At 35.5% G+C, this 57,671-nt stretch carries 48 protein-coding genes, 1 tRNA gene and 1 riboswitch (1 of these 50 running past the window's edge); of the genes, 39 read left to right on the plus strand and 10 right to left on the minus strand.

Translation table 11 applies throughout. The annotated features are described in order from the left end of the window. Positions 1-163 precede the first annotated feature (163 nt). Positions 164-520, minus strand: a complete 357-nt coding sequence (locus tag J2Z80_RS02425; RefSeq protein ID WP_209452967.1) for a hypothetical protein — start codon at positions 518-520, stop codon at positions 164-166. Between the two features lie 149 nt (positions 521-669). Then, positions 670-742 (minus strand) — tRNA-Arg (locus J2Z80_RS02430). Positions 743-889: 147 nt separating this feature from the next. Here J2Z80_RS02430 and J2Z80_RS02435 point away from each other — a divergent pair. Continuing rightward, the gene (locus tag J2Z80_RS02435) at positions 890-1,492 is read left to right on the plus strand and encodes a 50S ribosomal protein L25/general stress protein Ctc (RefSeq protein ID WP_209452968.1); all 603 of its coding nucleotides are present in this window, start codon (positions 890-892) and stop codon (positions 1,490-1,492) included. Between the two features lie 62 nt (positions 1,493-1,554). On the opposite strand, the gene lysA is transcribed toward J2Z80_RS02435, so the two are convergent. Beyond that, a complete protein-coding gene (gene lysA, locus J2Z80_RS02440) occupies positions 1,555-2,892 on the minus strand; it encodes a diaminopimelate decarboxylase (RefSeq protein WP_209452969.1) in 1,338 nt (445 codons plus the stop codon). Positions 2,893-3,008: 116 nt separating this feature from the next. Beyond that, positions 3,009-3,202, minus strand: a riboswitch (Lysine riboswitch). Positions 3,203-3,325: 123 nt separating this feature from the next. Between lysA and J2Z80_RS02445 the strand changes: the two genes are divergently transcribed. Both J2Z80_RS02445 and J2Z80_RS02450 read left to right on the plus strand, forming a co-directional pair. Further along, positions 3,326-3,778 (plus strand): CBO0543 family protein, encoded by a 453-nt coding sequence (locus tag J2Z80_RS02445; protein ID WP_209452970.1) that lies wholly within the window; start codon positions 3,326-3,328, stop codon positions 3,776-3,778. Between the two features lie 234 nt (positions 3,779-4,012). Further along, complete coding sequence (locus J2Z80_RS02450) at positions 4,013-5,128, plus strand: ABC transporter ATP-binding protein (RefSeq protein WP_209452971.1); 1,116 nt, start codon at positions 4,013-4,015, stop codon at positions 5,126-5,128. A gap of 49 nt (positions 5,129-5,177) precedes the next feature. On the opposite strand, the gene J2Z80_RS02455 is transcribed toward J2Z80_RS02450, so the two are convergent. From J2Z80_RS02455 to J2Z80_RS02475, 5 genes are all read right to left on the minus strand, one after another. After that, entirely contained in the window at positions 5,178-5,906 is a 729-nt protein-coding gene (locus tag J2Z80_RS02455) for a GltB/FmdC/FwdC-like GXGXG domain-containing protein (protein WP_209452972.1), read from the minus strand. Next, positions 5,907-7,172 carry an NAD(P)/FAD-dependent oxidoreductase gene (locus tag J2Z80_RS02460; protein ID WP_209452973.1) on the minus strand — a complete coding sequence of 422 codons (1,266 nt, stop codon included), beginning with the start codon at positions 7,170-7,172 and terminating at the stop codon, positions 5,907-5,909. Next, positions 7,173-7,616: a 4Fe-4S dicluster domain-containing protein gene (locus J2Z80_RS02465; RefSeq protein WP_209452974.1), complete on the minus strand. Its 444-nt coding sequence runs from the start codon at positions 7,614-7,616 to the stop codon at positions 7,173-7,175. A gap of 77 nt (positions 7,617-7,693) precedes the next feature. Continuing rightward, a complete protein-coding gene (locus J2Z80_RS02470; protein WP_209452975.1) occupies positions 7,694-9,199 on the minus strand; it encodes a glutamate synthase-related protein in 1,506 nt (501 codons plus the stop codon). Beyond that, complete coding sequence (locus J2Z80_RS02475) at positions 9,196-10,320, minus strand: class II glutamine amidotransferase (RefSeq protein WP_209452976.1); 1,125 nt, start codon at positions 10,318-10,320, stop codon at positions 9,196-9,198. Before J2Z80_RS02475 ends, J2Z80_RS02470 begins: the two co-directional genes overlap by 4 nt. Before the next feature lie 328 nt (positions 10,321-10,648). Between J2Z80_RS02475 and J2Z80_RS02480 the strand changes: the two genes are divergently transcribed. From J2Z80_RS02480 to uvrC, 13 genes are all read left to right on the plus strand, one after another. Beyond that, positions 10,649-11,698 carry a PucR family transcriptional regulator gene (locus J2Z80_RS02480; RefSeq protein ID WP_209452977.1) on the plus strand — a complete coding sequence of 350 codons (1,050 nt, stop codon included), beginning with the start codon at positions 10,649-10,651 and terminating at the stop codon, positions 11,696-11,698. A gap of 39 nt (positions 11,699-11,737) precedes the next feature. Continuing rightward, on the plus strand, positions 11,738-12,424 hold the full coding sequence (gene ftsE, locus J2Z80_RS02485) for a cell division ATP-binding protein FtsE (protein WP_209452978.1): 687 nt from the start codon (positions 11,738-11,740) through the stop codon (positions 12,422-12,424). Beyond that, on the plus strand, positions 12,414-13,301 hold the full coding sequence (gene ftsX / locus J2Z80_RS02490; RefSeq protein ID WP_209452979.1) for a permease-like cell division protein FtsX: 888 nt from the start codon (positions 12,414-12,416) through the stop codon (positions 13,299-13,301). The genes ftsE and ftsX overlap by 11 nt, the downstream gene beginning before the upstream one ends. Positions 13,302-13,313: 12 nt before the next feature. After that, positions 13,314-14,453, plus strand: a complete 1,140-nt coding sequence (locus J2Z80_RS02495) for a murein hydrolase activator EnvC family protein (RefSeq protein WP_209452980.1) — start codon at positions 13,314-13,316, stop codon at positions 14,451-14,453. Positions 14,454-14,583: 130 nt separating this feature from the next. Next, entirely contained in the window at positions 14,584-15,783 is a 1,200-nt protein-coding gene (locus J2Z80_RS02500; protein ID WP_209452981.1) for a S41 family peptidase, read from the plus strand. A gap of 9 nt (positions 15,784-15,792) precedes the next feature. Beyond that, positions 15,793-17,025, plus strand: coding sequence for a PDZ domain-containing protein (locus J2Z80_RS02505; RefSeq protein WP_209452982.1), 1,233 nt, complete (start codon positions 15,793-15,795; stop codon positions 17,023-17,025). Positions 17,026-17,037: 12 nt separating this feature from the next. Continuing rightward, the gene (locus tag J2Z80_RS02510; RefSeq protein ID WP_209452983.1) at positions 17,038-17,754 is read left to right on the plus strand and encodes a 2-phosphosulfolactate phosphatase family protein; all 717 of its coding nucleotides are present in this window, start codon (positions 17,038-17,040) and stop codon (positions 17,752-17,754) included. Positions 17,755-17,854: 100 nt separating this feature from the next. Next, entirely contained in the window at positions 17,855-19,840 is a 1,986-nt protein-coding gene (gene uvrB, locus J2Z80_RS02515; protein WP_209452984.1) for an excinuclease ABC subunit UvrB, read from the plus strand. A gap of 54 nt (positions 19,841-19,894) precedes the next feature. Then, a complete protein-coding gene (gene uvrA / locus J2Z80_RS02520) occupies positions 19,895-22,678 on the plus strand; it encodes an excinuclease ABC subunit UvrA (RefSeq protein WP_209452985.1) in 2,784 nt (927 codons plus the stop codon). Positions 22,679-22,687: 9 nt separating this feature from the next. Continuing rightward, a complete protein-coding gene (locus tag J2Z80_RS02525; protein WP_209452986.1) occupies positions 22,688-23,089 on the plus strand; it encodes an FHA domain-containing protein in 402 nt (133 codons plus the stop codon). A gap of 12 nt (positions 23,090-23,101) precedes the next feature. Next, positions 23,102-24,346: an FtsW/RodA/SpoVE family cell cycle protein gene (locus J2Z80_RS02530; protein ID WP_209452987.1), complete on the plus strand. Its 1,245-nt coding sequence runs from the start codon at positions 23,102-23,104 to the stop codon at positions 24,344-24,346. After that, positions 24,318-25,745, plus strand: coding sequence for a peptidoglycan D,D-transpeptidase FtsI family protein (locus J2Z80_RS02535; RefSeq protein ID WP_209452988.1), 1,428 nt, complete (start codon positions 24,318-24,320; stop codon positions 25,743-25,745). Before J2Z80_RS02530 ends, J2Z80_RS02535 begins: the two co-directional genes overlap by 29 nt. A gap of 47 nt (positions 25,746-25,792) precedes the next feature. Next, the gene (gene uvrC, locus J2Z80_RS02540) at positions 25,793-27,643 is read left to right on the plus strand and encodes an excinuclease ABC subunit UvrC (RefSeq protein WP_209452989.1); all 1,851 of its coding nucleotides are present in this window, start codon (positions 25,793-25,795) and stop codon (positions 27,641-27,643) included. Between the two features lie 27 nt (positions 27,644-27,670). Here the strand turns inward: uvrC and J2Z80_RS02545 are convergent, their stop codons facing one another. After that, on the minus strand, positions 27,671-28,651 hold the full coding sequence (locus J2Z80_RS02545; RefSeq protein WP_209452990.1) for a biotin--[acetyl-CoA-carboxylase] ligase: 981 nt from the start codon (positions 28,649-28,651) through the stop codon (positions 27,671-27,673). A gap of 161 nt (positions 28,652-28,812) precedes the next feature. Here J2Z80_RS02545 and hprK point away from each other — a divergent pair, with 161 nt between their 5' ends. The 10 genes from hprK (at position 28,813) to J2Z80_RS02595 (ending at position 39,911) form a co-directional block, all read left to right on the plus strand. Next, on the plus strand, positions 28,813-29,727 hold the full coding sequence (hprK, locus tag J2Z80_RS02550; RefSeq protein ID WP_209452991.1) for an HPr(Ser) kinase/phosphatase: 915 nt from the start codon (positions 28,813-28,815) through the stop codon (positions 29,725-29,727). A 60-nt stretch (positions 29,728-29,787) separates the two neighbouring features. Further along, positions 29,788-30,504: a phosphatase gene (locus tag J2Z80_RS02555; protein ID WP_192402904.1), complete on the plus strand. Its 717-nt coding sequence runs from the start codon at positions 29,788-29,790 to the stop codon at positions 30,502-30,504. A 28-nt stretch (positions 30,505-30,532) separates the two neighbouring features. Continuing rightward, positions 30,533-31,468: an ROK family protein gene (locus J2Z80_RS02560; RefSeq protein WP_209452992.1), complete on the plus strand. Its 936-nt coding sequence runs from the start codon at positions 30,533-30,535 to the stop codon at positions 31,466-31,468. A gap of 16 nt (positions 31,469-31,484) precedes the next feature. Further along, the gene (locus J2Z80_RS02565) at positions 31,485-32,957 is read left to right on the plus strand and encodes a long-chain-fatty-acid--CoA ligase (protein ID WP_209452993.1); all 1,473 of its coding nucleotides are present in this window, start codon (positions 31,485-31,487) and stop codon (positions 32,955-32,957) included. Positions 32,958-33,245: 288 nt separating this feature from the next. Beyond that, positions 33,246-34,238: a LacI family DNA-binding transcriptional regulator gene (locus J2Z80_RS02570; protein WP_209452994.1), complete on the plus strand. Its 993-nt coding sequence runs from the start codon at positions 33,246-33,248 to the stop codon at positions 34,236-34,238. A gap of 14 nt (positions 34,239-34,252) precedes the next feature. Continuing rightward, positions 34,253-35,338: a Gfo/Idh/MocA family protein gene (locus J2Z80_RS02575; protein WP_209452995.1), complete on the plus strand. Its 1,086-nt coding sequence runs from the start codon at positions 34,253-34,255 to the stop codon at positions 35,336-35,338. 10 nt (positions 35,339-35,348) lie between these two features. After that, positions 35,349-36,083: a sugar phosphate isomerase/epimerase family protein gene (locus J2Z80_RS02580; RefSeq protein ID WP_209452996.1), complete on the plus strand. Its 735-nt coding sequence runs from the start codon at positions 35,349-35,351 to the stop codon at positions 36,081-36,083. Positions 36,084-36,097: 14 nt separating this feature from the next. Continuing rightward, entirely contained in the window at positions 36,098-37,018 is a 921-nt protein-coding gene (locus J2Z80_RS02585; RefSeq protein WP_209452997.1) for a sugar phosphate isomerase/epimerase family protein, read from the plus strand. Positions 37,019-37,089: 71 nt separating this feature from the next. Then, positions 37,090-39,558 carry a beta-mannosidase gene (locus J2Z80_RS02590; RefSeq protein ID WP_209452998.1) on the plus strand — a complete coding sequence of 823 codons (2,469 nt, stop codon included), beginning with the start codon at positions 37,090-37,092 and terminating at the stop codon, positions 39,556-39,558. A 98-nt stretch (positions 39,559-39,656) separates the two neighbouring features. After that, complete coding sequence (locus J2Z80_RS02595) at positions 39,657-39,911, plus strand: DUF2281 domain-containing protein (protein ID WP_209452999.1); 255 nt, start codon at positions 39,657-39,659, stop codon at positions 39,909-39,911. A 37-nt stretch (positions 39,912-39,948) separates the two neighbouring features. Here the strand turns inward: J2Z80_RS02595 and J2Z80_RS02600 are convergent, their stop codons facing one another. After that, on the minus strand, positions 39,949-42,648 hold the full coding sequence (locus tag J2Z80_RS02600) for a sigma-54-dependent transcriptional regulator (RefSeq protein WP_245301107.1): 2,700 nt from the start codon (positions 42,646-42,648) through the stop codon (positions 39,949-39,951). A gap of 300 nt (positions 42,649-42,948) precedes the next feature. On the opposite strand from J2Z80_RS02600, the gene J2Z80_RS02605 reads away from it, so the two are divergent. From J2Z80_RS02605 to J2Z80_RS02665, 13 genes are all read left to right on the plus strand, one after another. Continuing rightward, positions 42,949-43,281: a PTS lactose/cellobiose transporter subunit IIA gene (locus tag J2Z80_RS02605; protein ID WP_209453001.1), complete on the plus strand. Its 333-nt coding sequence runs from the start codon at positions 42,949-42,951 to the stop codon at positions 43,279-43,281. 37 nt (positions 43,282-43,318) lie between these two features. Next, on the plus strand, positions 43,319-43,849 hold the full coding sequence (locus tag J2Z80_RS02610) for a glycine/betaine/sarcosine/D-proline family reductase selenoprotein B (RefSeq protein WP_209453002.1): 531 nt from the start codon (positions 43,319-43,321) through the stop codon (positions 43,847-43,849). A gap of 165 nt (positions 43,850-44,014) precedes the next feature. Then, positions 44,015-44,323 (plus strand): PTS sugar transporter subunit IIB, encoded by a 309-nt coding sequence (locus J2Z80_RS02615; protein ID WP_209453003.1) that lies wholly within the window; start codon positions 44,015-44,017, stop codon positions 44,321-44,323. A gap of 49 nt (positions 44,324-44,372) precedes the next feature. Then, positions 44,373-45,698 carry a PTS cellobiose transporter subunit IIC gene (gene celB, locus J2Z80_RS02620; protein WP_209453004.1) on the plus strand — a complete coding sequence of 442 codons (1,326 nt, stop codon included), beginning with the start codon at positions 44,373-44,375 and terminating at the stop codon, positions 45,696-45,698. Between the two features lie 85 nt (positions 45,699-45,783). After that, positions 45,784-46,293, plus strand: a complete 510-nt coding sequence (locus J2Z80_RS02625) for a hypothetical protein (protein ID WP_209453005.1) — start codon at positions 45,784-45,786, stop codon at positions 46,291-46,293. Continuing rightward, entirely contained in the window at positions 46,277-47,671 is a 1,395-nt protein-coding gene (locus J2Z80_RS02630; protein WP_209453006.1) for a glycoside hydrolase family 1 protein, read from the plus strand. Before J2Z80_RS02625 ends, J2Z80_RS02630 begins: the two co-directional genes overlap by 17 nt. 227 nt (positions 47,672-47,898) lie before the next feature. After that, positions 47,899-48,909, plus strand: a complete 1,011-nt coding sequence (locus tag J2Z80_RS02635) for a LacI family DNA-binding transcriptional regulator (protein WP_209453007.1) — start codon at positions 47,899-47,901, stop codon at positions 48,907-48,909. Between the two features lie 24 nt (positions 48,910-48,933). Next, positions 48,934-50,412 carry an ABC transporter permease gene (locus J2Z80_RS02640; protein WP_209453008.1) on the plus strand — a complete coding sequence of 493 codons (1,479 nt, stop codon included), beginning with the start codon at positions 48,934-48,936 and terminating at the stop codon, positions 50,410-50,412. Between the two features lie 11 nt (positions 50,413-50,423). Then, a complete protein-coding gene (locus J2Z80_RS02645; protein ID WP_209453009.1) occupies positions 50,424-51,383 on the plus strand; it encodes a carbohydrate ABC transporter permease in 960 nt (319 codons plus the stop codon). A gap of 94 nt (positions 51,384-51,477) precedes the next feature. Next, positions 51,478-53,226 (plus strand): type 2 periplasmic-binding domain-containing protein, encoded by a 1,749-nt coding sequence (locus J2Z80_RS02650; protein WP_209453010.1) that lies wholly within the window; start codon positions 51,478-51,480, stop codon positions 53,224-53,226. A gap of 78 nt (positions 53,227-53,304) precedes the next feature. After that, positions 53,305-55,068, plus strand: a complete 1,764-nt coding sequence (locus J2Z80_RS02655; protein WP_209453011.1) for a permease — start codon at positions 53,305-53,307, stop codon at positions 55,066-55,068. Between the two features lie 23 nt (positions 55,069-55,091). Then, positions 55,092-56,363 (plus strand): alpha-L-fucosidase, encoded by a 1,272-nt coding sequence (locus J2Z80_RS02660; RefSeq protein WP_209453012.1) that lies wholly within the window; start codon positions 55,092-55,094, stop codon positions 56,361-56,363. Positions 56,364-56,404: 41 nt separating this feature from the next. After that, a protein-coding gene (locus J2Z80_RS02665) for a beta-galactosidase (protein ID WP_209453013.1) crosses the window boundary here: on the plus strand, positions 56,405-57,671 show its 5' portion. Its footprint extends 797 nt past the window's final position; only the first 1,267 of its 2,064 coding nucleotides appear in the window; the start codon lies at positions 56,405-56,407; its stop codon lies off the right edge, out of view.

Here is a 57,671-nt window from a genome sequence, read left to right on the forward strand (position 1 = left end):
CTCAGACCGAGATTTTGCCTACCGCTTCCTTCAGATTCCACCTCGCGATGGACACCCTTGCGGTTCAGCTAGTGGTTCCCACTACCAAGCCCACAACGGACTTTCACCGCCTAGTTATCGCCCATGCCGGGCGCACAATAAAAAACATAGAGCTTTAAAAGCTCTATGTTAAGCCGCCAAAAGATTTGATAACTTTTACTACATCGTTTGTTTTGTCATCAGTGACTTCCACATTTAATTGGATATTTGCATCGGTAATTTCGTCATAATAACCCATTCCGCTTATCATTGGATCTGACATAAGCAAAGGGCTTTTTCTTATGTCAAAAGGATAGCCTGACTTTAAAACTAATGATGCTAAAGTTGGTCCTGTATCGGTTCCAGCTATGTTTTGCTTATCGTTGTAAGTATCCGCATATTTATCGATAATATCCACATATGCCTTGAAGCCCATGTTTTTTAAATAATTAGCAGCTTTGTTAGCGCTTTCTAAGTTGTAAAAATATGCATTTAATTTCATAAAATCACCCAAATATATTTTGGGCGCAATTTAAACATATATACATGGGAAAAATTACGCTGTTATAAATATAAGCAAACTTTTTCTGATGCTTTTTAAGGGTAAAAAATAAATGACATAATATGTTAGCGAATAGTATTATATTTTAATGCGCCTGACAGGAATCGAACCTGCGACCTCCCGGTTCGGAGCCGAACGCTCTATCCACTGAGCTACAGGCGCATAAAACTTCATAATACATTATATCCACATTAGAAGATATAAGTCAACTGTAAATTTTATTTTAGAGGCATTAGTTTGATATTTCCATGCTGTAGTGTTATAATTAAGAAAAAATCAAATAATAATAAGCATGAAGGAGGAGAGACAATGCAAAATGTCGAACTTGAAGCAGTATTGAGAGTACCGGGTAAGAATGCGGCCCGCAAATTAAAGGAAAAAGGCTACATTCCTGCCATATTATACGGAAAAGGCATGGAGAGCATTCCACTGGCTGTTGAGACCGGTAAGCTTCGCACAATAGTACAAAAATACGGCAGGAATGTCCTCCTCAATCTAGTAGTAAATGGTGCTACACATCAAGCAATATTGAAAGATGAACAGAGAGATGACTTGACGGGAAAGCTGATACATATTGACTTTCAGCGTGTTTCTATGAATGAAAAAATTGAGGCAGCAGTACCATTAAAAATAGAAGGTATTGGTATCATTGAGAGCAAAGGCCTACTTGTTCAGCACCAAAAATGGGAGCTTAATGTAGAGACACTACCTGCATCTCTTCCAGATGAAATTGTGGTAGATGTATCGAATCTGAAAATTGGCGATACATTGTTTGTAAAAGATGTAAATGTTCCTGAAGGAGTTGAAAAGGTAGACGATCCTGATGAGGTTATTTTGACAATAGTTGCTCCGAAGAATGCGGACGTGCCTGAGACAGATGAGGGTGTTGAAACTTCATCAGAAAATGGCTAAGGTTTGAAAACAAGATAAGTTTAGTATTTAGAAACAGACAAAAGGAGCAATATCTGCTCCTTTTAATAATTTATAATCTTTTTATTTTCATTTAATAATCTTTGTGGTATCACGTCATTTCTTATCAAGTCTTCGTAAGATTCCCTTGCTACTATCAAATCTGCTTCACCATTGTTTACAAGTACTGCAGCAGGTCGGGGGAGACGGTTGTAATTGCTTGCCATCGAGTAATTGTAGGCACCTGTGCAAGTGACAGCTATAATATCTCCACTTTCAAGTTGCGGAAGTTCTATATCCCATATTAGCATGTCACCAGATTCACAGCACTTACCAGCAATAGACACCTTTTCAAGGTTGATTTTTCTAGCTTTGTTTGCAACAATTGCATTGTATTTTGCACCGTATAGTGCTGTGCGTATATTATCTGCCATTCCGCCATCAACTGAAACGTATTTTCTCACACCCGGTATATTTTTGATTGCGCCAACTGTATACAATGTAGTACCAGCATTTCCTATTATTGAACGGCCGGGTTCTACGATGATATGTGGCATTTTTATATTTAAGTTTTTTGAATATTCTTCAACAGATTTCATTATTTCGCTTGCTATTAATTCTATTGGTTGTGGATCATCTTCCTCCACATATGCAATGCCGAATCCACCTCCTAAATCAAGTTCACCAACTTCCCAACCAGTGTGATCTTTAACTTTTTTTAGGAAATTCATCATAATGTCAATTTCTGCCTTATATGAATCGTAGCTAAATATTTGCGAACCAATGTGGCAATGAAGACCAGTTAAATTGACATTATCCAATGTTAGTGCATACTTTATAGCATCAAGCGCATCTCCATTAAAAAGCGGAAATCCAAACTTTGAATCAATTTGACCAGTTTTGATGTATTCATGTGTATGTGCTTCAACACCTGGAGATACCCTTAAGTAGATATTAGGCTTTTTACCCATTTTAAATGCTAACTCATTTAACATATTTAATTCAAACCAGTTATCGACTATGATGCAGCCAATGTTGTATTCTAATGCCATAGTAAGCTCATCTGCTGATTTATTGTTACCATGGAAATAAATATTTTTGACAGGGAAATCAGCTTTTAAAGCTGTGTATAGTTCACCACCTGAAACTACATCAAGGCCTAAATTTTCTTCTTCAATGATTTTACAAATGGCGGTAGTCATAAACGCCTTACTGGCATAAATCACTTCATTTCCGGGGTAGTTTCTTTTAAATCCATTGTAGAATGAACGACAATTTTCTCTAAGCTGTTCTTCATCTATAACATATAACGGAGTCCCGTATTGTTTTGCTATTTTAACTGTATCGCACCCAGCTATTTCTAAATGTCCTTTTGAATTTATGCGCATGTTTCCTTGAAACACAAAATCATCTCCATTGCTTTAATAATTTAAATTATAAAAACCACCATATAAATAAAAACAGCTAAGGTATTTTCTTTAGCTGCGCTTTAATATACATAAAAATACCTCCTTTCCCCAAGCGAGATAGCTCATCACAAATAGCCTGGGTAAAGCTATCTGTGACAGTCCTATACATATTATGTATAGGCCCAGCTGTGCAGATATTAAGGTATCTACACGCTTCGGCGGATTTATCCCTTTCACATACAATCATCGGTTCCTTAAAACCTAATGTATGCTACTCTTGATTCTCCGCTCCTCTACCTCACCTTCAAGGAAGATGAGGTACGTATTTATTTTTTTACTATGATACCATTAAAAACTTCCTGTGTCAACATATTAATAAAATGTTGGGGGAATAATTAATAATAGCACTTTCAAAGGGAGTGATATTATGCAATGGCTGATAGTTTCAATAGTTTCATGGTTAATTTTTATATTGCTTATAGACTTAAAGCAGATAAAGTATACAATATGGGCAGGAATTCTAGCTGTCATATGCCAGTTAATAATTGACAACATGGCATTTCACTTGAAACTATATGACTTTAAAAACGATATTATAGAGATTTTTAATTCTTCACTTTTCTTTACTTTTGGAGCGCCATTTACAATAGGAACTATATTTGCTCAAACTTATCCTAAGAATAGAATGCTTAGATTTATCAATATTTTTGTTTCAACGGCACTGTTTTTTGGGATTGAATATGCATTAAAGCTTTCAGGCGTTCTTTATTACATACACTGGCATTATTTTTACAGTATAGTGATAGATATTTTAGCTTTAATGTCATTAGGAAATTTCATTACGATATTCAAGTTAGCACCGTGGATGAGAAGTAAGTAAGAAGATAAGGAAGGTGAATTATGATTCAGTTCATTATAATTGTTGCCATAGATTCAATACTTGTATATTTGTGGTTTAGATATTTGGACAATATTAGGAAAAAAGGCCAAGGATAATGAATAATATACAAAAAATGAGTGTAAATATCATAAGTATTGTATATTTGAAATGTTTGAAAATAATATTATAATATAAGTATCAAACGTTTACCAATATTAAGGGGGATATCTAAAGATGGCTGATGTTGTTCTTAAACATGTATACAAAACATATCAAGGTGGAGTAACGGCTGTTAAAGATTTTAACTTAGAAATAAAGGACAAAGAATTTATAGTTTTAGTAGGCCCATCTGGATGTGGAAAATCTACGACATTGAGGATGGTTGCAGGTCTTGAGGAGATAAGTCAAGGAGAATTATATATCGATGGAAAGCTAGTAAATGATGTACCACCAAAGGACAGAGATATAGCTATGGTGTTCCAGAATTATGCATTGTATCCACACATGACAGTTTATGACAACATGGCTTTCGGCTTGAAGCTGAGAAAAGTACCGAGAGCAGAGATAGACCAAAAAGTAAAAGAAGCAGCTAGAATACTTGGAATAGAAGAGTATTTAAAGAGAAAGCCAAAAGCGCTGTCAGGTGGACAGAGGCAGAGGGTTGCATTGGGTCGTGCTATTGTACGTAATCCGAAGGTATTCCTTATGGATGAACCTCTTTCAAACCTTGATGCTAAATTAAGAGTACAAATGAGGACAGAGATTGCTAAGCTCCACGATAGACTTCAGACTACATTTATATATGTAACACACGACCAGACAGAAGCTATGACGATGGGTTCAAGGATAGTTGTTATGAAGGATGGTGTCATACAGCAAGTTGACAAGCCACAGGTTATATACGAACATCCAGACAATTTGTTTGTGGCAGGTTTTATTGGAAGTCCACAGATGAACTTCATTGATGCAAGACTTGAAAGTTCAGACGGAAAAGTATATGCATCATTCAAAGGTTTTAAAATTGTAGTTCCTGATGGAATTGTGAAAAGATTAAAAGATGAAAGCTATATAGGTAAAGAAGTTGTATTAGGCATAAGACCTGAAGACCTCCATGATGAGGAAGTATTCCTTGAAGCATATCCAGAAAGTGTAATAGAGACAAAAGTTGATGTTACAGAGCTGATGGGTTCAGAAACTTACCTTTATCTCGATCTGCAGGGACAACCGTTAACAGCAAGAGTTGATCCAAGGTCAACAGCAAAAGCAGGCGATGTTATTAAGATAGGCATAGATACAAATAAACTCCACTTATTTGATAAGCAAACGGAAGTTACAATATTAAACAGATAAAAAACAAACCCCATAGGATAAAAGTTATTTTCCTATGGGGATATTTATTTTATGCATATAATTTTTCATATGGTCTGCTTCCAGCGGGGTGCAGCTTGATAAATTTATGGTTCATAATCTTATCAAAGTCATAGTCAAAGTAGGATGAGAAGTTTTTGACATATTTGCTTATTACTTTCAAGTCATCATCTGTTGCATCTTCTTTTATGACTTCCTTTCCGAGTTTGTAGTCTTCCACATCTCCTCTTAGATATATTACACCTCCGTGCATCCCTGTTCCACAATATTCGCCAACTATATCTTTTTTGTTTTTAAGATTCAATACTATCATGCATCCACCTGCCATGTACTCGCCAAAGAAATCGCCAGGAGTTCCTCCAATTATAATGGCAGGGATTTTATCTTTGTATTGTTTCATGTGAATGCCCACTCTGTAACCTGCATCATTTTCTATATACATTGTTCCGCCTCTCATGCCGTATCCTACTACGTCACCAACATGCCCATGTATTATAATACTACCATCATTCATAGTATTTCCAATAGCATCTTGACCATTGCCAAATACTTCAATTGTCAAGCCATCCATAAATGCTGCCAAGTCATTGCCTGGAGTTCCTTCAATGTTGATTTTTGTTTTGCCATTTAAATTATCTCCTATATATCTTTGACCATTTACGTTTTTCAGATTGATTACATCTTCGCCGGATTTAACTAATTCTTTGATGATTTCATTTAGATCTTTGTAATGCATGTCTTGTGCATCTATCGTCTTCATTTATCGCACCTCCTGGCCTAACATTTTAGATTTTCTTAAGTCCTTTGGGAAATTGATGTATCCAAAATCATCTTTTAAAAGCTGATTTCTAAATGGTGTAACGTCAATTTTTTCTCTTATTAAGCCTGTATATATTCCTGCTCTATCGACATCATTTATCAATATGAATCCAACGATGTTATTTTCTTTAAGAACGATCTTTTTGTAAGTATTTTTATCGAGATCTGCTTTTACCATTACATCATATGATTCATCAGGAGGATTTATAATTCCCGCTGTTATGATGTAAGTATCCTTATATCCTATTGAATTCATGGGGAATATACCGTTTGTTGTATTTTCAATGCCGATCATATTTAAACCAGCAGTTTCTCCTTGTATATACGCATTAGGCCATATAGGTACAACTCTATTTGAATTTAAAAGCATATCAAATCCTTCTGCAACATCTCCTGCAGCGTATACATCGTCAACGTTTGTCTTCATATTTCTATCTACCAATATGCCACGATTGATTTTTATAGATGTTCCCTTCACAACGTCTGTATTTGGAGTTACACCTATGGCAAATATCAGTATATCTGTTGGCAAAACTTCACCATTTTTCAAATGCACTTCTTTTACATAATCTTCACCGACAATTTTATCAATTGTAGTGCCAACTTTTATTTTGATGCCGTCTTTTAGTAATCTTTTTGTAACAATTGATGCGGATTCATTGTCCAGTATTGTACTTAATATTCTATCTGCCAGTTCTACTATTGTCACATCTGCACCAAGTGCATGAAGTCCTTCTGCAGCTTTGAATCCTATCAATCCACCTCCGACTATTACTGCTTTTGAATTAGGTTTAATGGATGATTTTAATTTTTTTGCTTCATCAAGTTTGATAAAGGTCTGGATATTTTTCTTATCAAGTCCGTCAATAGGTGGGATAAATGGCTTTCCGCCTGTGGCTATTAATAATTTATCATATTTTACTAAATCGCCATTTTCTAGTATGACTGTCTTTTTGTTCTCATCTACAGATACTGCTTTTGTGCCAAGTATCGTTTTAACATTATTTTTTTGATAAAAGTCTTTACTTCTATATGCCATTTTTTCTTCTGTAACAGTATCTGCAAGGTAGTATGATATTAACGGTCTAGAATAAACATGATATTTTTCATCGGAAATAACTGTTATGTTTGATGTCTTGTCGTGCTTTCTAATTGCTTCCACTGCCCCAACCATTGCAGCGGAGTTTCCGATTATTACTATATCCATCTAAATACCTCCTTCTGTGAATACAAGAGCTTCGTTAGGACAGTTTTTTACGCAGGCGGGTTCGCCAGTTTCCGCACAAAGATCGCATTTTGAAGCAATTTTGTTATTTAAATCCCTTACTATTGCACCAAAGCTGCAAACAAGAACGCATGTCCAACATCCCACACATTTATCTGTATCGCAAGTCACAACTCCTGTTTCAGGATCTTTTTGCATAGCTCCTGTTATGCAGGCTTTGACACAAGGAGCATCGTCACAGTGTCTGCACTGTAATGAAAAAGATATAGGACGTTCTTCTTCAATTATGATTCTTGGTGCTGGACGTGTGCTGTCCAATTTGTACGCTTTTAGCACATCTTTGTATTTTGAATGAGACGTTATGCAGTATACTTCGCAAAGTTTGCATCCGACGCAAACTTCTTCCTTTGCATATACCTTCTTCATATATATTTCAATCCTTTCATTCAGTATAATATGGATATATATGATTAAATGATAGATAAAAAAATAATTATTAAAGCTTATTCACCGGCGGCTAGTATGCCTAATATATCTAACTCTTTCTGGGTCATGCCTATTCCTCTCAGCATCAGCCTGTTGCCTTTTAAGCTTTCAATATCATTTATTCCCATACCGCCAAGCATTTCTTGTATCTCATGTCCCCATGCTGTAATAAGGTTTATAAGCCTCTTGTATCCAATTTCAGGATTTAATCTTTTTACTAAGTTTGGATCTTGAGTTGCGATGCCCCAGTTGCACTTTCCAGTATTACATTGTTGACACATATGGCATCCAATGGCGATTAAAGCTGCAGAACCTATATACACTGCATCGGCTCCAAGGGCAATTGCTTTTATTATGTCTGCACTGTTTCTAATGCTTCCTGCAGCGACGAGGGAAATGGTGTGCCTTATGCCTTCAGAGCGAAGTCTTGAGTCGACAGATGCTATTGCAAATTCAATAGGAATGCCTACGTTATCTCTTATGCGCTTTGGAGCTGCACCTGTGCCGCCTCTAAACCCATCTATAGCAATGTAATCTGCACCGGCCCTTGCAATGCCTGATGCTATTGCTGCAACATTGTTTACAGCGGCTATCTTCACACCGACAGGTTTTTTATAGTCTGTGGCTTCTTTTAATGAGTAAATCAATTGGCTCAAGTCTTCGATAGAATATATGTCGTGATGGGGTGCAGGTGAGATAGCATCGCTACCGACAGGTATCATTCTTGTTTCAGATATGTCTTCGCTGACTTTTTCACCAGGCAAATGTCCGCCGATTCCTGGCTTTGCACCTTGACCTATCTTTATTTCTACTGCTGCTGCCGTTTTTAAATATTCTCTATCAACTCCAAATCTGCCAGATGCAACTTGAACGATGGTGTTTTCGCCGTATTTTCTAAAATCCTTGTGAAGACCACCTTCACCAGTATTGTAATATATTCCTAATTCTTTTGCTGCCCTTGCCAGTGAAGCATGAGCATTGTAACTTATGGAACCATAAGACATAGCAGAAAACATGATAGGAAAATTTAATTTAAGTTGCGGAGGCATCTTTGTTTTTACATTTAAATTTTCATCCAGTTCTATCTTGTCAGGTTTTCTTCCTATAAATATTTTAAGTTCCATTGGCTCTCTCAATGGGTCAATTGAGGGATTTGTAACCTGGCTTGCGTTGATTACCATTTTATCCCAATAGATTGGATATGGTCTGTCATTTCCCATTGCAGACAGAAGTACACCTCCAGTTTCTGCCTGCCTGTATATATCTCTTATTGCGTCGTATGTCCAGTTTGCATTTTCGCGAAACACCTGAGGGTGTTTTATGATTGTTAAAGCATGTGTGGGACACATTACAACGCATCTTTGACAGTTTACACATTTGTAATCATCTGCTATCATTTTGTCTAAATCTTCATCATAGCTGTGGACTTCATTGGCGCATTGTCTCATACAGACTTTGCAATTTATACATCTATCATAATCTCTTAATACCTTGAATTCTGGAGTGAGGTAATTAAGGCTCATGCAGTAACCTCCTTTTTATCATAAATTTCTGAGATGTTTTGTTGCTCAATTTCGGCTATGACAGGTTCTCCACCTTTAGGTATCCAAACCTTGTCAGGATTTTTGCAAACTCTTCTTATTGCGGATTCTTCACTTGCAACATATATCATGTCCCCTTGACTTGCAGCAGTTAAGGGTCTCAGTTTTATTCTGTCATTGATGGCAATAAACCCATTATCGTAAGTTACTATTATAGAAAATGGGCCATTTAGCAAAGCTTTGCTGTAGATTATTTTAAGGTTGTAGTACAATTCTCTTTCCTTTGGAGATAAGCGCTCGACTTGATTCCAAAGAGGAGATGCTATTACTTTTGCAGCCAATGTGACTGGAAGTTTATGTTTTCTTAGAAGCAGATCAAAAATATATGCAGCTACTTCTGTGTCGGTCATAAGTGTACATGAATATCCAAACTCTTCTAAATATTTGCGGTTTGTATCATATGATGAAAGTTCTCCATTGTGTACAACTGAAATATTTAAAAGATTGAATGGATGTGCACCACCCCACCAGCCAGGAGTATTTGTAGGAAATCTACCGTGGGCAGTCCACATGTATCCATTGTATGTTTCTAATTTATAGAATTCGGCTACATCTTCTGGATATCCGACAGCTTTAAAAACACCCATATTTTTCCCACTGGAGAAGATATAAGCGCCATCTATATTTTTATTTACATTGAAGATAAATTTTACTATAAAATCTTCGTCATTCATTTCACTGGCATTCAATACTTCCAGTTTTGGCAATACAAAATATCTGTGGATTAAAGGAGCATTTTTAATGCTTTGCGTTTTTCGTGTTGGTATTTTTTCTTCATAAGCAATAACAAAATTTGCTTTTAGTAAGTCCTCTGTATCCTGTTTTGCTTTTGCGTCGTCATAGAACATATGAAACGCATAATGTTCTTTAAAATCTGGATAAATGCCGTAGGCAGCAAAGCCACCACCAAGACCATTTGATCTATCATGCATCGTTGCAATGGAATCAGCAATTATTTGACCAGAAAAAACTGCTCCCGATTTGTCTATTATTCCGCTAATAGCGCAACCAGAAGGTATCCTGATATTTCCTTCTTTCAACATTTTATAACCCCCTTAAAAAATTTTATGTGAAAGATTTTTTTTGCAAACTGCAATTTTTAAAAATGCAATGCTGTATAAAATTTCACAGCAAACTGTATGGAGCTAACCTTTTAACGAGTTAAGAGTGTTATCAATATTATATTACATTTTTTGAAAATTGCAATATAAAAAAATTGAAATTCATTGTAATAATATTTTTTTTATTGTTTTTTGTAAAAATAGGCATTTGACATTTTACAGCAAAATAATGATAAATTCTACAATACCTATTTTTTCTACTACAAAATATTGTATAATTATAATATACTTTATATTAAGGTGGTATTGTATGAATATTTACGATAGTATAAGAAAAGTTGTTAAGGATTATCAGAAATACGTGACAGAACCTATTTTTCTCATTGATAAAGAAGGTAAATTGATTTATTCAGGTGATGAAAGTTTATCAAAAAAAGAAGGAATTTTTGCTGTAAATAGAGAATTTATGGAGAGAAAAGATGTATACGAATGGCAAGGTATGACATTTAACAACATATTTGTAAATGGGTGGCGTTTTTTGACTGTTGGTGTAAAAGGCACTGGCGACAATGCAAAAAACACGGTTATGCTTTTGTCAACGAGCTTTGAACATTTAAGAAATCAGGTATCAAAAGAGGATTTCCTACTAAAATTGCTTATTGGTGTTTTGAGTAGAGATGAGATTGAGTATTACATGGAAAAGTATAAACTTGAAGAAAAAAATTTATACAGGGTTATTATAATAGAATCCTACGATCCGATTGACGATGCTTTTAAAGTTGTGGGCCATATATTTGAAAAGAATAGTTATCAAACGGTAATTTTAAGTAGCAACAAGTTTGCGGTATTGCTTTTAGAGTCTGTGTCTGTCGACATAGATAAAGCCACAAGGACTTTAAAAGATACAATAGAATCAGAAGTATATATAAAGATAAACATTGGTGTTTCTAATAAAGCGTACAATTTTATAGATATCAGCAAAGGATATAGAGAAGCAAGTATTGCTTTAAAATTTGGCAAAAAGATTGACAACAATGAAAGAGGTATCTATTTTTACAGAAGTTATGCATTAGAAGAATTGCTTTTAGAGATTCCGCAAGACGTGATAAAGAGATTTTTGGAAACTTTGACAAATGGTGAATTAGATTATTTTAATGATGATGAGCTCGTTTCTACATTAAACGCATTTTTTAGGAATAGCCTTAATCTAAGCGAGACATCCAGAGATTTGTACATTCATAGAAATACACTTGTTTACAGATTAGATAAAATACATAAACTGACAGGCTTTGATCCAAAGCAGTTTAACGATGCAGTGATGTTGAAAGTAATAATGACATTTGTGAAGCTATTGACGTAGGTTGTAGCAAGAACAATTTTGAAAGGGATGTAAAAGGGTATGATAAAATTTGTTGGGGTTTCAAAGAAGTATAAAAATGAAATTATTGCCGTTTCAAATATTAATTTTACAATTGACAATGGTGAATTTGTTTTTTTAGTTGGACCCAGCGGTGCTGGCAAATCAACGATATTGAAACTATTGCTAAGAGAAGAAATTCCTACGACAGGAAGCATATTTGTAGACAAGAAAGATATAACAAAATTAAAAAGAAGAGACGTGCCTTATTTAAGAAGAAATATAGGAGTAGTATTTCAAGATTTTAAACTTTTGCCGAATAAAACAGTGTATGAAAATATAGCTTTTGCACTACAGATAGTGGAAGCTGAGCCAAAGTATATAAGGAGAAGGGTTCCAATGGTTTTGTCGCTTGTTGGGTTAAGTGATAGAGCCAATTCATACCCACAGCAATTGTCTGGTGGTGAACAGCAAAGGGTGTCAATTGCAAGGGCTATTGTAAATGAGCCTTCAATTCTTGTAGCTGATGAACCTACAGGCAACCTCGATCCTGATACGTCGTGGGAGATAGTAAAGTTATTATCTGAAATCAACAAAAGAGGAACTACTGTAATTATGTCTACACATGCTAAGGACATTGTAGATTCAATGAAAAAAAGGGTTATTGCTCTTGAAAGAGGAAATATTGTAAGAGATGAGATGAGAGGTGCTTACGGATATGAAGCTTAATACGGCTTTTTACTATATAAGAGAAGGCTTTACAAATGTTAAAAGAAACAGGGCTATGACTGTTGCATCTATTACGTCTGTGACAGCGGCACTGTTAATACTTGGACTGTTTTTGATAATTATACTTAACGTTGATTCAATGGCAAATCAAGTTGAATCACAATTGGAGCTTAAGGCATTTATAAATGATAGCTATGATATGTCAAAAGTAACAAAGGTTGGCGATGAGATAAAGGCAATTGATGGTGTCAAATCCATAACTTTTGAGTCTAAAAAGGATGCATTAAATAATTTCAAAAAGCAGTTAGGAGACAAAAGCTATTTAGTAAATGGACTGGAAAATGACAATCCAATGCCACAATCGTTTATTGTAAAAGTTACTGATGCAAATATGATGAAGCAAGTGGCAGAAGAGATAAAAAAGATTGATGGAGTAACACAGGTAAGCTATGGTCAAGACGTTGTAGATAAACTGCTTGGAATTATAAAGATAATAAGGATAGTTGGCCTTTGCGTGATACTTATTCTCTTTATAATTTCAGTTGTCATAATATCAAATACGATAAAGCTTGGTGTTTTTGCAAGAAGGAGAGAGATTAACATCATGAAGTACATCGGCGCAACAGATTGGTTCATAAGATGGCCGTTTCTTGTAGAAGGAATTGTACTAGGGCTAGTTGGATCAATATTGGCTATTGTGATTTTAGGTTTAATATACGGCTATGCTGCAGACTTAGTAAATAACAAATTGGTAATTTTTACACTTTTACCTGTAAGAAATGTGTTGAGGCAAACGCTTATGTACTTTTTGGCCATAGGGTCTTTAATAGGTGCTCTTGGTAGTGGAATATCAATAAAAAGATTTTTAAATGTCTGAGGAGGTATATTATTGAAGGAAGGAAGATGTAAAAAGATAATTTTTGTGTTTTTGGTATCAGTATCGCTTTTGACAACTTCATTTCCTAAAGCAGATCAACTGCAAGATGCAAAAAACAAACTTAATAATATTCAAAATGCCATAAGTCAAAATAAGAATAAGCAAAACCAGATTGCAAATCAAAAGGAAGATATACAAAAAGAAATTCAAGATTTAGACATGAAATTGAATGACACTACAAAGCAGTTAAATGACGCACAGGCAAAATTAAATGATGCAATTGCAAAATTAAATAAGGCACAGCAGGAACTTGATGCAGCAAAAAAAGAAGAGGCTAAGCAAAAAGACGTCTTAAAGGAAAGAGTTAGGGCCATGTACATAAGCGGAGGAGAGACGGGCTATCTTGATGTGCTTTTAAGCTCGAAAAGTTTCGCAGATTTTGTTACGAGGCTTGATATGATAAAAAAACTTGTTGGCTTTGATGTTAATCTTCTCAATTCTTATCAAGAGCAAAGAAAAATCGTTGAGGATAAAACGAAACAGTTGGCCTTAGCAAAGCAAGATGCAGAAAATTATAAAAATCAGGTAGAAGCAAGAAAAAGAGATATACAGGTTGCTTTGTCCTCAAGAGAAGGATTTATGAGGGACTTAGAGAGGCAGCAAGCACTTTACGAGGAACAAGAAAAAGCTTTATTAGAGCAGTCAAAGCAGCTTGAGAGTACCATAGCTAAACTGCAGTCTTCCAATACGGTTTATTCAGGAGGAAAATTGGGCTGGCCTGTTCCAAGCAGTTCAACAATAACATCGCCATTTGGGACAAGATATCATCCTATTTTGCATGAATACATAACACACACAGGCATTGATATAGCAGCATCGTATGGCGCTGCCATTGTAGCTGCTGCTGACGGAAAAGTTATATATGCTGGCTACTACGGAGGATATGGAAATGCTGTTATAATTGATCATGGCGGTGGCATAACTACATTATATGGACACAATTCACAACTTCTGGTAACTGTAGGCGAAACAGTAAAGAGAGGTCAGCAGATTGCAAAGGCCGGAAGTACAGGGTTATCAACAGGTCCCCACTGTCATTTTGAAGTGCGAAAAAATGGCGTGCCTGTTAATCCAATGGACTGGTTAAAATAGCCGGTCTATTTTTTTTATCAGTATATTATTGTATAATAAGATGTAACATCATATAATTTAAAGAACTGTTTTTATTAAGTTGACAGTTTAATATTTGACTTAACATAGTAGAAAGGAATGAAAATAATACATGAAAAGAAAAAGGATAATTGCTGGTGCGGTTTTATTGGTGTTTATTAGCAGCATGTTGACATTTTATCTAACAAGGCTTATACCGCTTGCTTATGGCGAAGCTGTCATTATACCAAGAGAAGAATATGAGCTAATGCAGCAGTACAGCAAGCTTTTTCAAGTTAAGAACATATTGACAAATGATTATGTCGATAAAATAGATCAATCAAAACTTGTTGATGGTTCTATAAAAGGTCTTGCTAGCTCTCTGGGGGATCCGTATACAGTTTACATGGATAAAAAAGACTATCAAGATTTTACGACACAGACGACAGGTTCTTATGCAGGTGTCGGCATCGTAGTTTCAGTTGATAATGATGGACACATAGTTGTTGTATCTCCAATGAAAGGCACACCTGGTGAAAAAGCAGGAATAAAATCGGGTGATATAATAGTATCCGTAGACAATGTAAAAGTGAATGGAAATAACTTAGATAAAGCTGTTTCTTTAATGAAGGGGCCTCAAGGCACAAAGGTTTCACTTGTGTTAATGAGGGATAACAAACTTATAAATAAGACATTGACGAGAGAGATAATCAAGTTGCAGACAGTAAGCAGCACAATGCTGCCAAACAAAATAGGCTACATCAAAATGACGATGTTTGATGAAAATACATCGGCAGATTTTACTAAAGCACTGAATAATCTAAAAACTCAGGGTTTGAATGGACTGATAATAGATTTGAGGGATAATCCTGGAGGGATTTTAGAGCAGTGTGTCAATGTAGCTGACGAACTTTTGCCGAAAGGGCTTATTGTATCAACTAAAGGTAGAAATAAAAAGGATAATCAGGTTATATATGCAAAAGGTCCGGGATTGCAAAAGCCAATTGCCGTACTTGTCAATGGCGGAAGTGCCAGTGCATCTGAAATCCTTGCTGGCGCCATAAAAGACAGAAAAGTTGGAGTGCTGGTTGGAACCAAGACGTTTGGGAAGGGTCTAGTGCAATCAGTTATAGATTTTGGCGATGGAACTGCTCTTAAATATACTTCAGCAAGGTATTATACTCCAAATGGAGTAAATATTCAGGGGAAAGGCATTGAACCAAATTACGTCGTTGAGCTTCCTAAGAATTACGTTGTGACAGATACACCTGATTTAAAAGGTGATACACAGCTTATAAAAGCATATGACATAATAAAATCGGAAATCAAATAAGGTGTTTATATGGTATATTTAAAGTTAATCTGGCTGATAGTAAAATCTATTGCTCTTATGATATTAAACCCACTTATGTGGTTAGTTGTAGCTTTTATATTTTTTCAGTATAAAAAAAATATAGAAATTGAAAGACAAATGGTGGGTAGAGAACAGACTTCTCTTAAGGATCAAGTTCTGGATTCCACCATATATGGGTTTTTGACGGGAATTTTAGGCAGCATAATCATAGTTTTGCTGGGTATAACAATCGACAATATAGGAATAGAGTATGTATTTCCTCTTGCAATATTATTGATGATTATAAACCCTAGATATATATGTTTCTCTTATGCAGGAGGCATTGTATCAATCATAAGCTTAATAACGGGCTTTCCTAATGTTAATGTAGCTGGCCTTATGGCTATAGTCGGAATACTTCACTTAATGGAAAGTATACTTATATACATTGATGGCTCTGTAAACAGCATACCGATTTTTGTAAGACTGAGAAATGGTAAAGTAGCTGGTGGATATACCATGCAAAAATTCTGGCCAATCCCCTTTGTGGCATTATCCACGACCACAGCCATACTAGGTGGAGCATCATCTGTAAATATGCCTGATTGGTGGCCTCTTTTAGGTCCTTCATCAAATTTAAAAAACATAGTTTTTATTATGATGCCTGTAATTGCAGCATTGGGTTATGGAGATATTGCACTTACGGAGATGCCACAAAAAAGGGCACAAAAATCTTCAAAGAGACTTTTTGCGTTTAGCTTAATTCTTATAACATTTTCCTTACTAGGAAGTAAAATTTATATTTTTAAGTGGGTTGCCGCAATTTTTGGACCATTAGCACATGAGGTACTTATAATTATTGGCCAAAAGGAAGAAAGGAACAGAAAGCCGTTGTTCGAATCACAGGACAATGGATTGATGATTCTGTCTGTAATGAAAAATTCTCCTGCTGAGCATATTGGCTTAAAACCCGGCGATATCATATTGAAAATAAACGACATTCCTATAGATAGTGAGGAAGATATAAAAAGGCTGCTTTACAATAATCCCACAATATTGTTTATCATTGTAAAGGAACCTGATGGCAATTATGTGAAATATGAATACAGAAATTGCAAAGGCGTAAATTGGCTCGGTGTTTTAGTAGTACCACGCTATCCGGAAAATATATATCGTATAGATGAAATGGAAAATGGAGGTTTGTTAAAAAGTCTAATCCGAAAATTCAGGAAGAAAAACTAGGAGGTCATGCAAGTGTTTGTAGAAACTTATGAGACATATAATGCAGTTTACGACAAAATTCTAAAAGGTAAAGTAGTAGTTGTAATAGATACATTGAGAGCTACCAGTGTTATTACTACTGCTCTTGTCAATGGTGCAAAAGAGATAATTCCTGTTGTAGATATTGAAGATGCTATAAATATTTCTGGCCATTTAGAAAGAGATATGATTTTATTAGGTGGTGAAAGAAATGCTGTAAAAATTGAAGGATTTGACTTATCAAATTCACCTCTGGAGTATTCAGAAGATGTTGTGAAGGGCAAGACTATTATAATAACTACAACAAATGGTACGAGGGCATTAAAGAAAGCCTCATCATCAGATGATGTAGTCGTTGGGTGTCTTCTAAATGTGACGTCTGTAGCAGATTACATTTACAAAGAAAATAAGGATGTAGTAATTATTTGTGCCGGAACAGAAGGGAAATTTTCTATCGATGATATCATTACTGCCGGTGCTATATTGGATAGGCTTGAGAAACTTTCTCCGTATGAAAGTGATGATTTGTCTAAAGCGTCGTATTTTTTATATAAATCATTTCAGGACAATATTTTAAACATAATGAAGTATGGGTATCATTTAAACAGAATTGAAAAGTTAGGTTTTCATGAAGATGTGGAGTTCTGTACGACTATAGATAAATTTTCAGTAGTTCCGAAATACGTAAATGGTGTAGTAAGATTGATATAAAGCCGGCATTTGCCGGCTAAAAACATATGTTTGTGTTGATTTTTTATATATGGTATAATATTATAAAATGTTTGGAATGGATTTATAGAAGGTGTTAATCATGAGTGAGTTTAAACTTGTGTCAGACTACAAGCCAACAGGTGATCAACCAGAAGCGATAAAAAAATTGACGGAAGGCGTCAATATGGGTCTTAAGTGCCAGACATTGCTTGGTGTTACTGGTTCTGGAAAAACATACACGATGGCTAATATCATAAAAAATGTTGATAAGCCTACGCTTGTTATAGCCCATAATAAGACTTTAGCGGCTCAGCTTTGCTCAGAATTTAAAGAATTCTTTCCGGAAAATGCCGTTGAATATTTTGTAAGTTACTATGATTATTACCAGCCTGAAGCATATGTTCCACAGACTGATACGTATATAGAAAAGGATGCATCTATCAACGAGGAGATTGATAAATTACGCCATTCGGCTACTGCGGCTCTTTTTGAGAGAAGGGATGTTATAATTGTTGCCAGTGTTTCATGTATATACGGACTGGGGGATCCAGAAGATTATGAAGACTTGATGCTTTCCCTAAGACCAGGCATGGTAAAAGACAGAGACGAGATTTTAAAAAAATTGGTTGATATACATTACGAGAGAAATGACATAAATTTTGTCAGAGGCAAGTTTAGAGTAAGAGGAGATGTCATCGAAGTTTTTCCTGCATCATCATCTGATAAAGCTATCAGGATAGAGCTTTTTGGAGATGAGATAGACAGGATTACCGAGATAGATGTACTGACTGGAGAAATAGTTGGAGAGAGGAACCATGTGGTTATTTTCCCGGCTTCCCACTACGCCACGTCAAAAGAAAAATTAAAAAGGGCAATAGAAAGCATTGAAAAGGAATTGGAAGAAAGGTATAAAGAACTTAAAGATCAAGGCAAAATTTTAGAAGCTGAGAGACTTAAACAGAGGACAAATTATGACATAGAAATGCTCCAAGAAGTAGGCTATTGCTCAGGAATAGAGAATTATTCAAGGCACATATCAGGGAGGCCTGCCGGAAGCCCACCATATACGTTGTTAGATTATTTTCCCGATGATTTTTTGATGTTTATTGATGAATCCCACGTTACAATACCTCAGATTAGAGGGATGTACAATGGAGACAGGGCTAGAAAGGAATCTTTAGTAGATTTTGGATTTAGGTTGCCGTCAGCATTTGATAATAGACCGTTAAAATTTGAAGAATTTGAAGATAGGATAAATCAGCTTATATGTGTATCCGCAACACCTGGGCCTTATGAGCTGGAGCATTCTGAAAGGGTTGTGGAGCAAATAATACGTCCTACAGGATTAGTAGATCCTGAAGTTAAAGTAAAGCCTGTTAAGGGGCAGGTAGATGACCTTTTAAGCGAGATAAAAATAACTGTAGAAAAAGGTTACCGCGTATTAGTGACGACGTTGACAAAGAAAATGGCGGAAGATTTGACAGACTATTTCAATGATATGGGTGTGAAAGTGAAGTATCTCCATTCAGATATTGAGACGATAGAGAGAATGGAGATAATAAGGGATTTGAGGCTAGGAAAATTTGATGTCCTAATTGGAATAAATCTGCTGAGAGAAGGTCTTGATATACCTGAAGTGGCATTAGTTGCCATTCTTGATGCTGACAAAGAGGGCTTTTTGCGTTCTGAAACTTCGCTTATACAAACTATAGGTAGAGCTGCTAGAAATGCTGAAGGAAGAGTAATAATGTATGCTGATACTATAACAGACTCTATGAAAAAAGCCATAAATGAGACAAATAGAAGAAGAGCCATACAGATGGATTACAATAAAAAGCACGGTATCACCCCAAAAACGATTGTAAAAGGGATAAGAGATGTAATAGAAGCCACAAAAGTAGCAGAGGAAAAAGTTTCGTATAGTGTCAAGAAAGCAGAAGTAGTAGACAAGGTATCTATTGAAAAAATGATAAGTGAACTAGAAAAAGAAATGAGAAAAGCTGCCAAGGAACTGGAATTTGAAAAAGCTGCTAAACTTAGGGACAGAATATTTGAACTTCAAAAGATGATTGAAAATGCTATATAATTATCCAAGAAATTATTTATACCACTTTGTTTCAATTGAAAGGAAGAAAGTAAATTGGCAATAGATAAAATCGTCATCAAAGGTGCAAAAGTTCATAATTTAAAAAATATAGATGTGGAGATACCGCGGGATAAATTTGTAGTAATAACTGGCCTATCAGGCTCTGGTAAATCTTCCCTGGCATTTGACACCATCTACGCTGAGGGTCAAAGAAGGTACGTTGAATCCCTCTCTGCGTATGCAAGGCAGTTTTTAGGGCAAATGGATAAACCTGATGTGGAGTATATCGAAGGTTTATCGCCTGCGATTTCCATAGACCAGAAGACTACCAATCGAAATCCTCGTTCAACAGTTGGGACAGTTACAGAAATCTACGATTATTTGAGGTTATTGTACGCAAGGATAGGCGTGCCGCATTGTCCTAAGTGCGGTAAAGAGATTTCAATGCAGACGGTAGACCAGATGGTAGACAGGATAATGAAATTAAGTGAAGGCACGAGGATACAGGTTCTTTCGCCAATCATAAGAGGGCGGAAAGGCGAATACCAGAAGCTTATGGAAGACATCAAGAAAAGCGGATACGTTAGAGTGAGAATAGATGGAATAATGTATGATTTAAGTGAAGAAATAAAATTAGAAAAGAATAAGAAACATACAATTGAAGTTGTCATAGATAGAATCATTATAAAACCACGTATCGAATCAAGACTTACAGACTCAATAGAGTCTGCTTTGAAATTATCCGACGGTGTTGTTACAATCGATGTTATAGATGGAGAAGGATTTACAATGTCTGAAAAGTATTCATGCCCTGACTGCAATATAGGCATAGAAGAACTATCTCCAAGGATGTTTTCTTTCAATAGTCCATACGGGGCTTGCCCAACTTGTGCAGGACTTGGCGAATTTATGAGAATAGATCCTGATTTACTTATAAGAGATAGAAGTAAATCCTTAAAAGATGGAGTATTTTCAGGCTTTATAGTTTCACAAGAAAGCTACACATATCAAAATATATTGAATCTTGTAGAAAGCTTTGGATACACAGAAAATACTCCATTAGAAGATTACAGTGATGATTTAATAAATATATTGTTGTACGGGAAAGATAAAAACGGTAAAAGGCATGGATTTGAAGGGATTGTAAATAATCTTGAGAGAAGATATAATTCTACAAATTCAAGCTTTATGAGGGAAGAAATCGAAAAGTACATGAGACCAATTGTTTGTCCTGATTGCCATGGTGCTCGTCTAAAACCTGAAGTGCTGGCTGTTACGGTAAGCGGTATGCCAATAAATAAGATAACCGATCTATCTGTGACAGAACTTTTGAGATTTATGGATGAGCTTAAATTGACAGAGAGAGAAGAGTTTATAGCGCATCAGATAATAAAGGAGATTAAAGCCAGACTTAATTTCTTAAAAGACGTAGGACTTGATTACCTTACTCTTTCAAGAAATGCTGGCACTTTGTCAGGAGGAGAGTCACAGAGGATAAGGCTTGCAAGTCAGATAGGCTCAGGACTAGTAGGGGTCACTTATATTCTTGATGAGCCCAGCATCGGGCTTCATCAAAGGGACAACGAAAGGCTTTTAAATTCCCTTAAAAAGTTAAAAGATCAAGGAAATACGTTGATTGTTGTAGAACACGATGAGGATACGATGTTTGCGGCTGATTACATTGTTGATGTAGGTCCAGGGCCTGGAGAACACGGTGGTAAAATCGTGGCAGCAGGAACAGTAGAAGATATCATGGCATGTGAAGAATCTCTAACTGGCCAATATTTAAGCGGAAAGAAAAAAATAGATGTTCCTAAAACGAGGAGAAAACCTAATGGTCACTATTTGACAGTGCGTGGTGCTAGCGAAAATAATTTAAAAAACATCGATGTGACATTTCCTCTTGGGATTTTGATATGTATAACAGGTGTGTCCGGGTCAGGTAAAAGTACACTCATAAATGAAATACTTTATAAAGCGCTTGCACAAAAATTGTACAAAGCTAAAGACATTCCTGGCAAATACTCATCTATAGAAGGGATTGAATTTATCGATAAAGTGATAAACATCGACCAGTCACCTATAGGAAGAACACCTAGGTCAAATCCAGCCACATATACAGGCGTATTTGATCCAATAAGAGAATTGTTTTCAAATACGCCAGATGCCAAAATGAGAGGTTATAAACCTGGCCGCTTTAGCTTCAATGTTAAAGGCGGAAGATGTGAGGCTTGTGGTGGCGATGGCATAATAAAGATAGAAATGAATTTCCTTCCTGATGTATATGTACCATGTGAAGTCTGCAAAGGCAACAGGTATAATAGGGAAACTTTGGATATAAAATACAAAGGTAAAAATATTTCTGATGTTTTAAATATGACGGTGGAAGAGGCATTAGAGTTTTTTAAAAACATACCAAGGATAAAAAGCAAACTTGAGACATTAAATGATGTTGGACTAGGGTATATTAAACTGGGGCAGCCTTCCACACAGCTTTCTGGTGGCGAAGCCCAAAGGGTTAAGCTGGCAACAGAATTATCTCGACGTTCAACAGGAAAGACTGTGTATATACTTGACGAGCCGACTACAGGACTTCATTTTGCTGATGTAGACAGGCTTTTAGATGTCTTAAACAGGCTTGTAGATGGAGGTAATACGGTTATAGTGATAGAACACAACCTTGACGTCATTAAATCAGCCGATTATATTATCGATATGGGACCTGAAGGCGGTGACAGAGGAGGAAGGATTGTGGCTACCGGTACACCGGAAGAAGTAGCTGAAAACAACTTTTCATATACTGGGCAGTTTTTGAAAAAAATTCTTGCCAGACAATGAGGTGTTTTTATGTATCAACTGGCAGCAAATATATTAAAATATGTATTATTATTGCTTATATATCTATTTTTGTACAGAGTTTTTAAAATTATATATCTTGATATAAAAGGCGTAAGAAAAGAGAGAGAAGTAACAAAGGCAAAACTTGTGTCACTCTCTGGTAAAGGCAGCTTTAACCTTTTTGAGGTGACTACGATAGGAAGAGCTGATGACTGTGATATAGTCATGGAGAATCCTTACGTTTCCAGCAAACATGCCATGATTAGGAAAAATGGTAAAAAATTCATCATACAAGATTTAAACAGCACCAATGGCACATATGTAAATGGAAAACGCGTTAAAAATATAGCTAGGATTAAAAACAATGATGTAATAAAATTTGGCAATGAAGAGTACAGATTTTTGATTTAAGGTGGTATTTTAATGGAAGAATATGTCAAGACAGGCTCAAAGGCTATGAAAGATATCTTTTTGATATTCGTAATAGCGTTTATGCTGCTTTTCATATATCATAAGCCTAAAGGCTTTGATACAATATACCTTACAATAGCCTTTTTGCCACTTATTTATATTGTATATTACCTACATGTCAGATTATTTCCAATGGGAGAAATTCAGCTTATAATTTTAAGCTCTTTTTTGGCAGAGATGGGCCTTATAATGATATACAGAGTAGCGCCGGATTTGATTTTAAAACAGATTACGTGGATTTTTATTGGTTTCATCCTGTATTTTGTTTCATCTTACGCTTCTAAATACTATGACTTCTTCTATAAATTCAAATATGGGAATTATTTGTACTTGGCAATATCATTTATATTGCTGTTTTCTACGTTCGTATTAGGTAAAGAAATTGGAGGCTCTAAAAACTGGCTTACTTTTGGCTCCATTTCAGTGCAGCCGTCGGAAATTGTAAAGATAATATATATAATTTTTCTTGCAAGGTACTTAAAGGATAATAAAACTGCAAAAGACATAATTAAAGTTGGCGCAATAACAATCGTTATTGTTGGAATATTAGTCATTGAAAAAGATCTGGGTACTGCCCTTTTGTTTTATTTGACAACTACATTTATGATATTTGCTGCAACATCTAGTCTTTTGTATACGGGTGTAAGCGTCGTTTTGCTAGGATTTGGCGGAGTAATTTCATATTTTCTTTTCAACCATGTTCGAGTAAGGATTCAGGCGTGGCTAAATCCATGGATGGATGTTCCTGGAAAGACATATCAGATAGCTCAATCGCTTTTTGCAATTGGTGCAGGAGGTTTTTTCGGTACCGGTCTTGGAATGGGGCATCCTGAATATATTCCTGTTGTGGCCAGTGACTTTATTTTTTCTGCTATAAGCGAAGAATTTGGTATGTTAGGTTCAGTTGCGATAATTCTAGTGTATTTTGTGATCATGTATAGAGGCATAAAAGTTGCACTTGATGCAAAAGATGACTTCGGAGCATTAATTGCGATAGGTCTTACAAGCATGTTTAGCTTGCAGGTTTTTACTATTATAGGCGGCGTCATTAAGTTCATACCACTTACAGGTGTAACACTGCCTTTTGTAAGCTATGGAGGCAGCTCAATGGTAATGAGCTTTATCACATTGGGTATGTTGAATGGTATCGCAGTAAGAGAGGATGAGGATGTTGAACAGTATGAACCGCAACATTAAAATACTTTTTGCGGTCTTTTCAATTCTATTTTTAAGCCTTATAGCATATCTATCGTATTTCCAACTGTATGAAAAGAACAAGCTTATAACTAGTTCATATAGTGTGTACAACAAAAGACTCATTGAGCAGGAAAAGAAGATTTTAAGGGGAAGTATTTACGATAGAAATGGCAATGTTCTAGCAAAAAGCACTATTGTAAATGGTGAGCAGATAAGGCAGTATCCAGATGGTATTCCTTTTGCGAACATAATTGGTTACAGCCGGAGAATATATCAACAGGGCAGTGCAGGAATAGAAAAAACATATGACAGAGAGCTTCTCGGAATGATAAATACAGATCCGATGACCTTTTTAAGGGAGACTGTCTTAGGGAAAAGCCAGGCAGGTGATGATGTTGTACTGACTGTAGATAAGAGATTGCAGGATCTAGCTTATAATTTATTAGGCGGCAGAAAAGGTGCGGTGGTTGCACTGAATCCGAAGACAGGTGAAGTTCTAGCATTGGTATCATCACCATCATACGACCCAAACACGCTTAGTGAAAATTGGGACAGCATCATGAACAGCCCTGATCATCTGGTCTTAAATAGAGCGACACAGGGCCTGTATCCGCCTGGTTCAATATTTAAAATAATTACTGCTTCTGCTGCTTTGACATATAAGCCTGACATTTATAATCAAGTATTTAATGATCCAGGCTATGTAATTGTTGATGGAGATAAAATAACCAATTATGACAGTATAGCATATGGAACAATAGGCTTTCAAAAGGCGTTTTACGTTTCTTCAAATACATCATTCGTGAAAATTGGACTTCAGGTAGGAAGGTCTGATCTTGAGTCTATGGCAAATAAATATGGGTTAAACGAAAGTGTTCCATTTGATATACCTGTTGAAAAAAACCAGTTTCCGTCAATTCCTTTAATAAATGGGAAAGTTCAATTGGCAGAAAGTTCTATAGGTCAGGGTAAAACGTTAGTTACGCCATTGACGATGGCATTGATGGCATCTGCACCTGCCAACGGTGGAGTAATAATGAAGCCATATCTGATGGATTACGTTAAAAACCCAGTTACGGGAGAGATATTAGAAAAGACAACGCCAGAAAAATATCTTAATCCTATAAGTAAGGATGTGGCAGATAAAATAAAGCAGCTTATGATAGGAGTTGTACAGCAGGGTACAGGCACAGCTGCACAGATACCAGGAATAACCGTTGCAGGAAAGACAGGCACTGCTGAAAATCCGCAGGGCCAGGCACATGCTTGGTTTGTAGGATTTGCACCGGCTGAGAATCCTAAAATTGTTGTTGCTGTCATAGTTGAAAATGGAGGTGCAGGTGGGGCTGTTGCAGCGCCTATTGCTAGGGAAATAATGAAAGCATATATGGGATATTGAGATTATTCTTTTTCAGCATACATTAATGAGTATCACAAGGTGATGATATGGTTAATATAGAGGAAAAATTGAAGCTGCTGCCGGAAAAACCCGGCGTTTATATAATGAAAGATTCAAGTGGCAAGATTATCTATGTAGGGAAAGCTATGATTTTGAAAAATCGTGTAAGGCAGTATTTTCAAAATCAGGCAAACCAACTACCAAAAGTTAGAACAATGGTGAAGCATATTGCTGATTTTGAATACATTGTAACAGATACAGAGCTGGAAGCACTCATATTAGAATGCAATTTGATAAAAAAACATAAGCCTAAATACAACATATTATTAAAAGATGATAAAAATTATCCGTATATAAAAATAACCGTAAAAGAAAATTATCCGAGAATACTCTTTACAAGAAGAGTTGAAATGGATGGTGCCAAATATTTTGGACCTTACAGCAGTGCATTTGCAGTTCGTGAAACTATAAAACTTTTGAGGCATATGTTTCCACTTAGATCCTGTAATAGGAATATAGAAAGAGATATGGGCAAATGCAGAGAATGCTTATATTATCACATAGGATTGTGTTCCGCTCCATGTACAGGACGAGTATCAAAAGACGATTATATGAAATTGGTAGATGATGCCGTAATGTTTTTAGAAGGCAAACACGATGTGCTGCTTAGAAAACTGAAAGAAGAAATGGAAAAGGCCGCCCAAAACATGGAATTTGAAAAAGCGGCAAAGCTTCGGGATCAGATATACGGCATTGAGAAGACGTCTGAAAAACAGAAAATAATTTCTGCATCAGGTGAAGATCAAGATGTCATATCAATGGCCAGAAGTGCAGATGACGCTTGTATTCAGGTGTTTTTCATAAGAGATGGAAAAGTAAGCGGTAGAGAACACTACTTTATGAAAAATACTGACGATATGAATAGAAGTGATATAATGGCATCATTTATCAAACAATTTTACGATGGTGCACCTTATATACCAAAGGAAATAATAACAGATGTTAACATGGATGAAAAAAATGTCTTAGCAGAGTGGCTGTCAAATAAAAGAGGAAACAAAGTTGTGATTTCTGTTCCTTTAAAAGGAAAGAAAAAAGAACTTGTCGATATGGTTTATGAAAATGCCCTCGAAGCTTTAAAAAATGACGTAAACTTAAAGATGAAAAGGCAAAAGAATGATGCTGTATCTGAGCTATCCAAATTGCTTGGTCTGGAATATGCAGAAAGAATTGAAGCCTTTGATATTTCAAACATAAGAGGGACTGACAATGTTGCATCTATGGTTGTGTTTGTCGATGGGAAACCCCACAAATCATCGTATAGAAAATTCAATATAAAGACTGTTGAAGGGCAGGACGATTATGGAAGCATGAGAGAAGTTATCTCAAGAAGGATAAAACATGGACTAGAAGAGCGAAGATTAATTGATGATGGAGAACTTCAGGAAGACAAAGCCAAGTTTCACACAATGCCTGACTTAATACTAGTTGATGGGGGACTTGGCCATGTAAATACGGCAAAAGAGGTGTTACATGAATTAAATATTGATATACCTGTATATGGAATGGTGAAGGACTCAAAACACAGAACAAGAGGATTAGTATCACCTGATGGGGAAATAGACATGCCTATGACTGGGAGAGCTTTTAGACTTGTGGCAGAAATACAAGAGGAAGCACATAGATTTGCTATAACATTTCATAAAGAGACAAAAAGCAAAAAACTAAGAAGCGATCTTTTAAAAATACCAGGCATTGGAGAAAAACGCATGAAAGCTTTATTTGAATCATTTAAAACTATTGAAGGCATCAAAAATGCCACAGTTGAAGAACTTAAAAAAGTAGATGGGATGAATGAAAAAGTGGCTAAAGCTGTCTATGATTATTTTAGGAAATAGAGGTATCATTGGGTAGATGATACCTTTTCAAACGTAACCAAGCAAACCTCTGACGGAGACGTCGCCGGATGCGATAGTTTTTTTCTCACCATTTTTAAATACAACAATTAGATTGCCGTCATCGTCGATATCAACAGCACGCCCTATGCATTCATTGTTGTTTATTATTACTTTTACGTCTTTGTTTAGCGTTAATGAATATTCTTTGCATAAATTTCGTATAGATGAAAATCCATCTATTAAAAATACCCTATAGTATTTTTCAAAATTATTAAGTATCGATGCTGTCAGAGGCTTTCTATCTAGAATTTTGCCTGTTTCAATAGAGAGGGATGTTGCCTTGCCACACAAATCTTCTGGAAAATTTTGTACATTTACATTTATACCGATTCCAATTACTATGAAATTTACTCGATCTATTTCTCCGTTCATTTCTGTAAGTATTCCGCAAACCTTTTTACTGTTTATTACTATATCATTTGGCCATTTTATGCCAGATCTTATATCAGCTATTTCTTTAATGGTTTCTATGACAGCTACTGCTGCAACTTGCGTCAGCTTGACTGCTTCATTAGGACTTAAGTTCGGCTTAAGAATTATAGACATCCATATTCCTTGCCCTTTATTTGAAACCCAGTACCTGCCCATGCGGCCTCTTCCCGATGTTTGTTCTTCTGCAACAATCGCTGTACCGTCTGCGGCGCTTGGTGCAATTTCTTTTGCATAATCATTTGTGGATGATATGCTTTCAAAGTGTAAATAATTCCTGCCTATGAATTTTGTTTTCAAATATGGAGAAATTTCCATATAATCTATGATATCGGGTTCTTCCATCAAAAGATATCCAGATTTGTGTTTCGACTCTATGATGTAACCATCCGATTTCAATTCATTTATGTATTTCCATACTGCCGTTCGCGACACGTTTAGCATTTCGCATAATTCCTGACCTGATATGTGCTTATCTTTATTTGCTTTTAAAATTGATAATATATCATTTTTTAACAAAGCCCACTCACCTTCAACTATAGATTCAAGTTTATTATACAGTAAAAATAATTTTCGACAAATAGTTTATTTACAATTAATGCGGTAATTTATTTACATCTTAGATATAAAATAATATAATTAATGTAAAGCCAGCAAGTGCCGATTAGGAGGTAATAGATTTGTTAAGTGTATCAGTTGCGGATTTGATAAAAGATCTGGATTTGGAAGTAGTAGTAGAAGCAAATGAGAAGATTGACATAACGACAAGCGATGTAAACAGGCCTGGTCTTCAATTTTCAGGATTTTATGAACATTTTGCAAATGAACGCGTGCAAGTTATTGGAATGGTTGAAACAGCATTTATAGATAGGATGCCTTTAGATTTACTTGCAGAACGTGCTGATAAGTTTTTTGAATATCCGGTACCGTGCGTAATTGTTACAAGAGGATTAAGCATAAAGAGAGAGATTGTGGAGGCGGCTCAGAAATATGGCAGATATCTTTTAAGGACAAAGGAATCTTCTACGAAATTTATAAGCAGGCTTATCAACTATTTAGAAGAAAAATTGGCACCTAAAATTACTATTCACGGTGATCTTGTTGATGTTTACGGTGTTGGGGTTCTTTTGCTGGGAGAGAGCGGTATTGGCAAGAGTGAGACCGCATTAGAGCTTATAAAGAGAGGTCACAGGCTTGTGGCCGATGATGCTACAGAGATTAAAAAAATAAGCGATTATGTTTTGCAGGGCAGTTCACCTGATATAATAAGGCATTATATAGAGATAAGAGGAATAGGGATTCTTGATATTAGGACACTTTACGGTGTGGGTTCTGTAAGGGATACTATGAATATTGATTTGGTTATACAATTGGAAGAATGGGATGAGGACAAGTATTATGATAGGCTTGGTCTTGATGACGATTACATAAAGTTTTTGGACATCAAGATTCCAAAATTGACGATACCTGTAAGACCAGGAAGGAATCTTGCCATAATTGTGGAGGTTGCAGCGATGAACCATAGACAAAAACAAATGGGTTATAATGCTGCACATGAGCTTAACAAAAAATTGTTGAAACAAATTTCAACTTAAAATATAATTGTTGTAGCAATCGTATTGAATTTCTTACATATGAAGGGGATGTAAATTCTGATGAATCTTTTACTTGACACACATACACATACAGTAGCAAGCGGTCATGCGTACGGCACGATAATGGAAAATGCAAAAGAGGCTTCAAAGAAAGGTTTAAAGCTTATTTGCATGACGGATCATGGTCCTAAGATGCCGGGAGGACCTCATATTTTTCACTTTGGAAATTTAAAAGTCATGCCTAAAGAGATAGACGGTGTAGAAATATTGAAAGGTGTTGAAGCTAATATAGTGGACAGAGATGGGAACCTTGACATTCCGGAAGAAATTTTAAGAAGATTGGATGTGGTTATTGCCAGCCTTCATGATGTATGTTTTCCTTATCGGGATATAGATTCAAATACTGAAGCGATTATAAATGCAATGAAAAATCCATACGTAGATATAATTGGACACCCAGGAAATCCCATTTTCGAGATTGATGTTGACAGGGTTCTTGATGCAGCAAAAGAATATGATACATGCATTGAGATTAATAACAGCTCTTTTGTTTCATCTAGAGTTGGAAGCTACGACAACTGTTTATTAATCGCCAAGAAGGCTGCAGAAAAAAATGTCAAGATTTGTGTTGGAAGCGATGCACACATATCATTTGATGTAGGCAGGTTTGACAAAGCATTGGAAGTAATAGAAAAAGCTAATTTAGATGAAAGCCTTATATTAAATACAGATGTAGATAAATTTAAAGAATACTTAAAGAACAAAGGAAAGTTGTAAAAAGTTATTCGACAGGGGGAAAGATAACATGAGAATTGGCGTCGATATTGGTGGAACAAACATAGCCGTAGGATTAGTCAACGAAAAAGGCAAAATAATGGCAATGGGTTCGAGACCTGCAGAGCCTAAAAGAGGTTATGCTGCAATCGCAAAAGACATTGCTGAAATTTCATTGGAATTGATAAAAAGATGTGGTCTTGATATTTCAGATATAGAATCTATGGGTATTGGTGTACCTGGTGTAGCAGATAACGAAAAAGGGATTGTTTTAAGAGCCGTAAATCTTTATTGGACAAAAGTGCCGTTGGTAAAGGAAATACATAAATACATCGATATACCTATAAATATGGACAATGATGCAAATGTTGCTGCACTGGCAGAAGGAATATTTGGAGCAGGAAAAGGAACAAATTCATCTGTCACTATAACTTTAGGAACTGGTGTTGGCTCAGGATTCATATTAAATGGAAAAGTGTTTAATGGCGCACACCATTTTGCGCCAGAGCTTGGGCACATCGTTTTAGGGGACAATGGCGTTATGTGCAATTGTGGCAAAATTGGCTGTTTTGAGACGTATGCGTCTGCAACGGCTCTCATCAGAGAAGGCAAGAAGGTTGCAATTAAGGACAGCAATTCACTTATATTGAAACTGGCAGGCGGTGAAATAGAGTCTATTACAGCTAAAAATGTCATTGATGCTGCAAAACAATTTGATGAAGCAGCTATGATGATTTTCAATGATTATGTGAAGTATCTTGCAATGGGAATTGTGAACATTATAAATATACTTGATCCAGAAGTTATAATAATCGGTGGCGGTGTCGCTAATGCTGGAGATTTTCTTTTAAAGCCGCTTAAAGAAGAAGTAAGTAAAAATATATTATTCAAGGATCTGCCGTATGCTGACATTAGAAAAGCTGAGCTTGGAAATGACGCAGGAATAATAGGTGCGGCAATTCTCTAAGAAAAGGGGTTTTAATGTGAAGATATATGAATTTTACGAAAGAAATACAAAATTAAAAGATCATGTTGCAATAAAATTTAAAGATGAAATAATTACATATGGTGAGTTGCCAAAATACGTCGATAGCTATGCAGCTTACTTGCAATCACTGGGTGTTAAGAAGGGTGACAAAGTAATACTTAGCATGCCTAACTGTCCTGAATTTATCTTTGCATATTTAGGATCGGCAAAGGCTGGTGCTATAACAATTCCATTAAATCTTATGTATACAATGGAAGAAATACAGTATGTTGTGATGGAATCTGGTGCAAACACTATTGTAGTTCATCCTGTTGTACTTAAAAATGTAGATACTTCAGCATTTAGTAAGCTAAATTTAAAAAATGTAGTTGTTTTAAACGACGATACAAAGAAAAAAATAATGAAACACACTAATTACGTTCCTGTAGAAATAAATGATGATGATGTATGTACATATCTTTATACATCTGGTACAACTGGTAAACCTAAAGGTGCAATGCTTACACATAAAAATTTTGAAGCAGATGTTGTTGCGATGGATGAAATATCGGATCTTGGTCCAAGTGACAACTTTTTATGTGTGTTGCCGCTTTTTCACAGCTTTTCTTGGGCTGTAAATGTGCTGCTTGCATTTTATCTTGGAAGTACTGTAACTATAAAGGACAGCTTTATGCCCAAAGACACATTGGAAACACTTTTAAATGAAGATATAACAGTATTTTGCGGTGTGCCATCTATCTTTGCATTTTTAATAAGAATGGTAGAAAAAGGTCAATTTAAAGCATTGAGGCTTGCTATTTCAGGTGGTGCGCCGTTAGCACCGGAGATACAAAGGGGATTTGAAGAGAAATTTAATTTTCCGCTTGTTGAAGGTTATGGATTGTCAGAGGCTGCGCCTGTTGCGATGTTAAACCCCCTTGGCGTAAACGAAATAAGAAAACCCGGTTCCATAGGTGTACCACTTCCATGCAATGAAGCTAAGATAGTAGATGAAGACGACAATGAGGTGTCAGTTGGCGAGGTAGGTGAGCTTATTTTAAAAGGCTCCAACATAATGGTAGGATATCATAATATGCCTGAGGAGACAGCAAAAACTTTGAGAAATGGATGGCTTCATACGGGTGACCTTGCGAAGAAAGACGAAGATGGATATTATTACATAGTTGATAGACTGAAAGACATGATTATCTTGGGCGGGTTCAATGTATATCCCAGAGAAGTAGAAGAAGCACTTATGGAGCACCCTGCAGTAAAAGAGGCTGCAGTAATTGGAGTAGGCGATAAATATAAGGGTGAGGAAGTAAAGGCATTTATCGTGCTAGAGGATGGAAAGACTGCAGACAGAAAAGAGCTGCAAAGCTTTTTGCACGACAAATTGGCAAAATATAAGATACCTAAAATATTCGAGTTTGTAAATGAGCTTCCAAAGAGCCCAACAGGTAAAGTCATGAAAAAACTTCTCAAATAAATTAATAGAAAACTTGAAAGTCATGCTTAAAGCGGCATGGCTTTTCATTTTGAGACAATCTCGGTTTTAGTATAAAATAGAAGTATTTTGAAGAAATTTGATGATAGATGCCGTATATCATTCTAAATCAAATATTTAGATAAATTATTGGGATTGACTTATGGCAAAATCTGTTTTACTATTGTTATGTAATCCGTTACGTAAATTGTTTTTGCAGTAGTGAAAAATAAGTTATTATTCCTAAAAATTCACCTTAATAACTAAGTAATCAATTACGAAGGAGTTGTTATGATAACGATAAAAGATGTTGCAAAAGAAGCTGGTGTTTCAGTTGCTACAATATCAAGAGTCCTTAATAACAAACCTGGCGTTTCAGATGAAACTAGAGAAAAAGTTTTGTCTGTGATAAAAAGACTAAACTACAACCCCAATCTTTTAGGCAGAAATCTGCGTAGAATGGAAACAAAGATGGTACTTGTGCTGCTTCCTGCAATATCAAATCCATTCTATGCCAGAATAGTTAAAGGAATAGAAGATGTGGCACAAAAAAATGGATATGGTGTAATGCTTTGCAACACTGATTCTGATATTGAGAGAGAAAGGATGTATTTAGAGCTTTTAAAAAATAAGCTTTCTGATGGAGTTATTTTTATGGCTCCTGAGATTGATGAGGAAGAGCTTAATGACATAGGAGAGAAATATGCAGTTGTACAGTGCTGCGAATACAAGGAAGGTGCTAATGTTTCACATGTGTCTATAGATAACTACAAAGCATCATATAAAGCGGTAAAGCATTTAATTGGTTTGGGACACAAACACATTGGTTTAATTAGCTGTAAGAATAATTTTCTGTCGACGAAGCACAGAGAAGCAGGATATAAAAAAGCTTTGGAGGATTCTGGAATTGAATTTAACCCTTGTTACATCAGGCATGGTGATTACTCATTTAAAAGCGGTTTTAGAGCTGCTCATGGCCTATTAAATGATTTTAAAGAAATAACAGCAATATTTGCCATATCGGATATCATGGCAATAGGTGCTATAAAAGCATGTTATGAAAATGGGCTGAAAGTTCCTGATGATATTGCTATAGTTGGATTTGATAACATAAGTTTTGCTCCAATGTACAATCCATCTCTTACAACGGTGTCGCAGCCTAAATACGATATAGGTTGTACGGCAATGGAGCTGCTTATAAAGCAAATAAAAAATAAAGGGGGTAATAAAGAAAACATAGTTTTGGAGCATGAGCTTATAATAAGGCAGTCTACTGTAAAGTAAAAGGAGGAATTTTTGTGAAAGAAAAGATCAGAGTTGGAATAATCGGCTGTGGAGGTATCGCTAATGGCAAACATATGCCATCGCTATCGAAATTAGACAATGTAGAGATGGTTGCGTTTTGTGATGATGATGAAGAAAGAGCATTAAAAGCTGCGAAAGACTACGGTGTAGATGGTGCAAAAACTTATAGGGATTATAGAAAACTGCTGGAAGATAAGACAATTGATGTGGTTCATGTCTGCACTCCAAATAAGTCACATGCGGATATAACAATTGATGCATTGGAAGCTGGGAAACACGTAATGTGTGAAAAACCAATGGCAAAGACTGCTAGTGATGCAAAGAGAATGCTAGATGCAGCAAAAAAGACAGGAAAGAAATTGACTATAGGATATCAAAACCGTTTTAGGCCTGACTCACAATACTTATATAAATTGTGTCGAGATGGTGTACTTGGAGAAATATACTTTGCAAAAGCACATGCTATAAGACGCCGTGCTGTACCAACATGGGGAGTATTTTTAAATGAAGAAGAGCAGGGCGGAGGTCCTTTGATAGATATAGGAACACATGCCCTTGATCTTACATTGTGGATGATGAACAACTACAAACCAAAATACGTTGTTGGCAATACTTATCATAAGCTTGCAGAGAAGAGAAATGCAGCAAATGCCTGGGGGCCGTGGGACCCGGACAAATTTACCGTTGAAGATTCGGCTTTTGGATTTATAACTATGGAAAATGGTGCAACAATTATACTTGAGTCAAGCTGGGCTTTAAATTCCCTTGATGTTGATGAAGCAAAGACGACCTTGTGTGGGACAGAAGGTGGAGCAGACATGAAGGATGGGCTTAGAATCAATGGGGAAAAGAATGGGAGATTGTATACGACTAAAATCGATTTAAGCACTGGTGGTGTTGACTTTTATGAAGGAAAAGCAGAAAATGCAGCAGACTTAGAAGCAAGATTGTGGATAGAAAGTGTCATTAATGATACAGAGCCTGTTGTAAAACCAGAAGAAGCTTATGTAGTGTCACAGATACTAGAGGCGATTTATACATCTTCAAAGACTGGAAAGCCAGTATATTTTAATGAATAGGGTGATTTATATGGATATACCTTTGTCATTACAGCTTTATACCTTAAGAAATGAGATGAAAGAAGATTTTGTAGGGACTTTAGAAAAGGTTGCTGAGATAGGGTATAAAGGTGTTGAATTTGCAGGATATGGTGATTTAAAAGCGGCTGAACTAAAAAAGCACCTTGACCGCCTTGGATTAACTCCTACTGGAAGTCACATAGGATTAGAAATTTTAAAAAATAGACTTGACGAAGAAATAGAGTACAATTTGGAAATAGGAAATAAATACATTGTTTGTCCGTGGAATAAATACGAAACAAAAGATGATTTTATTGAAGCCTCAAAACTTTTCAATGAGATAGGCGAGAAATGTGCCGATAAAGGATTGATTTTTTGCTACCACAACCATAATCATGAATTTGTAAAATTTGATGGCGATTATGGATTAGATCTAATTTATGAAAATGCTGACTCAGAATTTTTAAAAGCGGAGATAGACACGTATTGGGTTAAGTATGCAGGTGAAGACCCTGTTAAGTACATTAAAAAGTACAGTGGAAGAGTGCCATTGGTTCATTTAAAGGACATGGAAAGTGATACAAGGGACTTTGCAGAAATTGGCGAAGGAACTATGAATATTAAAGATATAATAAGTGCATCAATAGAGGCTGGTGTTGAGTGGTTTATAGTCGAACAGGATATATGCAAAAGACAGCCTATTGAAAGTGCTAAAATAAGCTTTAACAATATCAAAAAAATGTGAGGAGAGATAAAATTATGCATCTTGGATTTTTAACAGTATGCCTTGGAAATATGCAGCTTAAGGACAAAGCGAAGTGGGCATCGGAAAATGGGTTTAAATCTTTAGAAATTGCTTGTTGGCCACAGGTAAACAGCAGAGATTATTCTAGCTGTGATATAGATGTTGAAACATTAACAGAAGAAAAAGCTGAAGAGATAAAAAAATACATGAAGGATTATGGGCTATCTATATCATCTTTGGCTTATTACGATAACAACTTAGATCCAGATCCTGAAAAAAGAGCTTATATAAATAATCACACTAAGAAATGCATTGATGCTGCAGTTATGTTAGGTACATCTATGGTTGGAACTTTTATAGGGAGAGATCCCAATAAAAATTTGAAGGAGAATTTTGATGAATTTGAAAAAGTCTTTAGCGATATTGTTGGTTATGCAGAAAGCAGAGGCATAAAGATTATAATTGAAAATTGTCCTATGGAAGGTTGGCAGAAAGAAGGGCTTCCCGGTACAATATCATTCACACCTGAGCTTTGGGAGGAGATGTTCAGGAGAATACCGTCTATGAATTTTGGGCTCAATTTAGACCCATCACATCTTTTGTTTCAGCTAATTGATTATGTGAAAGTTGTGCCAGCGTTTAAGGACAGGATATTTCACGTTCATGCAAAAGACGCTGAAATCTTCAAAGACAAACTTGAATGGTATGGCGTTTTTAACAGGCAATTTCCTAAAAAAGGTGAAACAGGCTATTGGAGGTTTAGAATGCCTGGGCTTGGCCAAGTAGACTGGAGCAAGTTCATAAAAGCTTTAAAAGACGTGGGTTACGATGGTGTTATAAGTATTGAGCATGAAGATCCATTGTACGAAGGAAGCGAAGAAAAGGTAAAAGAAGGGTTAAAATTAGGTTATAATCATTTAAAACAATTTATATAAGGCATAATTATTATCTTAAGCGATTGATAAATTTTTCAATTTGTAAGCTTTTGAGAGGAAGGAGGAAGCACATGGAGAAGCGCATTTCGTTGAATGGCACATGGAAGTTTAGAGAAGCATCTGATAATGAGTGGAATGATGGAAAAGTACCTGGATGTGTTCAGTTAGATTTGTTGGCACAAAAAAAGATAAGTGATCCATTTTATCGCATGGACGAGGTAGAATGCCATAAACTAGAGGAAAAGGAATGGGTCTACAGAAAAGAATTCGATTTTGATTTATCTGAGGAATTTGATGAAATAAAATTGGTATTTGATGGAATTGATACAATCGCTGATATTTATCTTAATGGCGAATTATTAGGTACAGCAGAAAATATGTTTATTTCCTATGAATTTGATGTAACCGATTTAATAAGTGAGAATGACAATGTATTAGAAGTCTATTTTCATTCATCTACAAAAGTAATGAGGACACTTGAGAATAACAGCCCTATAAGATTAGAATCATCATTTGAAACAGCAAGGCCATACATTAGAAAAGCTCAATATGCATACGGATGGGATTGGGGACCGAGATTGGCACAGGTTGGACTTTGGAAGGATGTGTATATATCAGTTGTAAAAGATGCTGTGATAAAAAATCCATTTTTCTATACGGAAAAATTGCAAAAAGATACGGCATTTGTAAGAATCAATGCTTCTGTATCATCTTTTACGGATCTAGATTTAATAGCGGAAGTTACCGTTTCGTATGATGGCGAGGTCTGTGGGAGAAAAAGTGTTCATGTTGAATACGGTGGCATAGATGCTTATCTTAAAATTGATAATCCAAAGCTGTGGTATCCCAATGGTATTGGTTCTCAGCCGCTTTACAACATAAATATAAAGCTTTTAATAGGTGAAGATGTTATAGACGAATTGAATTTTAAGTCCGGTATAAGAGTTGTAAGATTGATACGAGAAAAAGACAGCATTGGTGAAAGCTTTATTTTTGAAATCAACGGGATAAAGGTTTTTGCAAAGGGTGCTGATTGGATTCCAGCAGATAATTTTCTTTCAAGGATTACAAAAGATGATTATTATAAATTTATTAGACTTGCTAAAGATGCAAATATGAATATGCTGAGAGTTTGGGGTGGCGGCATTTACGAGGATGAGGCTTTTTATGATGCATGCGATGAAATGGGAATAATGGTGTGGCAGGATTTTATGTACGCTTGTGCTCAATATCCGGATCAATTTGATTGGTTTCAGCAGATGGCTGCAGAAGAAGCAGAGGATGTGCTTTTAAGGCTTAGGAACCATCCTTCCATCGTATTGTGGTGCGGCAACAATGAAAACAACACTGGATTCTACTCTTGGTGGGGAAATGGCGATCCTAAGTACCTTGGGAATTACATCTACAAAGAGATATTGCCACAGATCTGTGCAAAGTATGATCCATCAAGACCCTATTGGGTATCAAGTCCGTATGGAGGAGTAGATCCCAACAGTGAATCAGAAGGTGACAGGCATCAGTGGAATGTATGGAGTGGATGGGCTGATGTCAAAGCCTATTTAGCTGATAAAAGCAGATTTGTAAGCGAGTTTGGCTTCCAGTCAATGCCCGATTGGAAGACGGTATTGTCGTATACCAAAGAAGATGACAGATATATTTTAAGCCCTGTAATGATATCTCACAATAAACAGATTGATGGTATGGAACGCCTGATAAGGTACATGGTAAGTGAATTAGGTTTTCCAAAAGACTTTAAAAGCTTTGTGTATTTGACACAGTTTAATCAGGCGGAGGCAATAAAAAAAGGTGTAGAACACTGGAGAGCTGGCAAATTCATGACGGCAGGAACGCTTTATTGGCAATTTAACGATTGCTGGCCTGTAGCTAGCTGGTCCTGCATAGATTACTATAAAAGAAAAAAAGCTCTTTACTATTATTCTTCCCGGTTTTATGCTGATGTTTTACCGTATATTATGGAAGAAGGCGATGGCATAACCATTTATGGTATAAGCGATTTGCTACATGACGAGGAAGCACATATAAAGATTTTGTGCTATAACCTCGATGGCGAGAAAATTTCAGAGAGAGAAATAAATGCAAAATTAATTTCTAACGATGTAGTTAAGATAGCACACTACAGTGTTGACGAATTGGGGATTGGATACAGTCCAAGAATTATGCCCGTAGATGCATTACATTGTACTCTTCCTGTAGAGCGAAATGGGAATCTATTAAATAGTATCATATACGTTAAGATGACGGTTGGCAACAGCACTTATGAAAATTACATCGTCTTTGACAAATTTAGAAATCTTAATCTAAGAAAGCCTTCCATAAAATGTAGTATAGAAGGAAATAAGATAATTTTATCGTCAGATGTTCCTGCATTCGGAGTATTTGTAGAGACGGAAAATGATGTAGACATTAAGGACAACTGCCTTAACATGATACCGGGGGAAAAATATATTCTGGAATGCTCTGGTGAGCCTGGAAATGTGGAAGTTCTAGATCTTACAAGTCTTATTTCAAAAATATATTAACTAGATGAAAAGGTATGTGTTTTACAATATTTTCTTGATATGCACATACCTTTTTTTGTTCCAGAAAAGTGCTATAATTAAAGAAAAGAATACTAAAAATGGTGGTGGTAGAAATGTCAAAAGCAATTAATGAAAGGCTGGATGACATAATATACGAAAAGGTAAAGGTGATGCCTAAAGATGAACAAAAGGAAGTTTTAGATTTTGTTGATTACCTAATACAAAAAAGGTTAAAGATTGTTAAAGATATGTTTGAAACAACAAAGGAAACTAAACAAGTTTTGGAAAGATATGGATATACAGAAGATAATATCTCTGAGCTTGTAAAGGAAATAAGGGGTATTGATGATTAGGGCCTAAGCCCCTATGCTTAAAACATAGGGGAAAACTTTATATTACGTTAAATAATGTATCTCTTTCCTGGAAAAATCTCATTACATAGCATATTTCATCATCAGGAATTTTAATTGAATACTTCCTATTTAAGTAGTTTAGTGATTGCTTGACTGCATTGTACAAAGATTTATTGTTTTTAATATATTCTTCTTTACCAAGAAATTCTATGCTTTTTTCTCCTTTTTTGATTCTGCTTACCATAAAAGCAAAGTGAAGTATAATGCCAAGCAGCATGTCGTCATCAAAGCAAACTGAAAGAGTATTGCACAGGTTCATGATGGTATTTTGTATATCGTTGTACAGCTCTTCGCCGTCTATATTGTCGATATTTTCTTGTAAGACATTGCCCATCTTGATAAGCGTCGTTTTAATATCTACTATTTCCTGCAATTCTTTCATGACTTTTAAGCTTAAGACGTCATTCATGCTGTACTGTTTAATATTAGTATCCAATGGAAAAGACGATACGATAAAAGCTATTTCCATGTTTTCCTGGATTTCATTTATTTTCTTCATTGTCATGTGTTTATCAAGGCTGTCAATTGGTATTATCTCAAATAAATCTTTGTCGTACTTTAAGTTGTTTTTTAAGAAACTTTTGATTGCAACAGAGGCACCTTCCCCAGTGAGACATGCTGTTATAATTGCGATTTTCTTTTTGTCGCTTATCAGTGGAGCAAAATCCATGTTGTTCTCCATGTACGAATTTATCGACTGTACGCTCATGTAAATATTGTTAAGAGGCATGCCTAACAGCGCTTTTCTGGTAGCTTCGATGACGTGGAGAGTGGAAATAAGCGGTATAACTTTTACTGGCACATCAAACTCTTTTTCAATCGTTTCGCCAAATGTTGTAAGGGAGCCCATGTCTACTAAGAGAAGGTATCCTGCCTGATTCATATCATTCCTCACGTAGTCTTTCAAACTTTCTAATACTTCAAGAGGACTTTTGTCAAGATGGGCGTCTAAGCCTATTGCATAATTTTCACCCAACAATTTATTGGCCACATCTGCCATGGATGTAGCAGTAGAATTGCCATGGGCAATTATTATCACCTTGACTTTCTCGCTTTGCTTATTGATGTATTCCTTATCGGACATGAGAAATATTGCGATAAATCCAGCTTCATCTTCTGGAATCGAAACATTCAAATATCTCTCTATGATTTTTTTGGCTTCAATAGCAACTTCAAATTCCCTTGGGTATAATTGCTTTATTTTTGATAGTTGAGGATTTACAATAGGCTTATTTTTATTGACCCTTTCAATAAGCGTGTTTAAGTGCAAAGCAAGTGCAGTATAGCTGTTTTGACTGAGATCTTTTCCCAGTAGTTCGGATGCCAGTTCTGCAATCCTATCTGTAATGCTTATTATGTCTTCTCCTAAGATGTGAATCAAGTTTTGCTTGTTTTTCTCCTCAGTTATACCATATATCTGCTTGTGGAAGTACTTTGCTATGTCTTTTTCCAAAATTGATTCAATGTCTATATCAGATATACCTTTTGCTTTAAGCTGCCTTAGCCTATCATTTATTATCTCGTAAATGCTGTTATCATTAGAGGCAGTTGGAATCTCCTCTATTTCATTTGTAGGAGAAAACTTAAAGAACTCTATATCATCACCTATGACTTCATTCCACAGCATTCTATGCTGTTTATCTGTGTATAATCCCTTCTTTATATAATCAGGCAAGTCTCTACTGCGAATTCTTATGTCATTTTTCTTGTTTGTCAAAAATTCCGAATAGACCTTTGCACATATAAGCTTGACATCGCTTTCTAATTGGCCGATATTGTTTGGACAGTCATAGGAACAAAACGCCCTCATTGAATTAAGCGACACAAATATATCTCTGTTTAGCTTTATGCTTTCGTGTTTAAAGAACCTCTTTAGAAGGTAAAACCTTTCTTCTAAAGTCCTTTCTCTAAGTGGCGGTATTTTAATTATCATCGGTATTCTTCTTGTAAATGTATTTAAAAGGGACGAAGAAGGATCCTCAGTCGTAGCCGATATGATCAATACGTCAGATGTCCTGTTTTCCACATCTCCGACTCTTCTAAAATACCCAGTATCGAGGAAAGTGAATAAGATTTCCTGCCCTTCAGGCGGCAAGCGATGGACTTCATCAAGGAATAAGATTCCTCCATTTGCCTTCTCGATTAACCCTTCTTTATCTGTATCAGCGCCTGTGTAAGCGCCTTTTTTAACCCCAAATAACTGCGCCGTCAAAAGCTGAGGATTGTTGCTGTAATCTGCGCAGTTAAACGCTATAAATGGGGCGTCAGGCTTTTTTACACCCATATCTATGGCATACTTGTGCATTATTCGCGCAAAAGTAGATTTTCCTACTCCTGTTTCACCTAATATTAAACAGTGGATTCCCTTGGGAGGGTATAAAATAGCAGCTTTTGCCTGTTCACCAGCTTGTTTTAAGCTTATATTATTTTTAATAAGCATATCCAGTTCATACAATTTACTGTCGCTTGAATTAGTGCTGGCGCTTTCAAATGCAGGAGAAAACAATACCGGTCTGCCCTCTGACTTTACGACTTTTCCTTCTTTGCACAAAAGATTTAGCTCATGACTAACGTTTGCTCGCGACATATTTAGCTCATTTGCCAATGTCATGGCGTCTACGCCGTTTCCTCTATTTAGCTCTATCAACTTTTTTAAAATCAAGTCTTTTCTTTTCAATTTAAAGCTCCCCTTTACCACAAATAACTTTCTCTACCTATATCTTATTATATATTTCGCAATAAGTTTTTCAATAGTGATTTACTGGATTAAACACTATTAAAACATTAAAACACTAAGAAAAAAATAGTAAAACATTACCGAGATTAAATGAAACACTAAAAAACACTAATTATTTTAATATGTTTTTTATATGAAAAATGCGGTGTTTTTATATGTTTTAGTGTTTTGGCATAGTTTTTGCATATATTATTAGGTGAACCCCAAAACAGATAAAATCAATTCAAGGAGGAAAATAATATGGATATGCAGCAAATAGTTATGGAAATCATTATACAATCTGGTGAGGCAAGGGCATATGCACATGAAGCGCTTAGAAAGGCGTATGACGGCGAATTTGAAGAAGCTGACAAGTTAATCGCTCAAGCTAATGACGCCATTGAAAAAGCGCATAATGTTCAGACCAGCATGTTGCAAAAAGAAGCATCAGGGGAAAAACTTGAGTTTTCAATACTTTTTGTACATTCCCAGGATCACCTTATGACTGCTATTTCGGAAAAGAACTTGATATTAGAGATAATTGAATTGAGAAAGATGCTGGAGCCTGTACTGCATTCTTGCACAACTAAATAACGAAATAAAAAATAAACAAAATAAATAGGAGGAAAAAATGATTAAAGCGGTACAATTTTTAAATCAAGTTCAAGCAGGGTACGGAACAGATGAAAAAATGAATATGGAGCCTCAATCCCAGTTTGGTGCTATAGGATTGGGAATGCTTTTAAAAAACACCATGATGAGAAACGGCGGTGACATAATTGGCACCGTAATATGTGGTGATAACTATTTTCTTGAAAATAAGGATGAAGCTATTGAAAAATTATTAAGCATGATAAAGGCGTTTAATCCAGATGTTGTCATATGTGGTCCTGCATTAAACTACAAAAGATATGGTGATTGTTGTGGATATTTGACAGAAGCCGTTATAGAGAAATTAAATATTCCTGCATTTGCAGCCATGTCGAAAGACAACACAGGTACAGAATTATTTAGAAAAAAGATATACATTATAGAGACTCCTAATAAAGGTGGTTATGGACTTAATGAATCTTTGAAGAAAATATCAAAATTTGCTGTTAAATTAGCACAAAGACAGCCTATCGGGACATCAGAAGATGAAGGGTATTTTCCACAAGATTAGGTGATAAAATTTTAATTGATTTCATAGGATTCCTCCATTTGTTACATGCTTTGATAATGTAAATATATGTATGTTATGGATTTGGAGGAAAGTCCTTTGAAAATAAAATTGCGAAATATTAATATGTTTCGCATTATAAAATTTTTGAAAGGAGGGAAAAAGTCAATGTTAAAAATTATGTTGTTTTGTTCTTCAGGTTCATCAACAAGTATGCTTATTAACAGAATTGAAGAAGCAGCAAAAGCAAGAGGCATAGAGGTAGCTGTTGATGCATACCCTGAAGCACAAATGGAAAAATACGTGGAAGAGGCAGATGTTGTCCTCTTAGGACCTCAAGTAAAATTTATTCTTCCAAAAGCAAAGAAAATCTGCAGTGAAAAAGGTGTGCCTGTAGATGTGATAAATCCAGTTGTCTACGGCATGATGGATGGAGAAAAAGTGTTAGACCAAGCTTTAAGCATGGCTAAAAAATAGGTTTCATTTTGGATAATAATTTTAAATACGATAAGGAGTGTTAATTAAGATGAGTAAGTTTACAGATTCGCTTGAAGAGAAATTGATGCCTATAGCAGGTAAAATTGCTGAAAATAGATATTTAGCATCAATTCGTGATGGATTCATGCTTGCTGTTCCACTTATAACAATAGGTGCTGTTTTCTTACTACTTGCAAACTTGCCTATTCCAGGTTATTCTGATTTTATGGCGAAGGCTTTTGGACCAAACTGGAATACATTCTTTATGAGGCCCTTTGAGGCTACAATGTCAGTAATGAGTATATTTGTAGTATTTGGCATTGCATATAGCCTCGCAGGCCACTACAAAATTGATGGGTTAAGCACGGCTGCAGCTGCACTTGCTGCGTTTTTGATATTTACTCCTTATATAGTTAATTATACACCTGAAGGAGCTAAAAAAGCAATTGAAGTAAGTGGTGGCATACCAGTTGACTGGATGGGCTCTAAAGGCTTATTTGTAGGTATGTTGACAGCTATTTTAACTGTAGAAATTGTAAGATTTGTTGTGAAAAAAGGCTGGGTAATAAAAATGCCTAAGGGTGTTCCACCTGCGGTTGAAAAGGCTTTCTCTGCGTTGATACCTGCTGCTATTGTGGCGGTTATTGTTGACATAATAAGGTTGATATTCACTTGGACACCCTATGGAACAATTCATCAATTTATATACACTGTGCTGCAAACACCGCTAACAAGACTTGGTGATACGCTTCCAGCTACGTTATTAGCTAGCTTCCTTGAGCAATTCTTTTGGTCATTTGGTATACACGGTGCTAATCTTGTTGGATCTGTCATGGGTCCTATATGGCTTGCGCTTGCAGCCGAGAACTTACAGGCATTCCAAGCTGGACATGCATTACCTCATATTATAACACAGCAATTCCACGACATGTACATGTTGCTAGGTGGATCAGGAAGCACATTGGGACTTGTCCTTGGCATGCTTTTCTTCTCTAAATCAAAACAGGTTAAAAGTGTTGGCAAACTTGCAATAGCACCTGGCATATTCAACATCAATGAACCTGTAATATTTGGAATGCCAATTGTTTTGAACCCCATAATGATTATACCGTTTATATTGACACCTCTAGTTTTAACGATCTTGACATACATCGTCATGATACTAGGATTGGTTGCACGTCCGTCAGGTGTAATCATACCATGGACAACACCGCCTGTAATAGGAGGGCTTTTAGTATCAGGTATAAGCGGTGCTATATGGCAACTTATTGAATTAGTGATTTCATTCTTCATATACTTGCCATTCTTAAGAATTGTTGACAGACAGTACCTTGAACAAGAGCAAGCAATGGCTGTTGAAAGCCAAAAAGTCTAAAAAGTAATAGCAATTAGACGGTTACAATACGTAATCGTCTAATTGTATTAAAATCTTTTTAAATAAAATCAAGGAGATAAAATTTATGGGTATCATAGAAGAGTTTAAAATAAGCATATTCATGCCACAGCATTATCATAAGTTAAAAGGCGAATCTATAGTAAAACTTCTCAGATTTGATTTTATCTTGACAATTTTAGGTGTACTCTATTTAACACTTGTTAAACTAATATTGTCATTATTTACAGGCAATTTCCCTGTATTTTTAGATTATTATTCACAACTATCATTTAAAAATATCGTTTCATCACTTTTATTTCTCTATATTGGCTTGATAGCATCATCAATTGTTCTTTCAATTATTTTTTACATTGTCGCTACATTAAAAAAACCAAAAGATTTAGGCTTTTATGATTTGATAGTCTACGCAGCTCACGCTTTAACAATATGTATAATATTAGAAGAATTTTTTGGCCCTCTTGTAATTGTATTATCAATTGGGTACTTTTTAATATCAATAAGTGGAGAAAAATTAATTGCAAATTATGTATTTAACAAAGCAAAAGGAGGAAGAAAAAATGGCAAAAGAGTATAAATTTCCAGAAGGTTTTTGGTGGGGTTCTGCCACATCTGCAACACAAATAGAAGGTGCTGCAAGCGAAGACGGGAAAGGAATGAATGTATGGGATTACTGGTATAAGCAAGTTCCAAACCGCTTTTTCAACGGTGTAGGGCCTGATGTGACGTCTGATTTTTACCACAGATATAAAGATGACATAAAATTGATGAAAGAAATAGGACACAATTCATTTAGATTCTCTATATCATGGTCAAGACTGATTCCTGGAGGAGTAGGCGAAATCAATAAAAAGGCAGTAGAATTCTACAATAACGTCATAAATGAGCTTTTAGAAAATGGAATCATGCCGATAGTAAACCTGTTCCACTTTGACATGCCTATAGAAATGCAGCATATAGGAGGCTTTGAAAACCGTCAAGTCTTGGAGAATTATAAAAACTATGCAAAAACGTGTTTTGAGCTTTTTGGAGATAGAGTAAAAAGGTGGATTACTTTCAATGAACCGATAGTTCCGGCAGAAGGCGGCTACCTCTATAACTTTCATTATCCAGACATAGTAGATTTTAAGAGAGCTATACAGGTATGTTTCAATACAGTTTTGGCAAGCGCAATGGCAATTAACGAGTTTAAAAAGTTAGAGATTAAAGACGGCAAAATAGGTATTGTGCTGAATCTTACTCCTTCATACCCTAGAAGCAACCATCCTGCTGATTTAAAAGCGGCTGAGATAGCTGATCTGTTATTCAATAGAAGCTTTTTAGATCCATGTGTCAAAGGAGAATATCCAGAGAAACTTGTTGAACTTTTAAAGAGCTACAACCACTTGCCGGTATATACAGAGGATGATCTTGAACTTATAAAAAATAATACAGTTGACTATCTTGGAGTAAATTACTATCAGCCAAGAAGAGTAAAAGCAAAAGAAAACATGCCTAATCCATACGGCGTATTTACGCCTGACTGGTTCTTCGATGAATACATCATGCCGGGAAGAAGGATGAATCCGTATAGAGGATGGGAGATATACGAAAAAGGTATATATGACCTACTCATAAATGTGAGGGACAACTACGGAAACATAGAGTCATATATCTCCGAAAATGGCATGGGTGTAGAAGGAGAAGAACGCTTCATAAAAGACGGTATAATCCAAGATGACTATAGAATAGACTTTATCAAAGGTCATTTAAAATGGCTTCATAAGGCGATAGAAGAAGGATGCAACGTAAAAGGATACCACCTGTGGTCTTTCATGGACAACTGGTCATTCTTAAATGCGTATAAAAACCGCTATGGACTTGTTTCTGTGGATTTAGCTACACAAAAAAGGACAATAAAGAAAAGTGGATATTGGTTCAAAGAACTAGCAAAAAACAATGGATTTAGCGAGTAAAATTTTCCCTCTTTATGAGGGATTTTTTTATTTATTATAGAAATTGTTATCTATAAAATTATTTTTTTGGATGTTTAAAAAATTAATATAGAAGTGTCAATACAATCAATCTGTGATTTTACGGATATTTTTGAAATAAAAATTTTTTTATAACAAAGCAGGAATTTTTAAATTTTTGTAGAATAAATATTATAGTATAGAAATTGATTACTATGGAGGTATTTGATTTGGAAAATGTAACGATAAAAGATGTTGCAAAGTATGCACAAGTATCGATAGCAACTGTCTCAAGAGTTCTAAACGATAATTATCCTGTCAGCAAAGAGACTAAGGAAAAAGTTTTAAAAGCAATGAATGAGTTAAATTTCAAACCTAATAGTATAGCCAGAAGTTTAAAGAGCAATATTACTCATTTAATTGGTGTAGTTCTCCCTGACATTTCTAATTCGTTTTTTATGGAAATAATAAAAGGGATCGATAGTGTTGTCAGTAAAGAAGAATACAGTTTAATTCTATCATACACAGATGAAAATTTTGAGAGAGAGTTAAATGTTCTTAAAAGATTGTCACAAAAACGTGTTGATGCAATAATTTTGGCATCTTCGAATACGGATAATAAATATGTTGATGATCTAATTAAGGAGAATATTCCTGTTGTATTGATAGATAGAAAGATTAAAAACAGCAATGTGGACGTTATTGCAAGTGATGATTTTGGAAGTGCTTATACATTGACTAAATATTTAATAGAAATGGGACATAAGGATATTTGCATTGTAAATGGCAATTTAAATGTTAGCACTGGTATAGAAAGGTATGAAGGGTTTAAAGCTGCAATGATGGATCACAATATTGAGATTAAAGATGATTTTATCCTCAATGGGTATTATTCTTGGGAAAAAGCATATGAAGAAGTAAAAAAGTTGATTGTGGATAAAAAGATTGTACCATCAGCTATTTTTGCAGCTAATAATAGGATGGCAGAGGGTACGATGCTAGTGTTAAAAGAGAATCATTTAAAAATTCCTGATGATGTTTCACTTGTGACTTTTGAAGAAATTGAAAATCAGAAGCTGATAGAACCAAAACTTACTTGTATTAAACAAAATGCTTTGTTAATGGGGAAAAAAGCCGGACAAATGATTTTAGAGAGAATAAAGGATAAAGAAGCTAATCCTAAAGAAATAGTTGTAGTGTCTGATCTCGTTATTAATGGTTCTGTCAAAAAAATAAATTAAATTAAACTATAGGTGGTGAATATAATGCCTGGAACAAATAGCATTTTAGTGGTATCAAAAAATCAGCTTAACAAAATCAACACTTGGATGTTTTTGCTACGTGGATGTGCGATTCTGATTTTGATATCAACATTTATTCCTGCATTGAACCCAGCGATGGTCAGTGGTTTGATTGATAAGAATTCTGCTTTATTTACTATGGCAGTGTCTTATAGTTCGCTTGTAGAAGGATTTACAAGAGCAATAAACAGAGGCTGGGTTAATAGTGGTACGGTGCTAAATATATATATTTCTTCTCTTCTAACCTTTCTTAGTGTTGCGGCGATTGTGGCAGGTTGTTGCATGACGCTGGGTAAGTTGAAATTGCAAAGATTAGGTATAAAAATTATCATTATAGGGTGTGGAGCAGCTATAATTTCCTTGCTTCTTTTGTTTCCGGCGTACTATGCTCTTTGTGGAAGTACTAACCTTAACGCAGTTCAACCTATGATATCATATTCATATTTGATTTTTGATATTTTTTTAATCGTTTGTGCCGTATTAGGGTTTGTCAATATAAAATTGCTACCTAGGCCGTCGGAAAACGATAAATATGAAATGGAAGCAAAATATAAACTGTTTTTAATGGCGCTTCCGTTTGTAATCCTTTGCTTTTTGTTCTCTTATTTGCCTCTTTGGGGATGGCGTTATGCGTTCTTTGATTATACTCCAGGACTTGGACTAAGCTGGAATAACTTTGTTGGGCTTAAATGGTTTGAATTTTTGTTTAAAAATGCAGCTAGTAGAGCTGATATCATAAGGGTTATGACAAATACTCTTGCGATGAGTGGAATTGGCATCGCAACGTCATTCTTACCAATGGCTTTTGCAATTTGCCTTACAGAAATCAGATCATTAAAATTGAGAAAATCAATTCAGGTTGTTACAACGATACCGAATTTTATCAGTTGGGTTCTGGTGTACAGTTTGGCTTTTGCTATGTTTTCTACGGAAGGATTCGTCAACACGGTTTTGATAAATTTAGGGTTAGAAAAAACAGCTACTAATTTTCTAATGAGTGGAAGTCATATTTGGCTTAAAATGTGGTTATGGGGGACATGGAAAGGCCTTGGATGGAGTGCAATTATATACATAGCAGCAATCTCAGGTATAGATCAGCAACTTTATGAAGCGGCTACTGTGGATGGTGCAGGACGATTTAAGAAGATATGGCATATTACTATACCGGGTCTTATGCCAACATTTTATGTGTTGCTTCTTTTGAGTATTGCAGGCATTCTTTCAAATGGAATGGACCAATATTATGTATTCAGGAATGCAGCAAATCAAAATTCAATTGAAGTGTTAGATTTATACGTGTATTTATTGGGGCTTGGCAGTGGTGGAACTGGAAATATACCGTTGGCAACGGTCGTTGGCATGTTGAAATCTGTAATCAGTATTACGTTATTAATGGCTGCAAATTGGTTTTCCAAATTGCTACGTGGTGAAAGTATAATTTAGGGGGATTAATAATGAATGCAGATAGTGTAAATAAGACTAATTTGCCATCAAAAAAATTTAAGATATTTAAGGTCAGAAGTGATAGAGGTCTAGGTGATATAATTTTTGATTTCTTTAATCATGCGTTCTTCATATTGTTTAGTCTAATTTGTTTATTTCCATTTTATTATCTTTTCATAAACACTATAAGTGATAATAATTTAGTAAGTTCAGGACAGATATTATGGTATCCTAAAGGAATTCATTTTGATAATTATTTAGCTTTGTTACAAGTACATGATCTTGCAACTGCAACATTTGTATCTGTAGCCAGGACTATCATTGGAACAGCATTGATGGTATTGGCATCGGCTTTTGTTGGATATTTAGTGACAAAACAAAAAATGTATGGTCGTAGATTTATTTATCGCTTTATAGTAATTACCATGTATTTTAATGCCGGATTAATTCCTTGGTATTTAAATATGTCTATGTTAGGTTTAACTAATAATTTTTGGGGCTATATAATTCCTGGAATAGTGTCGCCGTTTAACATTATATTAGTAAAAACGTATATTGAGTCAATACCACCAGATCTTGAAGAAAGTGCTGAAATAGATGGGGCGGGATACTTCACTATATTTTGGAAAATTATTTTGCCGCTATCTAAACCTATTTTAGCTACAATTGCTATATTTGGTGCTGTTGGTAACTGGAATAGCTTTACTGATTCTATGATATTAATGTCTGGAAATCCATCCTTATACACATTGCAGTATAGGTTGTATATATATTTGACAAGTACGTCAGATTTAGCGACTTTGATGAATTCAGGAGGATCGGTTTCTCAAAACGTCATAAATTCGGTTATGAATATGAGGACGATGAGAATGACAGTTGCAATGGTAACTCTTATTCCAATTTTACTGGTGTATCCATTTATGCAACGATATTTTGAGAAAGGAATTATGATTGGTGCTGTTAAAGGATGAGACAGAAAAGGTCATTAAGGATTAAGCTAAAAAAATTAATATTTTCAATAAATATTAATTTTTATAAAAAATTATAAATTAAGGAGGTTTTAATGTGAAGATGAAGAAAATTATAGCCGTCTTAGTAACAAGTGCCATGATATTATTTACACTGGCCGGTTGCGCACCTAAAGTCACTCAAACCAAAACAAATAATTCAAATACTGTTTCAGCCAATGCAAAAGAAGGCGACATAGCGTCAATAAGACCTAAGAATCCTATAACCCTTACTGTTTATAGTCAGTTGGCAAATTTTCAGGGTGAACAGACAGGATGGTTTGCAAAAATTCTTTTGGATAAATTCAACGTAAAATTGAACATTGTCAAAGATGGCGATGGTGTTTTTGCTACAAGATTAGAATCAGGTAATCTTGGCGATATAGTGGTATTTGGAAATGACTCCACAGATTACCAGACAGCTGTAAAAGCCGGTGCATTGTTGGATTGGAACAAAGACAATTTACTCGATGATTATGGTCCTTATATTAAGGCTCACATGCAGATGGCTTTAGAAAAGAATAAATCTATTTCCGCTGGACATGTATATGGTTTTGGACATGATGTTGGCAGCACTGCTACAGAGCATTCAGCTCCATTCTATGGTCCATTCATCAGATGGGATCTGTATAAGCAGTTAGGATATCCAAAGATAAACACATTAGAAGATTTTATTCCTCTCTTAGAAAAAATGCAGCAATTAGCGCCAACATCTGACACAGGGAAGAAAACATATGGAGTCTCTTTATTTAAAGACTGGGATGGAAATATGGTTATGTTTGTAAAAGCAACGGCAGCTCTATACGGTTGGGATGAATTTGGATTTGGACTGTATAACGTGAATACAGGAGAGTATCAAGATGTGCTAAAACCGGGTGGAGAGTACTTGAGGATGCTAAAATTCTACAATACTTTATATCAAAAAGGGTTACTTGATCCAAATTCCATGACACAAACTTTTGATGACGTAACACAGACTTATAAAACAGGTGGTGCATTCTTTAATATATTTGACTTTATGAGCAGTGCAATATACAATACACCAGATCATCTGAAGGCAGGAAAAGCTATGATGCCTTTAGTGGCTTCTGATCAAAAGAATGTAGCTTACGGTTTAAATATGTATGGAGGAAATCGCGTTTGGACTATTGGTGCAAAAACACAATATCCTGAATTGTGCATGGCTATTATAAATTGGCTATCAACACCTGAGGGTGTAATGACAAATAACTATGGACCTAAAGGTATAACTTGGGATTACGATAAGGAAGGCAGACCGATTTTGACACAATTAGGTGAAAAAGCCATGAGTGATGGCAACACAGAGCTTCCTGCTCCATACTCGGGGAAATTCAGTGATGGTGTTGATGAAATAAATAACACTACTTGGGCAATAGATTCGAAAAATCCAGATGCGAAAAATGGCGATACTTACAACTACAAATTCTGGGAGACGCAGCAATCGCTGCCCGTAAGTTCAATTGAACAGGATTGGAGAGACAAAATGGGCGTTCCTAACTTGGATCAATATTTGGTGAAAAACAATCAATTGGCAATTTCCCTTGGAACTACTTATTCTGCTACACCTATGTCTAATGAATTAACTACTACCTGGAACCAAGTAAAGCAAATAATTGTAAATGGTTCTTGGAAAGCAATATATGCAAAATCAGATGCAGAATTTGACTTCATTGTAAAAGATATGACGAATCAAGCATATGCACATGGATATGAGGATTGTGTAAAGTATCAACAGCATGAAGCACAGATACGTAAGTCATTAGATGACAAAGTGAGAAATAAATAAGCAGTATTGGGGTCTTACGCTTATTTGGTAAGATCCCAATTTTTCAATCAATTTAAACGAAAGGAGTATTTTTCAATCATGAATATTGAAGGAAACAACCGTTTCCCAGATAAAGAATTTGGTACGAAAAGTTATAACAATTTTAAAGCTGCAATATACTGTCCTGTCGGCGATTTAATAAGCATTACAGATATAGAGCTATTTGCAAAAAAATTTGCATGGATCGAGAAACATATAAATATAGGAAAAGTCTACTTGGAAACATATCGACAAGGCATCACTATTTCTAAGGAACAAATCATAAAGTTAATAAACTTTTTTAAAGAAAAAGGAATTGAGACCGCAGGTGGAATTACGACTGACAATGCTCCAAAAGGGGAAGGAGGTTTTAATCCACTATGCTATACCAATCCTGATACAGTTCAATTTCTAAAAGATGTGGTGGAATTTACGGCTTCACTATTTGATGAAATAATTTTAGATGATTTCTATTTTACAAATTGTAGATGCTCATCATGTATCAAAGCAAAAGGAAATAGATCGTGGAAAGATTTTAGATTAGAGTTGATGAAAGAAATCTCTGAGAAAATAATAGTTGGTGCGGCTAAAGCGGTAAATCCAAACGTCAAGATGATCATAAAATATCCAAATTGGTATGAGCATTATCAGGAGACAGGTTATAATCTTGAAGAAGAACCAAAGGTTTTTGATGGAATTTATACAGGCACAGAAACGCGAAATCCTACGTATACTCAGCAGCATTTGCCAAAGTATTTAAGCTATTTTAATTTGCGGTATATGGAGAACGTAGCACCTAAGCGGAATGGTGGCGGTTGGTATGATCCATTTGAGTGTTCATACAATCTTACATCATATGCAGAACAAGCCTACTTGACGTTGTTTGCAAAAGCAAAAGAGGTGATGATGTTTAGCTTAGGTTCATTATTGGACCCAGAGTTTTCACTATGTGTGCCTTTAAATGGCCAAATTTTTATGGATTTGGATTCTTATTTGGGGGATATAGGTGAACCGACTGGTATTGCTACGTACTTGCCATATCATAGCCATGGGGAAGACTATTTGCATAACTATATAGGTATGTTGGGAATTCCACTTGAGCCATATCCTAAATATCCCGAAGCTGCCAAAACAATATTTTTAATAAAAAGTGCAGCTATGGATAAAGATATTGTATTTAAAGTGGCTAAAAGCTTAGAAAATGGTGCAGATGTTATAGTTACATCTGGTTTTCTTGAAACGGCTACAAACCTTGGGTTTCAGAATGTATTGGCAAACGTTACAGTAACAAATAGAAAGGCAAGTATTAACAATTACGCTTACTCAAATGATGGAGGAATTACATTCGGTGGCTGTGAAGAATCGGCAAAATCAATTGAAATACCACAAATAGAATTTCAGACTAATGATATTTGGGAACTTATTGCAGGTTTTGGACAGGATAATAACTTTCCTATATTGTTAAAAACAGTTTATGGGAAAGGACATCTATATATACTTACTATACCTGAGGATTATGGAGATTTATACAATTATCCCAGAAAAATTCTCTATATAATTCGAACTGTATTTTTGAAAAATAGTTCCATAATGTTAGATTCTGTTTCAAAGATAGGATTGTTTCTTTACGATAATGACTGCTTTATTTTGCACTCTTTTATACCTTGGTATGATGAAGTCTGTTTAATATTGAAAAATGGATACACGGCTGTAAAAGATTTGGTAAGTGGAAAGATTATAAAGTCAGAAATTGAAAAAGAAAATTATGTTATAAGATTTCGTGTTTCTCCAGGAATAAATAAAGTATTTAAGCTTATAAAATAGTTTAATGAAATGGAGGTTTTGTTATGACATCAAAAAAAGCGAAATCTATTGATTGGTTTACAAATGCCCGTTTTGGTATGTTTATACATTGGGGATTGTATGCAATTCCTGCACGAGGTGAATGGGTACGCAGTCAAGAAAGAATATCTAATGAAGACTATGAAATATATTTTAGGGAATTCAATCCAATAAATTATAATCCGCATGAATGGGCTCAATTGGCTAAATATGCAGGAATGAAATATGCTGTAATGACTGCGAAACATCATGATGGATTTTGTTTATTTGACAGCAAATTGACTGATTATAAATCAACAAATACACCAGCCAAAAGAGACTTTATAAAAGAATATGTAGATGCCTTTCGAAAGGAAAATTTACGCGTTGGATTATACTATTCGTTGCTTGATTGGCATTATGATGAATATCCTGCATACAATGATCCTTATCATCCCATGAGAGGAAATGAATTATTTAAAAACAAGGAGTATGATTTTTCTAAGTATGTAGATTACATGCATGGCCAGGTGAGAGAGCTTGCAACAAATTACGGTAAGTTAGATATTATGTGGTTTGATTTTTCTTATGAAGATAAAACAGGAGATGCATGGCGAGCATCAGATCTTGTCAAAATGATTCGTTCTAATCAACCAGAAATATTAATAAATAGTAGATTAGGTGGAAATTTAAAATCAAAAAATCCTGAAATATATGCAGGTGATTTCGCAACACCCGAGCAGATGATTCCAACAGAAGGTGTTTTTGATGAATTGGGTAATCCTGTGCCATGGGAAGCATGCATAACAATGAATGACCATTGGGGGTATTGTGCAGTAGACAAAAACTTTAAATCCGCAAAACAGATTATAAGACTTTTAGTAGAATGTGTGAGTAAAGATGGCAATTTGCTTTTAAATGTTGGTCCAAATGCTAAAGGGGAAATACCAGAAGAATCTGTAGAAGTGCTTTTGCAAATAGGCAAATGGATGAATAAAAATAGCGATAGTATATACAATTGCGGGTTATCTGAACTGCCAAAGCCAGAGTGGGGAAGGTATACGAAGAATGGGAAAAAGCTATATGCACATATTTTTGAAAGAGGTTTAGGACCGATAGTATTGAAAGGTTTAAAAGGGAAAGTGAACAAGGCCAGATTGCTATCTGATCTTTCGGAAATTAAAGTTACTGATTATTGGCATGACAATTTAGATGGTCAAGATTGTGCATTCCTCGATGTTCAATGGGCAGGACTTCCTGATGAAATTGATACTGTAATTGAGTTGGAATTAAAATAACAAAAATATGTTTTAACTTTAAGTCTACTGGAGGTAATTTTATGGAGAAATATAAGCCAATAAGTGAAAAATATCCACACTTTCTTCATGGTGGAGATTATAACCCTGACCAATGGATAAATTATCCTAAAATTTTAGATGAAGACATAAGATTGATGAAATTAGCCAATTGGAATGTGGTAAGTTTAGGCATATTTGCTTGGGCAGCCATAGAACCAGAAGAAGGCAATTATCAATTTGAATGGTTGGATCGCATAATGGACAAGTTGTATGATAATGGAATATATGTCATACTTGCAACACCTAGTGCTGCACCTCCTGCATGGCTTCTTGAGAAGTATCCAGAAGTAACGAGGGTTGATTCAAATAGAGTAAGGCATCTCTTTGGAGGAAGGCAGAACCATTGCTTTACGTCTCCTATATACAGAGAAAAAGTAAAAAATATCAATAGAAAACTTGCAGAGAGATATAAAGACCACCCAGCATTAGTAGCTTGGCATGTATCAAATGAATACGGTAATGATTGCCATTGCGATTTATGTCAAGAAGCATTCAGAACTTGGCTTAAGAAAAAATACAATAACGATATAAAAAGATTAAATCATGAATGGTGGAGCTACTTTTGGAGTCATACATTTACAGATTGGTCACAGATACAAACGCCATCACCAATTGGCGAAACAACTATACATGGATTAAACTTAGATTACAAGAGATTTGTAACAGATCAGACGATAGATTTTTTCGAAAATGAGATTGCACCTTTAAAAGAGTTAACACCCAATATACCTATAACAACTAATTTTATGGGGACTTTTCCGGGACTTAACTATTGGAAATTTGCAAAACATCTTGATGTCATATCATGGGACAGCTATCCGACTTGGCATGGAAACGAAGAGGATTGGGTAGTTGCATATAAAACAGCATTTGTTCATGACATCAATCGCTCACTTAAAGGTGGGCAGCCTTTTATGCTGATGGAAAGTACACCAAGTGTTACAAATTGGCAGCCTGTTTCAAAATTAAAAAGACCAGGAATGCATGTTTTATCATCAATACAGGCAGTTGCCCATGGAGCAGATACTGTTCAGTATTTTCAATGGAGAAAAAGCAGAGGAGGATTTGAAAAATTTCATGGCGCAGTAGTAGATCACTGCGGACATGAAAATACAAGAGTATTTAAAGATGTTAAAGAAGTAGGAAAAATACTAAAAAGGTTAGATCCGATTATAGGTACATCTGTAAAGCCAGAGGTGGCTATAATTTACGATTGGGAAAATAATTGGGCAATAGAAGATGCAAAAG

It is taken from the genome of Thermoanaerobacterium butyriciformans (assembly GCF_017874545.1).
GTDB classification, from domain to species: domain Bacteria; phylum Bacillota; class Thermoanaerobacteria; order Thermoanaerobacterales; family Thermoanaerobacteraceae; genus Thermoanaerobacterium; species Thermoanaerobacterium butyriciformans.

Bases quoted from the DNA above. Each gene is read 5' to 3' on its own strand.
- J2Z80_RS02610 (WP_209453002.1), top strand. From the start codon at position 43,319: ATGATTAAAGCGGTACAATTTTTAAATCAAGTTCAAGCAGGGTACGGA.
- J2Z80_RS02435 (WP_209452968.1), top strand. From the start codon at position 890: ATGCAAAATGTCGAACTTGAAGCAGTATTGAGAGTACCGGGTAAGAAT.
- J2Z80_RS02645 (WP_209453009.1), top strand. From the start codon at position 50,424: ATGAATGCAGATAGTGTAAATAAGACTAATTTGCCATCAAAAAAATTT.
- J2Z80_RS02585 (WP_209452997.1), top strand. From the start codon at position 36,098: ATGCATCTTGGATTTTTAACAGTATGCCTTGGAAATATGCAGCTTAAG.
- J2Z80_RS02425 (WP_209452967.1), bottom strand. From the start codon at position 520: ATGAAATTAAATGCATATTTTTACAACTTAGAAAGCGCTAACAAAGCT.
- J2Z80_RS02555 (WP_192402904.1), top strand. From the start codon at position 29,788: ATGAATCTTTTACTTGACACACATACACATACAGTAGCAAGCGGTCAT.
- J2Z80_RS02465 (WP_209452974.1), bottom strand. From the start codon at position 7,616: ATGAAGAAGGTATATGCAAAGGAAGAAGTTTGCGTCGGATGCAAACTT.
- uvrC (WP_209452989.1), top strand. From the start codon at position 25,793: ATGGTTAATATAGAGGAAAAATTGAAGCTGCTGCCGGAAAAACCCGGC.
- J2Z80_RS02450 (WP_209452971.1), top strand. From the start codon at position 4,013: ATGGCTGATGTTGTTCTTAAACATGTATACAAAACATATCAAGGTGGA.
- J2Z80_RS02455 (WP_209452972.1), bottom strand. From the start codon at position 5,906: ATGAAGACGATAGATGCACAAGACATGCATTACAAAGATCTAAATGAA.
- uvrB (WP_209452984.1), top strand. From the start codon at position 17,855: ATGAGTGAGTTTAAACTTGTGTCAGACTACAAGCCAACAGGTGATCAA.
- J2Z80_RS02505 (WP_209452982.1), top strand. From the start codon at position 15,793: ATGGTATATTTAAAGTTAATCTGGCTGATAGTAAAATCTATTGCTCTT.
- J2Z80_RS02445 (WP_209452970.1), top strand. From the start codon at position 3,326: ATGCAATGGCTGATAGTTTCAATAGTTTCATGGTTAATTTTTATATTG.
- J2Z80_RS02475 (WP_209452976.1), bottom strand. From the start codon at position 10,320: ATGTTGAAAGAAGGAAATATCAGGATACCTTCTGGTTGCGCTATTAGC.
- J2Z80_RS02535 (WP_209452988.1), top strand. From the start codon at position 24,318: ATGTTGAACAGTATGAACCGCAACATTAAAATACTTTTTGCGGTCTTT.
- J2Z80_RS02560 (WP_209452992.1), top strand. From the start codon at position 30,533: ATGAGAATTGGCGTCGATATTGGTGGAACAAACATAGCCGTAGGATTA.
- J2Z80_RS02530 (WP_209452987.1), top strand. From the start codon at position 23,102: ATGGAAGAATATGTCAAGACAGGCTCAAAGGCTATGAAAGATATCTTT.
- ftsE (WP_209452978.1), top strand. From the start codon at position 11,738: ATGATAAAATTTGTTGGGGTTTCAAAGAAGTATAAAAATGAAATTATT.
- J2Z80_RS02570 (WP_209452994.1), top strand. From the start codon at position 33,246: ATGATAACGATAAAAGATGTTGCAAAAGAAGCTGGTGTTTCAGTTGCT.
- celB (WP_209453004.1), top strand. From the start codon at position 44,373: ATGAGTAAGTTTACAGATTCGCTTGAAGAGAAATTGATGCCTATAGCA.
- J2Z80_RS02595 (WP_209452999.1), top strand. From the start codon at position 39,657: ATGGTGGTGGTAGAAATGTCAAAAGCAATTAATGAAAGGCTGGATGAC.
- J2Z80_RS02460 (WP_209452973.1), bottom strand. From the start codon at position 7,172: ATGGATATAGTAATAATCGGAAACTCCGCTGCAATGGTTGGGGCAGTG.
- ftsX (WP_209452979.1), top strand. From the start codon at position 12,414: ATGAAGCTTAATACGGCTTTTTACTATATAAGAGAAGGCTTTACAAAT.
- J2Z80_RS02580 (WP_209452996.1), top strand. From the start codon at position 35,349: ATGGATATACCTTTGTCATTACAGCTTTATACCTTAAGAAATGAGATG.
- J2Z80_RS02500 (WP_209452981.1), top strand. From the start codon at position 14,584: ATGAAAAGAAAAAGGATAATTGCTGGTGCGGTTTTATTGGTGTTTATT.
- J2Z80_RS02660 (WP_209453012.1), top strand. From the start codon at position 55,092: ATGACATCAAAAAAAGCGAAATCTATTGATTGGTTTACAAATGCCCGT.
- J2Z80_RS02625 (WP_209453005.1), top strand. From the start codon at position 45,784: ATGGGTATCATAGAAGAGTTTAAAATAAGCATATTCATGCCACAGCAT.
- J2Z80_RS02630 (WP_209453006.1), top strand. From the start codon at position 46,277: ATGGCAAAAGAGTATAAATTTCCAGAAGGTTTTTGGTGGGGTTCTGCC.
- J2Z80_RS02655 (WP_209453011.1), top strand. From the start codon at position 53,305: ATGAATATTGAAGGAAACAACCGTTTCCCAGATAAAGAATTTGGTACG.
- J2Z80_RS02590 (WP_209452998.1), top strand. From the start codon at position 37,090: ATGGAGAAGCGCATTTCGTTGAATGGCACATGGAAGTTTAGAGAAGCA.
- J2Z80_RS02480 (WP_209452977.1), top strand. From the start codon at position 10,649: ATGAATATTTACGATAGTATAAGAAAAGTTGTTAAGGATTATCAGAAA.
- J2Z80_RS02615 (WP_209453003.1), top strand. From the start codon at position 44,015: ATGTTAAAAATTATGTTGTTTTGTTCTTCAGGTTCATCAACAAGTATG.
- J2Z80_RS02470 (WP_209452975.1), bottom strand. From the start codon at position 9,199: ATGAGCCTTAATTACCTCACTCCAGAATTCAAGGTATTAAGAGATTAT.
- J2Z80_RS02605 (WP_209453001.1), top strand. From the start codon at position 42,949: ATGGATATGCAGCAAATAGTTATGGAAATCATTATACAATCTGGTGAG.
- J2Z80_RS02640 (WP_209453008.1), top strand. From the start codon at position 48,934: ATGCCTGGAACAAATAGCATTTTAGTGGTATCAAAAAATCAGCTTAAC.
- J2Z80_RS02525 (WP_209452986.1), top strand. From the start codon at position 22,688: ATGTATCAACTGGCAGCAAATATATTAAAATATGTATTATTATTGCTT.